The sequence below is a fragment of the Paenibacillus kobensis NBRC 15729 genome (assembly GCF_004000825.1).
GTDB lineage: Bacteria > Bacillota > Bacilli > Paenibacillales > Paenibacillaceae > Paenibacillus_T > Paenibacillus_T kobensis.
This window is the reverse complement of record NZ_BILZ01000045.1, coordinates 1-50,275: the sequence shown is the minus strand read 5'-3', so window position 1 is coordinate 50,275 and position 50,275 is coordinate 1. Positions and strand designations below refer to the sequence as shown.

General features: G+C 52.5%; 46 protein-coding genes and 2 tRNA genes. 44 read left to right on the top strand and 4 right to left on the bottom strand.

What is annotated here, in order from left to right; translation table 11 throughout:
• Nucleotides 1–15 precede the first annotated feature (15 nt).
• The 27 genes from PKO01S_RS21355 to PKO01S_RS21225 all read left to right on the top strand — a co-directional run bounded on the left by PKO01S_RS21355 (nucleotide 16) and on the right by PKO01S_RS21225 (nucleotide 27,231).
• Nucleotides 16–91: transfer RNA gene (locus PKO01S_RS21355), tRNA-Lys, on the top strand.
• A 171-nt stretch (nucleotides 92–262) separates the two neighbouring features.
• The gene (locus PKO01S_RS21350) at nucleotides 263–1,213 is read left to right on the top strand and encodes an MraY family glycosyltransferase (protein WP_127533465.1); all 951 of its coding nucleotides are present in this window, start codon (nucleotides 263–265) and stop codon (nucleotides 1,211–1,213) included.
• A gap of 107 nt (nucleotides 1,214–1,320) precedes the next feature.
• A complete protein-coding gene (locus PKO01S_RS21345; protein WP_246070672.1) occupies nucleotides 1,321–2,415 on the top strand; it encodes a PucR family transcriptional regulator in 1,095 nt (364 codons plus the stop codon).
• 92 nt (nucleotides 2,416–2,507) lie between these two features.
• Complete coding sequence (locus PKO01S_RS21340; RefSeq protein ID WP_127533464.1) at nucleotides 2,508–3,629, top strand: ABC transporter ATP-binding protein; 1,122 nt, start codon at nucleotides 2,508–2,510, stop codon at nucleotides 3,627–3,629.
• 141 nt (nucleotides 3,630–3,770) lie between these two features.
• Nucleotides 3,771–4,472: a sigma-70 family RNA polymerase sigma factor gene (locus PKO01S_RS21335; protein WP_246070671.1), complete on the top strand. Its 702-nt coding sequence runs from the start codon at nucleotides 3,771–3,773 to the stop codon at nucleotides 4,470–4,472.
• Nucleotides 4,441–5,859 carry a DUF4179 domain-containing protein gene (locus PKO01S_RS21330; protein ID WP_164779702.1) on the top strand — a complete coding sequence of 473 codons (1,419 nt, stop codon included), beginning with the start codon at nucleotides 4,441–4,443 and terminating at the stop codon, nucleotides 5,857–5,859. The genes PKO01S_RS21335 and PKO01S_RS21330 overlap by 32 nt, the downstream gene beginning before the upstream one ends.
• 117 nt (nucleotides 5,860–5,976) lie before the next feature.
• Nucleotides 5,977–6,915: an HPr(Ser) kinase/phosphatase gene (gene hprK, locus PKO01S_RS21325; RefSeq protein ID WP_127533462.1), complete on the top strand. Its 939-nt coding sequence runs from the start codon at nucleotides 5,977–5,979 to the stop codon at nucleotides 6,913–6,915.
• Between the two features lie 82 nt (nucleotides 6,916–6,997).
• Nucleotides 6,998–7,975 carry a prolipoprotein diacylglyceryl transferase gene (lgt, locus tag PKO01S_RS21320; protein WP_127533461.1) on the top strand — a complete coding sequence of 326 codons (978 nt, stop codon included), beginning with the start codon at nucleotides 6,998–7,000 and terminating at the stop codon, nucleotides 7,973–7,975.
• 113 nt (nucleotides 7,976–8,088) lie between these two features.
• A complete protein-coding gene (gene ppaX, locus PKO01S_RS21315; RefSeq protein ID WP_127533460.1) occupies nucleotides 8,089–8,769 on the top strand; it encodes a pyrophosphatase PpaX in 681 nt (226 codons plus the stop codon).
• A gap of 14 nt (nucleotides 8,770–8,783) precedes the next feature.
• Nucleotides 8,784–9,308, top strand: coding sequence for an acyltransferase (locus tag PKO01S_RS21310; RefSeq protein ID WP_127533459.1), 525 nt, complete (start codon nucleotides 8,784–8,786; stop codon nucleotides 9,306–9,308).
• 66 nt (nucleotides 9,309–9,374) lie between these two features.
• On the top strand, nucleotides 9,375–10,550 hold the full coding sequence (locus PKO01S_RS21305) for an acyltransferase (RefSeq protein ID WP_127533458.1): 1,176 nt from the start codon (nucleotides 9,375–9,377) through the stop codon (nucleotides 10,548–10,550).
• Between the two features lie 257 nt (nucleotides 10,551–10,807).
• Complete coding sequence (locus tag PKO01S_RS21300; protein WP_127533457.1) at nucleotides 10,808–12,004, top strand: ATP phosphoribosyltransferase regulatory subunit; 1,197 nt, start codon at nucleotides 10,808–10,810, stop codon at nucleotides 12,002–12,004.
• A gap of 29 nt (nucleotides 12,005–12,033) precedes the next feature.
• Nucleotides 12,034–12,642 (top strand): ATP phosphoribosyltransferase, encoded by a 609-nt coding sequence (hisG, locus tag PKO01S_RS21295; RefSeq protein WP_218031496.1) that lies wholly within the window; start codon nucleotides 12,034–12,036, stop codon nucleotides 12,640–12,642.
• A gap of 33 nt (nucleotides 12,643–12,675) precedes the next feature.
• The gene (gene hisD, locus PKO01S_RS21290) at nucleotides 12,676–13,965 is read left to right on the top strand and encodes a histidinol dehydrogenase (protein ID WP_127533455.1); all 1,290 of its coding nucleotides are present in this window, start codon (nucleotides 12,676–12,678) and stop codon (nucleotides 13,963–13,965) included.
• Between the two features lie 896 nt (nucleotides 13,966–14,861).
• Entirely contained in the window at nucleotides 14,862–15,470 is a 609-nt protein-coding gene (gene hisB, locus PKO01S_RS21285; RefSeq protein WP_127533454.1) for an imidazoleglycerol-phosphate dehydratase HisB, read from the top strand.
• Nucleotides 15,471–15,473: 3 nt separating this feature from the next.
• Nucleotides 15,474–16,085: an imidazole glycerol phosphate synthase subunit HisH gene (gene hisH / locus PKO01S_RS21280; RefSeq protein ID WP_127533453.1), complete on the top strand. Its 612-nt coding sequence runs from the start codon at nucleotides 15,474–15,476 to the stop codon at nucleotides 16,083–16,085.
• A 63-nt stretch (nucleotides 16,086–16,148) separates the two neighbouring features.
• Complete coding sequence (gene hisF, locus PKO01S_RS21275) at nucleotides 16,149–16,907, top strand: imidazole glycerol phosphate synthase subunit HisF (RefSeq protein WP_127533452.1); 759 nt, start codon at nucleotides 16,149–16,151, stop codon at nucleotides 16,905–16,907.
• Nucleotides 16,904–17,605, top strand: a complete 702-nt coding sequence (hisIE, locus tag PKO01S_RS21270) for a bifunctional phosphoribosyl-AMP cyclohydrolase/phosphoribosyl-ATP diphosphatase HisIE (RefSeq protein WP_127533451.1) — start codon at nucleotides 16,904–16,906, stop codon at nucleotides 17,603–17,605. Before hisF ends, hisIE begins: the two co-directional genes overlap by 4 nt.
• A gap of 58 nt (nucleotides 17,606–17,663) precedes the next feature.
• On the top strand, nucleotides 17,664–18,470 hold the full coding sequence (gene hisJ, locus PKO01S_RS21265) for a histidinol-phosphatase HisJ (RefSeq protein WP_127533450.1): 807 nt from the start codon (nucleotides 17,664–17,666) through the stop codon (nucleotides 18,468–18,470).
• Nucleotides 18,471–18,557: 87 nt separating this feature from the next.
• Nucleotides 18,558–19,508, top strand: coding sequence for a ribose-phosphate diphosphokinase (locus PKO01S_RS21260; protein WP_127533449.1), 951 nt, complete (start codon nucleotides 18,558–18,560; stop codon nucleotides 19,506–19,508).
• A gap of 134 nt (nucleotides 19,509–19,642) precedes the next feature.
• Nucleotides 19,643–21,403, top strand: coding sequence for a tetratricopeptide repeat protein (locus PKO01S_RS21255; protein ID WP_127533448.1), 1,761 nt, complete (start codon nucleotides 19,643–19,645; stop codon nucleotides 21,401–21,403).
• Between the two features lie 122 nt (nucleotides 21,404–21,525).
• Complete coding sequence (gene trxB, locus PKO01S_RS21250) at nucleotides 21,526–22,473, top strand: thioredoxin-disulfide reductase (RefSeq protein WP_127533447.1); 948 nt, start codon at nucleotides 21,526–21,528, stop codon at nucleotides 22,471–22,473.
• Nucleotides 22,474–22,911: 438 nt separating this feature from the next.
• On the top strand, nucleotides 22,912–23,868 hold the full coding sequence (locus PKO01S_RS21245) for an ROK family glucokinase (RefSeq protein WP_127533446.1): 957 nt from the start codon (nucleotides 22,912–22,914) through the stop codon (nucleotides 23,866–23,868).
• Between the two features lie 108 nt (nucleotides 23,869–23,976).
• The gene (gene rapZ, locus PKO01S_RS21240; protein WP_127533445.1) at nucleotides 23,977–24,867 is read left to right on the top strand and encodes an RNase adapter RapZ; all 891 of its coding nucleotides are present in this window, start codon (nucleotides 23,977–23,979) and stop codon (nucleotides 24,865–24,867) included.
• Nucleotides 24,868–24,880: 13 nt separating this feature from the next.
• Complete coding sequence (locus tag PKO01S_RS21235) at nucleotides 24,881–25,870, top strand: gluconeogenesis factor YvcK family protein (protein ID WP_127533444.1); 990 nt, start codon at nucleotides 24,881–24,883, stop codon at nucleotides 25,868–25,870.
• A gap of 6 nt (nucleotides 25,871–25,876) precedes the next feature.
• Nucleotides 25,877–26,806 carry a DNA-binding protein WhiA gene (gene whiA, locus PKO01S_RS21230; protein ID WP_127533443.1) on the top strand — a complete coding sequence of 310 codons (930 nt, stop codon included), beginning with the start codon at nucleotides 25,877–25,879 and terminating at the stop codon, nucleotides 26,804–26,806.
• 155 nt (nucleotides 26,807–26,961) lie between these two features.
• On the top strand, nucleotides 26,962–27,231 hold the full coding sequence (locus PKO01S_RS21225) for an HPr family phosphocarrier protein (protein ID WP_127533442.1): 270 nt from the start codon (nucleotides 26,962–26,964) through the stop codon (nucleotides 27,229–27,231).
• A 115-nt stretch (nucleotides 27,232–27,346) separates the two neighbouring features.
• Here the strand turns inward: PKO01S_RS21225 and PKO01S_RS21220 are convergent, their stop codons facing one another.
• Complete coding sequence (locus PKO01S_RS21220) at nucleotides 27,347–28,630, bottom strand: adenylosuccinate synthase (RefSeq protein WP_127533441.1); 1,284 nt, start codon at nucleotides 28,628–28,630, stop codon at nucleotides 27,347–27,349.
• Nucleotides 28,631–28,948: 318 nt separating this feature from the next.
• Between PKO01S_RS21220 and PKO01S_RS21215 the strand changes: the two genes are divergently transcribed.
• From PKO01S_RS21215 to PKO01S_RS21190, 6 genes are all read left to right on the top strand, one after another.
• Nucleotides 28,949–29,854: a hypothetical protein gene (locus tag PKO01S_RS21215; RefSeq protein ID WP_127533440.1), complete on the top strand. Its 906-nt coding sequence runs from the start codon at nucleotides 28,949–28,951 to the stop codon at nucleotides 29,852–29,854.
• On the top strand, nucleotides 29,851–30,855 hold the full coding sequence (locus tag PKO01S_RS21210; RefSeq protein ID WP_127533439.1) for a hypothetical protein: 1,005 nt from the start codon (nucleotides 29,851–29,853) through the stop codon (nucleotides 30,853–30,855). The genes PKO01S_RS21215 and PKO01S_RS21210 overlap by 4 nt, the downstream gene beginning before the upstream one ends.
• Before the next feature lie 101 nt (nucleotides 30,856–30,956).
• On the top strand, nucleotides 30,957–32,108 hold the full coding sequence (locus tag PKO01S_RS21205; RefSeq protein WP_164779701.1) for a WD40/YVTN/BNR-like repeat-containing protein: 1,152 nt from the start codon (nucleotides 30,957–30,959) through the stop codon (nucleotides 32,106–32,108).
• Between the two features lie 334 nt (nucleotides 32,109–32,442).
• On the top strand, nucleotides 32,443–33,435 hold the full coding sequence (locus PKO01S_RS21200; RefSeq protein ID WP_127533438.1) for a hypothetical protein: 993 nt from the start codon (nucleotides 32,443–32,445) through the stop codon (nucleotides 33,433–33,435).
• Between the two features lie 39 nt (nucleotides 33,436–33,474).
• Nucleotides 33,475–34,074 carry a hypothetical protein gene (locus PKO01S_RS21195; RefSeq protein ID WP_127533437.1) on the top strand — a complete coding sequence of 200 codons (600 nt, stop codon included), beginning with the start codon at nucleotides 33,475–33,477 and terminating at the stop codon, nucleotides 34,072–34,074.
• 185 nt (nucleotides 34,075–34,259) lie between these two features.
• Nucleotides 34,260–35,159 (top strand): LysR family transcriptional regulator, encoded by a 900-nt coding sequence (locus tag PKO01S_RS21190; RefSeq protein ID WP_246070670.1) that lies wholly within the window; start codon nucleotides 34,260–34,262, stop codon nucleotides 35,157–35,159.
• 107 nt (nucleotides 35,160–35,266) lie between these two features.
• Here PKO01S_RS21190 and clpP read toward each other — a convergent pair whose 3' ends face one another.
• Nucleotides 35,267–35,848, bottom strand: a complete 582-nt coding sequence (gene clpP / locus PKO01S_RS21185) for an ATP-dependent Clp endopeptidase proteolytic subunit ClpP (protein ID WP_174818603.1) — start codon at nucleotides 35,846–35,848, stop codon at nucleotides 35,267–35,269.
• A 451-nt stretch (nucleotides 35,849–36,299) separates the two neighbouring features.
• Nucleotides 36,300–36,374 (bottom strand) — tRNA-Arg (locus PKO01S_RS21180).
• Nucleotides 36,375–36,641: 267 nt separating this feature from the next.
• Between PKO01S_RS21180 and PKO01S_RS21175 the strand changes: the two genes are divergently transcribed.
• The 10 genes from PKO01S_RS21175 to secG all read left to right on the top strand — a co-directional run bounded on the left by PKO01S_RS21175 (nucleotide 36,642) and on the right by secG (nucleotide 47,983).
• The gene (locus PKO01S_RS21175) at nucleotides 36,642–37,688 is read left to right on the top strand and encodes a sugar-binding transcriptional regulator (RefSeq protein WP_127533435.1); all 1,047 of its coding nucleotides are present in this window, start codon (nucleotides 36,642–36,644) and stop codon (nucleotides 37,686–37,688) included.
• 105 nt (nucleotides 37,689–37,793) lie between these two features.
• Complete coding sequence (gap, locus tag PKO01S_RS21170; RefSeq protein ID WP_127533434.1) at nucleotides 37,794–38,798, top strand: type I glyceraldehyde-3-phosphate dehydrogenase; 1,005 nt, start codon at nucleotides 37,794–37,796, stop codon at nucleotides 38,796–38,798.
• Nucleotides 38,799–39,372: 574 nt separating this feature from the next.
• Nucleotides 39,373–40,554, top strand: a complete 1,182-nt coding sequence (locus PKO01S_RS21165) for a phosphoglycerate kinase (protein WP_127533433.1) — start codon at nucleotides 39,373–39,375, stop codon at nucleotides 40,552–40,554.
• Nucleotides 40,555–40,752: 198 nt separating this feature from the next.
• Nucleotides 40,753–41,508, top strand: a complete 756-nt coding sequence (tpiA, locus tag PKO01S_RS21160; RefSeq protein ID WP_127533432.1) for a triose-phosphate isomerase — start codon at nucleotides 40,753–40,755, stop codon at nucleotides 41,506–41,508.
• A 1-nt stretch (nucleotide 41,509) separates the two neighbouring features.
• Nucleotides 41,510–43,042 carry a 2,3-bisphosphoglycerate-independent phosphoglycerate mutase gene (gene gpmI, locus PKO01S_RS21155; protein ID WP_127533431.1) on the top strand — a complete coding sequence of 511 codons (1,533 nt, stop codon included), beginning with the start codon at nucleotides 41,510–41,512 and terminating at the stop codon, nucleotides 43,040–43,042.
• Nucleotides 43,043–43,269: 227 nt separating this feature from the next.
• Entirely contained in the window at nucleotides 43,270–44,565 is a 1,296-nt protein-coding gene (gene eno / locus PKO01S_RS21150) for a phosphopyruvate hydratase (protein ID WP_127533430.1), read from the top strand.
• 105 nt (nucleotides 44,566–44,670) lie between these two features.
• Nucleotides 44,671–45,705 (top strand): potassium channel family protein, encoded by a 1,035-nt coding sequence (locus PKO01S_RS21145; RefSeq protein ID WP_127533429.1) that lies wholly within the window; start codon nucleotides 44,671–44,673, stop codon nucleotides 45,703–45,705.
• A gap of 157 nt (nucleotides 45,706–45,862) precedes the next feature.
• Complete coding sequence (locus PKO01S_RS21140) at nucleotides 45,863–46,645, top strand: sugar phosphate isomerase/epimerase family protein (protein ID WP_164779700.1); 783 nt, start codon at nucleotides 45,863–45,865, stop codon at nucleotides 46,643–46,645.
• Nucleotides 46,646–46,730: 85 nt separating this feature from the next.
• The gene (locus PKO01S_RS21135) at nucleotides 46,731–47,609 is read left to right on the top strand and encodes an ROK family protein (RefSeq protein ID WP_127533427.1); all 879 of its coding nucleotides are present in this window, start codon (nucleotides 46,731–46,733) and stop codon (nucleotides 47,607–47,609) included.
• A 137-nt stretch (nucleotides 47,610–47,746) separates the two neighbouring features.
• Entirely contained in the window at nucleotides 47,747–47,983 is a 237-nt protein-coding gene (secG, locus tag PKO01S_RS21130; protein ID WP_127533426.1) for a preprotein translocase subunit SecG, read from the top strand.
• 86 nt (nucleotides 47,984–48,069) lie between these two features.
• Here secG and PKO01S_RS21125 read toward each other — a convergent pair whose 3' ends face one another.
• A complete protein-coding gene (locus tag PKO01S_RS21125; protein ID WP_127533425.1) occupies nucleotides 48,070–49,497 on the bottom strand; it encodes an alpha/beta hydrolase family protein in 1,428 nt (475 codons plus the stop codon).
• A 180-nt stretch (nucleotides 49,498–49,677) separates the two neighbouring features.
• Here PKO01S_RS21125 and PKO01S_RS21120 point away from each other — a divergent pair, with 180 nt between their 5' ends.
• Complete coding sequence (locus tag PKO01S_RS21120; RefSeq protein ID WP_164779699.1) at nucleotides 49,678–50,112, top strand: MerR family transcriptional regulator; 435 nt, start codon at nucleotides 49,678–49,680, stop codon at nucleotides 50,110–50,112.
• Nucleotides 50,113–50,275: the final 163 nt, after the last annotated feature.

Below are 50,275 nucleotides of genomic sequence, written 5' to 3'. Positions count from 1 at the left end.
TTTCTTTTACAGCAAGAGCCATTAGCTCAGTTGGTAGAGCACCTGACTTTTAATCAGGGTGTCGTAGGTTCGAGTCCTACATGGCTCACCATTTTACAAATGATCACCGCAGACAATGTCTGCGGTTTTTTTGTATATATACGATAAAAACCTTAGCAAATAATGTCGATAATAATCGATTTGTTCGAGTGAAAACGGAAAATGAAGGGAACAATGAAGACGATCCAACAAGAGCTGCGGCAATGATAAAGGAGTGCTTCAAATGTTCTACTTGGCGGCATCGCTTATTAGTTTCGCTTTCATGTTCGTACTTGTCCCGATTTTTCGAACGATTGCTATGAAAACCGGTTTTGTTGATCGGCCGAATAACCGCAAGATTCATCGAAATCCGATCCCGCTTATGGGGGGAGCTGCGATTTATTTGGCGACAATAGTCCCGCTATTATTGTTCGTCGGTACAGCCCGACTTAGCCTTGCTATTGTGGCTGGCGGACTTGTGCTTGTCGCGATTGGACTTGTTGACGATTATGCGAAGACGCAAGGTCAGGATTTTCCCGTAGCTCCGCGTGTTATCGTTTACTTAGGAGTAGCGACAATGCCGCTTTTGTTCGGAATTCGAATTGAAGGGATATCGAACCTTGGATTGGGCGGCATGGTTATTTTTCCGGAATGGTTGGCATGGGGAAGTACAATTATATGGGTATTTGCTTTAATCAATATGATCAACTTCATCGATGGAGTGGACGGGCTTGCCTCCGGCATTTCGACGCTGTCTTCATTTACGCTGTTCGTTACGGCATTAATTAAAGGGCAGCCGGATACTGCGCTGCTGGCCATTATATTAGGAGGAGCATGTATCGGTTTCTTGGCGTTCAACTTTCATCCCGCCCGCATATTCATGGGTGATGCTGGAGCAACCTTCATCGGGTACTCGCTAGCTGTCATTGCGGTAGACGGTGCATTCAAGAGTGCGACCTTCTTAACGATGATTGTTCCGCTGCTTGCGTTGGGTGTCCCGATCATAGATACGGTAATCGTTATGCTGCGGAGAATGCTGACCGGCAAAGGTCTGCATCAGGCGGATAAGCTGCATTCCCACCATGTGCTGATGAGATGGGGGCTTAATCAAATCCAAACGGTGTCGTTCCTCTATTTGATTGCAGCTGTATTCTGCTTGTTATCTATCCTGCTATTAGTGACGACAGGTTCTTAAGAGCTAAAGAAAGCTGAAAGCAGCCGAATTGTATGATACAATGACTTAAAAAATGTCACTTCATAAGTCATATATATAGGATTGGCGAACAGGATAGGGGATAAAGAATGAGCATGTCAGATTGGGAACAACTGCAGCACATTTTGAACTGTCCAGTCCGTGTCGAGGAGCTACTCCTCTCGGATCATCCCGCAATGGCGGGGCTTGAGGCAGGAACGGTTGTTGAGGATCAGTCGGAATCATTGGCTATTATCACCGCGGTTGATGATGGAACGATACAGATGCTGAACGTCGGACGGGGCAATCTGAATGAAACGGAAAAAGCCTTGATCGCATGGTCTGTCGCTCGTTATGCTTTGAAGCAAGCCGAAGAAATTCATGATGCTGATGGAGGATCCGAGGCAGAACGCAGTGCCCGTGCGATTGGAGAATGGATCGTCAAGCAGTCATTAGCGGGAGGTTCGGAGCCTCTGCCGAGTAGTCTGTCGCAGGACGGGAGACTCTATGCGGAGATGATTCCGTTCTTGCTGGAGACGGAGCAGACTGCCGAAGCTTCTGCATTCGGAGAACTGCAGAAGCTGCTTGATTCGTTCCTGGATGAGGATGTTATCGTCATTCCGCTCAAAGGCCAGGAATGGCTGGTACTCGCACCATTAGCGCTCGTCCGTGATACGCTGGAAGACCGGGATGAGCAAGCGGAGACGCTTGAGGAAAGCTTGGCTTCGATCGGTTCGGGACTTCAGGAGATGCTGGCAAGCGAATGGATTGGTGAATGCCATCTTGCTGTGGGGCGTCCGATGAAGCCGGTAAAGTCGGTTGTACAGTCGGTCACACTGCTGCGGGAAACGATCGAGCTAGGTCGGATATTCGAATTGGGAGCGAATATTCATTTGCCATGGAATATGCATCTGGAGAGGCTGCTGGCCAATATTCCAGAGGTTGTCAGATATCGTTATGTGGAGCAAGCGCTTGGAAGAGCGGACGTCTTCATGGAGACGGAGACGTTGTCGACACTGGATACTTTCTTTGCCTTAGACTGTAATGTGAGCGAAACAGCGAAGAAATTGTTCATTCACCGCAATACTCTACTATACCGGTTGGACAAGCTAAAGCAGGAGACAGGCCTTGATGTAAGAGTGTTCCGGGATGCCGTTCTGATGAAAATCATTTTGCTATTGTACAAATTCACGAAAAGGGCTTAGTTTTTTTGTAGGGAATGTGCATAGTCATATCGACTCTCCTAGGTTAATATAGGTTCATAACGAATTTACTTTTGTTTAGGGGGAAATGACTCATGGCAGGCGTACGCTTAGAGCATGTGTACAAAAAGTATCCGGGTTCCGATCTCGCATCCGTTAAAGATATCAATCTCGACATTAAGGACAAAGAATTCCTCGTACTCGTCGGCCCATCGGGTTGCGGTAAATCGACGACGCTCCGGATGATTGCCGGCCTTGAAGAAATTTCCGAAGGCAAACTGTTCATCGGCGACCGTCTGGTGAATGACGTAGCACCTAAAGATCGCGACATCGCGATGGTATTCCAATCCTACGCCCTGTACCCGCACATGAACGTGTACCAAAACATGGCGTTCGGTCTGAAACTGCGCAAATTCAAAAAAGCGGACATCGACAAACGCGTTCGTGAAGCCGCTAAAATTCTCGATATCGAGCACCTGCTCGACCGTAAACCGAAGGCATTGTCCGGCGGTCAACGTCAGCGTGTCGCTCTCGGCCGTGCAATCGTACGTGAGCCGCAAGTATTCTTGATGGACGAACCACTTTCCAACTTGGATGCTAAACTGCGTGGTCAAATGCGCGCAGAAATCAGCAAACTGACGAAACGTCTTGAAACGACTACGATCTACGTAACGCATGACCAGATCGAAGCAATGACGATGGGCGACCGTATCGTTGTTATGAAAGACGGCATTATCCAACAAACGGATACGCCAGAAGTGCTTTACAACCATCCGAAGAACCTGTTCGTAGCAGGCTTCATGGGCGCTCCAGCAATGAACTTCATCGCTGGTACGCTGGCTGATCAAGGCGGCGCGCTGCGCTTCAAATCGAGCGGCGTAGACGTAGCTGTTCCTGAAGGCAAAGCTAAGCTGCTTCGTGAAAAAGGTTATGCGAACAAAGAAGTAATCCTCGGCGTTCGTCCGGAAGATCTGCATGAGGAGCCAGTATTCCTGGAAGCATCCCCTGACACGATCGTTACGGCACACGTTGACGTTGCTGAGAACCTTGGTCACGAAATGTACCTCCACCTCAACGGTATCGGTACGCAAACCGTTATCGCTCGTATCGACGGCCGCGCTGGCGTTATGAACGGTACGAACGTGAAACTCGCACTCGACATGAACAAAGTTCATCTGTTCGATAAAGAGTCCGAACTGAACATTTTCGAGAACTAATTCTCGATTGATACGAAACAGTCTCTGAGCCGATGCTCAGGGACTGTTTTTTATTTGTTCTGCAGCAAAACCGTTTGCCGATGTTGCGAGTCTAATAGATAGGGTCAGCAACCAAGGGGTGAGAGGTTGGAGAGGAACAGCATGCGGTACGTTGGTTGGACTGAGGCAGATGATCAGGAGAAACCAGCCCGAGAAGCAGGAGAGACCATGGGGTATTCGGATCAGAATGAACGGCCGACAGATGGCTATGGAACAATAGATGAGCAAAATGATGAACTAGAGCTGGCGCTTGCGGCAAGCCGAGGGAACGAGGAAGCTTTTCTGCGGCGGACGGATATGGAGAAGGAAAAGCTGTATGCGATCGCTTACTCCTATATGCGAAGTGAAGGTGATGCGCTCGAGATGGTGCAAGAGGCGGTATGCCGGGCTTGGCAGAAACGTCGATCGCTTCGTGAACCGCGCTATTACAGTACTTGGCTGGTTCGAATATTGATACGGATCTGCATGGACTCTAGCCGGAAGAGAAAGCGTGAGCTGCCGTTAGGAGACAGGACGGCAGCTAAGAGCCAAAGTTATGGTATGGACCCGGCTGGAATGCTGACCGACAGAATGGTCATCGAGAAAGCTCTCGATCAGTTGAATGAACAAGAGCGTATGGTCGTCGTGTTGAAGTATTATCGGGATTTGACGTTGTCGGATATAGCCATGCTGCTAGAGAAGCCGTTGGGTACGGTGAAGACTCGTTTGCATAAAGCGCTTGTCAAGCTGCGAATCGAGCTGGATGAAGACGGGAAGGAGGAGGGCGGATTCCATGAAAAGAGTCAACGATCGAGAAAGCGGTAAGACGACGGATTGGAATGATCTTATCGATACGATAGAGGCGGAATCTTGGGAACGGGATATAGTGAGGATTCAAGAGACAGCTGTCCCGTCGTCTGATCTTGCGCTGCAAGAGGCTATTCGCAAGGGGCTCAAGCAGGGGCGGCGTATGGGCAGGAGGAAAGCTCGGAAGCGTTACGGATACGGGATGGCTGCTGGGCTGCTGGGCATCTTCCTGCTTATGACGGCCTTCACGCGAGTATCGCCGGCTTTCGCAGCAATGCTGGAGGAGATTCCGATTCTGCATAAGTATGTAGATTTGATTTCGACGGACTCCTCGCTGCGATTAGCGGTTGAGAACGAATTTCTGCAGCCTGTGGGCGTATCAGATGAGCATAACGGGAAGAAGATGACGATTCCTTTTATCATGACGGATGGACAGAGGCTCGTGTTGTTCTATTCATTAGAAGGAACAGGCATTACGAAGGGAAGCCAGTTAAACAATACGGTCATTAGCGGTGTAAACGGCGAAGAACTGCCGGGCGGATATTATTCGTGGAGTACGGGGGCAGACACCGTCGAGTCCATAGGGGCAAAATACGAAAAGCTTGATATCTACCTGCAGGAAGGAACGGAGCTGCCGAATCGGGTGAAGTTCAAGGCGGAGTCAGAAGGTGAAGCGTTCGAGGTGGAATTCAATATCGACCATAGCCTATATAAAGATATGAGAGAAGAATATAACGTCGATAAGGAATTTCAGATAGGCGGTCAGTTATACAGGGTAGACAAGTTGATCGTTACTCCAATGCAGGCTTCTGTATTCATACAAGGGGCGCCGGGAAATACGAAGAAGACCAACTCTTTAAAAGGGCTTGCGCTTGAAGATGAGAAGGGCCGCCGCTGGACTTCAAGCAATGGTCTAGGAGCAATAGATGAGGACGGAATTCAGGAAAATTTCTACAGCAGCTATTTCGAAAAACCGAAGCATCTTACATTAGTAGCGGAAGGGGCGCAGCAGAACGAACGCGGCAAGAAGTTGGTCGTCGATACGGAGAAGCTTCTTACGCTCGAGACGCCAGACCAGCGGCTCAAGTTGAAGCAGATCGAGCCTGACATTGACGGTAATAGTATTAAAATCGTATTCGAGGTGAGCAACTTAAGCGAGGCAGAAGGAACTTATATGTATTATCTATTTAATCAATCCAAGCCATTCACAGACGGCTCCGGGAAATCCTATTCATTTACGGAATCGGCCCTTGTGACGTCAGAGACGCATCAGTCACAAGACGGACCGGATGAACAGATTACTACTTACGTCATTCCCAAACATGACTATAAACAGCCGTTGACCTTCGAACTAGACCAATATCCCGGTTATGTGAATGAATCGGTTCGGGTACCGATACGATAAGGGATAAAAAACAAGAAGTAAGACTTCTATCCAAAGAAAAGGGCCAAACGTTGCGTTTGGTCCTTTTTTCATTTACGATGAAGACAATGGAAAAAACGGCGAGGGGGCAGCTTAAGGATGGCCAAGAAAGTAAAAGTGTCGGAACTGGTTCAAACGTTCCAACTTGAAATATTGTCCGGCGAGGACGGGCTTCGCCGTACGATAACGACAGACGATTTATATCGGCCTGGATTGGAAATGGCCGGCTATTTTCACTATCATCCGCGTGAGCGTGTACAGATTCTGGGCAAGACGGAGCTTACGTTCTTGCAGACGCTTAGCTCTGAGGCTCGTGTAGAGCGTCTAGAGCGGCTGTGCAATGAGGAGTCGCCATGCATCATCATTACGCGCGGCATGGAACCGCCAGCCGAGTTGGTCGAGCAGGCGAAGGTCGCGAACATTCCGCTGCTGCGAAGCGGAATGGCAACAACGATTCTGCAAAGCCGGGTAACGAACTTCCTGGAGAGAAAGCTGGCGCCGACCGCGACGATCCACGGTGTACTTGTCGATGTGTACGGAATCGGCATGTTGATTACAGGCGGAAGCGGCATCGGTAAAAGTGAAACGGCACTGGAACTCGTCAAGCGCGGCCATCGGCTTGTCGCCGACGATGCAGTCGAGATCCGTCAAACGTCGGACGGTCAGCTTCATGGCTCCGCTCCTGAGCTGATCCGGCACCTGCTCGAAATTCGCGGTCTAGGCATCATCAATGCCATGACGCTGTTCGGGGCGGGGGCGGTCCGCAACAATAAACGGATCGGTCTTGTCATTAAGCTGGAGAACTGGCAGCCTGAGAAGCAGTATGACCGGCTTGGACTCGATGAGGAAACGACGCGTATTATCGATACAGATGTTACGCTCGTCACCGTTCCGGTACGGCCTGGCCGCAACTTAGCGGTCATTATTGAGGTAGCGGCGATGAACTACCGCTTGAAACGGATGGGTTACAACGCGGCTCTTCAATTTACGAACAAGCTGACAGAGACTATTGCTGACGACATGGACGACTATGAATAAGCCGTACGGCCAACAGGATTGTGCAATACAAAACGAGAATCAATCAAATCGGAAACAATCGTAAAGGAGAATCGGCGTTACTATGCCCAACGTGCACACGCTTCTGCTAAATCCAATTGCTTTGGATCTTGGCTTCATTACGATTCATTGGTATGGCATTATACTCGGCTTGGCGGCGCTTGCCGGCTTGCTGCTGGCAATCCAGGAAGGCAAGCGGTTCGGAATTTCGCCGGACTTCTTCATGGACTTGCTGCTGTTCGGCGTCCCGTCGGCTGTTATCGTCGCGAGATTGTATTTCGTCGCTTTCAAATGGAACGAGTATAAGAACGATCCGCTCTCGATTTTCGCTGTCTGGGAAGGCGGTATCGCGATCTATGGCGCATTGATCGGAGCATTTATCTGCGGCTTTATTTATGCCAGGTACAAAGGCTACAGCTTTCTGCGCATCGCCGATATTTGCGCGCCGTCGCTCATTGCGGGCCAATTGATCGGACGTTGGGGCAACTTCGTCAATCAGGAAGCGTACGGCGGCCCTGTCGAAGAGTCGTTCTTGCGGGATACGCTTCATTTGCCGAATTGGATCGTCAATCAAATGAACGTCGAAGGCGTATTCCATCATCCGACGTTTCTATATGAGTCGCTGTGGAACGTAGTCGGCATTATCATCCTTTTCATCATTCGCCGCCAGAAGTTTCTGCTCGCGGGCGAGCAGTTGGCTGCGTACTTTATCTGGTATGCTATTGGACGTTTCTTTATCGAAGGGCTTCGTACGGACAGCCTCGCTTTCAGCGGTGCAGATTGGATTGCGAACTTCATGGATGCGCTGTGGTCGCCAATGACGGCTATGGGCTTCACTGCAGGTTATCTGCCTCCGCTTGAGGGCAACATCCGTATCTCGCAATTGATCAGCGTTATTCTGCTGCTGATTGCGGTTGTGGTCGTCGTAACACGCCGCTTGTCCGGTTCGTATTGGATCCGGTACTCGGATCCGGTCGTTTCGACGAAACCGCAGAAGCAGGGCAAGAAGACGGACAGCCCTACGGATTTGGCGAACGGCTAATCCGATTGTGAGGGAAAGCATATAATGCGTACATTGTCGGCTCCGCCGGCTGGTCCTCGAGGCCGGCTGGGGAGCCGATTTCGCAGCAAGCAGAAGGAAGAGGAGTGGACAAGATGCATAGCGGCATAAATATCGAGACAGACCCGCTATCGGGTCAGGGGAAAATAACGACGATGCTATTCGATCTGGACGGCACGATATTAGATACGAATGAGCTCATTATCCAATCGTTTCTTCATGCGCTGGATGGAATCGTGGAGCCGGGCTTTGGAGCGGAGCACATTATTCCGCTGATGGGCCAGCCGCTCACGAAGCAACTGCAGCATTTTTCCGGCTTGGAGGATGTCACTCAGCTTCTTGCGAAGTACCGGGAGCATAACTTGCGTGTACATGACGAGTATGTCCGGTCGTTCCCTTATGTGAACGAGGTTATCGGAACGCTTCATGAGAAGGGCATTAAGCTCGGCGTCGTGACGACGAAAATCAGGATGACGACGGAGCGCGGCTTGACGTTCGTTGGCTTGCGCGAGTACATAAGCACTGAGGTAACAATCGACGATGTGCAGCATGCGAAGCCGCATCCAGAGCCGGTGCTTCGTGCGCTGGAGGAGCTGGGAGCGGACCCTGCGACGACGATGATGATCGGCGACAGCGCCGTCGATATCGAATCGGCGAACGCGGCTGGCGTGATTTCCGTCGGCGTTGCATGGTCGCTTAAGGGCGGGCAGATGCTTCGGGATGCCGGCGCTCGCCATATCATTCACGATATGCGGGATCTGTACAAATTCGTCTGAGGAGAGAACGTCTGATGGGTCGTAATGTAGAGCGGTTCAAGATGGAGGGGCCGAACGCACTGTGGCAAATGTACCGAACGGTCAGCCGGTTCAAGGCGGTGCGCAATTTTATCGCAATCCAATTCACAAGATACTGCCCCTCGCTGCCGCTAAAGAATGCCATTTACCGGAATGTGCTCGGCATGAAGGTCGGGCGGGAGACGGCTTTCGCCTTAATGGTAATGGTCGACGTTTTCTTTCCCGAAAGAATAGAGATTGGCGACAACAGCATTATCGGCTATAATACGACCATACTGACGCATGAATATTTGATTGGCGAGTATCGAATTGGAACGGTCAAGATCGGCAATAACGTGCTCGTCGGTGCCAATACGACGATACTTCCAGGGATTACGATCGGCGACGGGGCAGTCGTGGCAGCCGGATCCGTCGTCCATAAGGACGTTCCAGCCGGTGCTTTCGTAGGCGGCAATCCAATGCAGATGCTGCGGAAGACAGAAAGCAGCGGCAATGAACCGCAATCATCATTACGGGATTAGAATGAAGGCAGCGTTTGCGTTTGGCATGTTTCACCTCAATTTGCGCCTGAAAGAAGGTTCATCATCTTGTCTAACCGGAAACCTGTCGTCCATGAATTGAACGTGATGCGCGGAATTGCGATGTTGGGGGTTCTTACCGTTCACTCCACCTCGTCGGCTGTCGCAGCGTTGAATGAGTCTTCGCTATTCGGATTATTCAATACGCTCAACGTGCTCGCATTGTTCTGCGTACCGGCATTTATTTTCTTATCGGGATTCGTGCTGCTGTACAACTACAGCGATCAGAAGATTGGACTGCGGTCGCTGGGCACTTTTTACCGGAAGAGGCTGCTCTATATTCTCGTGCCCTATGCGTTTATCTCGCTCTTGTATTTGGGGATTAAACAATTGTACGTGATACGGGCTGGCGGCAGTGTGGAAACGCTTCCTGTTCTGGATAAATATTGGCATTACCTGTTGACCGGCAACGCCTATACGCATTTGTACTATATTATTATTACGGTTCAACTGTATCTTGTCTTTCCGTTGCTGCTTTATGTGCTTCAGAAGGTGCGTAATCGCGGATTGTGGCTTGTTGTGCTGGGCATCGCGATTCAGGCGGGATTTTATTATGCGAACCGGTATTGGCTGCATGTCCCGTCGAAGGGCAGCGTGGCGCTGACGTATGCGGGGACGTTCCTGTTAGGTGTGTATGCGGCGCTTAATTATGAGCGAATGAACGCGTGGATTAACAAGCGGATGCCGGTGCGGCGTACCGTGCTATGGCTTCTATGGGCGGCTTCAGCCGTCATCTTCGTAACGGTGTGGCATCGGTATCGGACCGGGGATCATACGTATCCGTCCGAAGCATTCGAGTTCGGCTATGAAGCCTATACGCTGTTGACGATTCCTGTGCTGCTCCAGATTAGCGGCTGGATTCGAAGACTGAAGAGCCGGACGCTGGAAAATCGGATGAATGATCTTGGAGGCTTGTCATTCGGCATCTATTTGATCCATCCGGTATTTCTGCTCGCGTACCGTGAGCTTGTTCCGCTGCCGGGCATGCCGTACCAATACATCGCATGGGTAGCGGGCATCTTCATCACGGCGCTGGCGGGATCGCTGCTCGTATTGTTCCTCGCTTTCAGGGTGACGGGATGGTCATGGCTGCTGTTCGGTCAAGTACCGGCGAAATTCCGCAGAAAAAGCGTGACGGCTGGCGCAGAATCAGGGAACCAAAATGGTGTTCGCCATTCAGGATGATGATTTCGAGAAAGATAAAGGTCAGCCTTAATGGGCTGGCCTTTTGTATTGGATATGAAGCCGCGCGGGAAGGGGGTTCATCCCTTGACTGACCTCGGCTTGCCATGGTAAACTTACGACTAATCTTTCTTTTGGTAGTATGGTAACATGGTATCGCTTTAATGCATTAAAGCAGCACGAAAGAATTGCTTGTCCTAACAATCACACGCGGTTACTTCCGGTGCCGTCGTGAACAATAGATAAGAAGGTGTGATCGTATGTCGAAACCGAAGGTGTTCGAAAAACCGATCGGGGTTAAAGATTATTTGCCGCATGCGGTAGCGAAGATGCGGAAGGTAGAACGTCAGGCGCTCGATTGCATGAGCCGCTGGGGCTACGAGCAGATCGTGACGCCGACGATGGAATTTTACGATACGGTCGGAGTTGCAAGCTCGACGTCGGATCAGAAGCTGTTCAAGCTGCTGAACAACCGCGGTACAACGCTTGTACTTCGTTCCGATATGACGGCGCCGATCGCGCGTGTCGTCTCGTCGTTGTTGAAGGAAACACCGTTCCCGCTGCGGTTGTCGTACCATGCGAATGTGTTCCGTGCGATTGAAGAGGAAGCGGGACGCGATGCGGAATTTTATCAGACCGGCGTTGAGCTTGTAGGCGATCCGTCGGCAGAAGCGGATGCGGAAGTCGTCGCGCTTGCGATTGCTTCGCTGAAGGCGGCAGGAGTAGAGCGGTTCAAAATCGCGATCGGGCATGTCGGCTTCTTGAACGGCCTGTTCGAGGAGGCGCTGCCGGGTCAACCGGAGGCACAAGAGTCGCTCAAGGCGTTCCTGCTTGGCCGTGACTATGTCGGCTATCGCGAGCAATTGCGCAGCTTGTCGTTGACGGAGCCTGTACAGCGGGAGCTGGAAGGTATTCTTCGCTTGCGCGGCGGACAAGAGATTTGCGATCAGGCGATGCAGCTGAGTGAGGACGCGACGGCGAAGTCGGCAATCCGCCATTTGTGCGAGATTTGGGATGTGCTGAAGGCGTACGGCGTATGCGATCATGTGCTGATCGACCTGACGATGATCGGAGATTTCTCCTATTATACAGGGATGACGTTCGAGGGCTATGCGGCCGATCTTGGGTTCCCGGTCGTGAGCGGCGGACGCTACGATAATTTGTTGACACAATTCGGCCGCCCCGCACCGGCAACGGGCTTCGCGATTAAGACGACGCGGATTCTGGAACTGCTCGACGGCGAAGAAGAGGAGCAGCCGGAGCGTGTGTTGATCGGCTATGATGCGAAGGGCCGCTCGGAGGCGTTGGCTGAGGCACAACGTTTGCGTGCGCAGGGAGCGATTGTTGTAACTGAGCGTATAGAAGCGGGTGATGCTGATGGATTGAAGGCATGCCGCGAAGGCTTCGCAGACGTTGTCACATTCATCGGTGGATCGAAAGGGGAGCAAGCGAAGTGAACGGACAGCAGGAGATTTTGAAAGTAGCGATGCCCAAGGGGCGCATCTATAAGCAGGCGTCGAAGCTGTTCCGTGAAGCGGGACTGCCGATCCCGGTCGATTTCGACGATACGCGCAAGCTGATTATCGAAGTGCCGGAAGCCCGCATGGAGTTCATTATGGCGAAGCCGGTCGACGTACCGACATACGTCGAATACGGAGTAGCGGACATCGGGATCGTCGGCAAGGACGTGCTGATGGAGGAAAATAAAGATGTCTATGAGCTGCTCGACCTTGGCATTGCGAAGTGCCGGATGTCCGTCATCGGTCTGCCGGATTGGAAGCCGGTCATTAACCCGCGCGTTGCAACGAAGTATCCGAACGTGGCTTCGCAATACTTCCGTGAGCTGGGTCAGCAGGTGGAAGTCATCAAGCTGAACGGCTCGATCGAGCTGGCACCGCTCATTGGCCTTGCGGACCGTATTGTCGACATGGTCGAAACGGGGCAGACGCTGAAGGAGAACGGGCTTGTCGAGATGGAATCGATCTTCGGCATTACGAGCCGGCTGATTGCGAACCGGGTTAGCTACAGAATGAAGAACGATCAGATTCAGAAGCTGTGCGACCGGCTTCAAGCGACGCTGGCGGCGAGAGTGTAGCAAGCCGGGCAGAAGAGATAGGGGGATGGATCAATGCGCATTATGCGAGCGGAGCAGTTCAAGCTGGACCGGCAGGTCGAGTACGGCACGCCGGAGCAAAATGAAGCGGCCCGTACGATCGTGGAAGCGGTCCGGACGGAAGGAGATGCGGCGCTGCTTCGTTATACGGAGCAGTTCGACCGCGTTAAGCTGGATGCATCGTCACTGCGTGTGACGGAACAGGAAATTCAAGCGGCGTACGACCATATCGACGCCGATTTCTTAGTTGCGATCCGGGAAGCGGCGGATAACGTCCGCAAGTTCCATGAGAAGCAAATGCGTTCCTCATGGATCGACATGCAGCCGGACGGCACTCTGCTCGGCCAGGTGCTGCGCCCGCTGAAGCGCGTCGGCGTCTATGTGCCGGGCGGCAAGGCTGCTTACCCGTCGTCCGTGCTGATGAACGTCATTCCGGCTCAAGTAGCTGGCGTGCCGGAGATCGTCATGGTGACGCCGCCTGCGACAGGCGGTCAAGAAGGCATTAATCCGTACATCCTTGTCGCGGCCGCTGAGGCGGGCGTCAAGGAAATGTACCGGATCGGCGGCGCGCAGGCGGTTGCGGCGTTGGCGTACGGTACAGATTCGATTGCACCGGTCGATAAAATTACGGGACCGGGCAACATCTATGTCGCGCTGGCGAAGCGCGCCGTGTTCGGCGTTGTCGATATCGACAGCATCGCCGGACCGAGCGAAATTGCGGTGCTGGCCGACGATACAGCGGACGCTTCTTATGTAGCTGCCGACTTGCTGTCGCAGGCGGAGCACGATGAGATGGCGTCGGCGGTGCTCGTCACGCCGTCGCAGCAGCTTGCCGAGGCGGTTGCTGCCGAGGTTGAGCGCCAGCTGGCGCTGCTGCCGCGCGAGGCGATCGCGCGCAGCTCGATTGACAGCTATGGCGCGGTGCTCGTCGTCGACACGCTGGAAGAGGGCATCGACGTCATTAACAAGATGGCGCCGGAGCACTTGGAAGTGCTGACGGCGGATCCAATGGCGCTGCTCGCGCGCATCGAGAACGCTGGCGCGATCTTCCTTGGGCCGTACAGCTCGGAGCCGGTCGGTGATTATTTTGCAGGTCCGAACCACATTCTGCCGACAAACGGAACGGCTCGTTTCTCCTCGCCGGTCAACGTTGACGACTTTTTGAAGAAATCGAGTCTGATCTACTATAGCAAGGAAGCCCTGCTCGCGAACGGCGACAAAATCATGACGCTCGCCCGCCACGAAGGCCTGGAAGGCCACGCCCGCGCTATCGAGGTTCGCCTCGAGAAGGAAGGGCGCAAGTAAAAGGGCGATTTACACCGCACGAAGTGCGCTAACGCCACAAAGTGTGTCGTTAAAGCGGTGTGCGGGCCGCCCGGAGTGCAATAGCGACACAAAATGTGTCGTTAAAGCGGCGTGCGGGCCGTACGGAGTGCAACAGCGACACAAAGTGTGTCGTTAAAGCGGTGTGCGGGCCGCCCGGAGTGCAACAGCGACACAAAATGTGTCGTTAAAGCAGCGTGCGGGCCGTACGGAGTGCAACAGCGACACAAAATGTGTCGTTAAAGCGGCGTGCGGGTCGCACGGAGTGCAATAGCGACACAAAGTGTGTCGATAAAGCGGCATGCGGGCCACCCGGAGTGCGATAGCGACACTAAGTGTGTCGTTAAAGCGGTGTGCGGGCCGCCCGGAGTGCATCAGCGACACAAAGTGTGTCGATTAAGCGGTGTGCGGGCAGCACGGAGTGCGATAGCGACACAAAGTGTGTCGATAAAGCGGTGTGCGGGCCGCACGGAGTGCGATAGCGACACAAAGTGTGTCGTTAAAGCGGCGTTAACACGTAGCCACGGTCTGTGGCTGGTGTGACACAAAAAGTGATGCAAGCGCTGATGGCGCCTAATGTTACTGGGCCTGAGGCGGTGGATCGCTCAATCGTCAGCGGAGGGGACGGAATCGTTCTGGAGAAGCGGAGCGGTCGCCTTTGTCACCGGATTGTACCCGCATGGGGCTTTACAAGATCAGAAACAATCTGGTGACAACAGCGATCGGAAGAACGATCCGTGCTCGTAGCGGGTTGAGGCACCAAGTATGCATACTGCAGATATGCTGATTGAATGCCCCGTGCTCGGAGCGGATAAGGCACTACGGCGCACGACAGGCAAACGAACTAAACACTATATATATTGAAAAGAGGGCTTCCTATGGCGGACAATGTGCAAAATGCAGTGCGCGCGGCTGAAGTGGCGCGCAAAACGAATGAAACCGACATCAAGCTGGCGTTCGGCGTCGATGGATCGGGCAAAGTAAACCTCGAAACGGACGTTCCGTTCCTGAATCATATGCTCGACCTGTTCGCGAAACACGGCCAATTCGACCTGACGGTCGATGCTCAAGGCGACGTGGATATCGACGATCACCACACGGTTGAAGACATTGGTATCTGCCTCGGCCAGGCTCTTGCAACGGCGCTGGGCGACAAACGCGGCATCAAGCGCTATGCCAGCGTATTCGTGCCAATGGATGAGGCGCTTGCGCAAGTTGTCATCGACTTGAGCAACCGTCCGCATTTTGAATATCGTGCAGAGTATCCTTCCCAGCAAGTCGGCAGCTTCTCCACGGAGCTTGTTGAAGAGTTCCTCTGGAAGCTGGCGCTCGAAGCGCGCATTACGCTTCACGTCATCGTACACTACGGCAAGAATACGCACCACATGATCGAAGCGGTCTTTAAAGCTCTCGGTCGCGCCCTTGATGAAGCATCGATCATCGATCCACGCGTACAAGGAGTGCCGTCGACGAAAGGAGTGCTGTAATCCGTGATCGCGATTATCGATTATGGCATGGGCAATCTGCACAGCGTCAGCAAAGCGGTCGAACGACTCGGCTACGAGACGGTCGTCACGAGCGATGCAGCGGAGATTCTCGCAGCAGATGCAGCGATCCTGCCAGGCGTCGGCGCTTTCGGCGATGCGATGGACAATCTTCGTGAGACCGGCCTTGACTCCGTAACGAAGCAGTATGCAGCGTCGGGCAAGCCGATGCTCGGCATCTGCCTCGGCATGCAGCTGCTGTTCAGCGAGAGCGAGGAGTACGGCGCGCATACCGGCCTAGGACTGCTGCCGGGCAGCGTCGTCCGGTTCCAAGGCGACTACAAAGTGCCGCACATGGGCTGGAACAAGCTGTCGTTCCTCCAATCTTCTCCGCTGTTCGAAGGGTTGGAGGAAGGGCATGTATACTTCGTACACTCCTTTCACGTTAAGCCGGAACTTCCAAGCGACCTGCTTGCATCGGTGGATTATTATCAGCCGGTTACGGCGATCGTCGGACGCGGCAACGTGTACGGCATGCAGTTCCATCCGGAGAAAAGCGGCGATCTTGGCATGCGGCTTCTCGAAGGCTTCCTAGGACTGACCAAGCAACAACAATAATAATAAGCAGCCCATATCATTTGCAGCATCAAATATTAATCCTATAGGGAGGGAGAGATCGGTATGTTGGCCAAAAGAATTATTCCATGTCTCGACGTCAAAGACGGCCGCGTCGTAAAGGGCGTGAACTTCGTGAACCTGCGCGATGCCGGCGATCCCGTTGAGCTGGCCGCGACGTACGACCGCGAAGGAGCGGACGAACTCGTGTTCCTCGACATCTCGGCTTCGGTCGAAGGCCGGGCGACGATGGTTGAGGTCGTCAAACGTACGGCAGGTGAAATTACGATTCCATTCACCGTTGGAGGCGGCATCTCGCACGTCGACGACATGAAGCGGCTGCTCCGTGCAGGCGCGGACAAGATCGGAATCAATACGGCCGCGATACGTAATCCTCAGTTGATTTCGGATGGAGCGCGCAAGTTCGGCTCGCAATGCATCGTCGTTGCGATCGACGCGAAGTTCAACCCGGAATGGGGCGAGTGGGAAATCTTCACGCACGGCGGCCGTAATGGTACGGGCATTCGTGCGCTTGAGTGGGCACGCGAAGCAGAGCGCCGCGGCGCGGGCGAGTTGCTGCTGACGAGCATGGATGCTGACGGTACGAAGGACGGCTTCGATGTGAAGTTGACGCGTGCAGTGTCGGAGCTGGTGAGCATTCCAGTCATCGCTTCGGGCGGCGCAGGACGAGTGGAGCACTTCCATGATGTGTTCACGGAAGGCAAAGCGGACGCGGGTCTGGCGGCAACCATTTTCCACTACAAAGAAATGACGATTCAAGAAGTGAAGGACGATCTGAAACGCAAAGGGGTAGAAGTACGATGAGCGACAACGTAATCGAGCCGTCCGTATCGTTCGAAGAGCTGCAGCAGAAGATCAAATGGGATAAGGACGGACTTGTCGGCGCTATCGTGCAGGATGCGGTCAGCAAGGAAGTCGTTATGTTCGCCTATATGAATGCAGAATCGCTGAAGCTGTCAATCGAGAGCGGCGAGACGTGGTTCTGGAGCCGCTCGCGCAGCGAGCTATGGCACAAGGGCGCAACGAGCGGCCATACGCAGCCGATCCGCTCCATCCACTACGATTGCGATGCGGATGCGCTGCTGGTGCGCGTCGATCAGAACGGTGCGGCATGCCATACCGGCCGTTATTCGTGCTTTTTTAATCCGATCGTGGAAGAAGCGGCACCAACGGAAGACGGCAATAACGGCGACCGTTTCCGCATGTTGAACGAGCTGGAAGCCATCGTGTCCAAGCGTTATGCGGAACGTCCGGAGGGCGCATACACGACGTATTTGTTCGAGAAGGGTCTCGATAAAATATTAAAAAAATTCGGCGAAGAATCGATCGAAGTGATCATCGCAGCGAAGAACGGCGACAACGACGAGCTGCGCAGCGAGACGAGCGACCTGCTGTTCCACTTGATGGTGCTGCTGCGCGAGCGCGGCATATCGCTGGACGAAGTGATGGCAGAGCTCGGAAAGCGCCATAACAAGCCGACGACGAATAAAATGAATCGTTAAGGACGTCTCGTCCGTAACGATAATTGGCAGGAACCAAATGCCTGGAGGTAACAAGCCCATGCTAATCGATTACCACACGCACCATGAGCGCTGCGGCCATGCCGTAGGCAAGCTGGAGGAGTACATTCAGCAGGGCATCGCGATTGGTCTTGCACAGCTTGGCGTGTCCGACCATATGCCGCTGCTGCACGTTGACCCGGCGACCTACTATCCCGAGATGGCGATGCCGATGGACGAACTGCCGCGCTATGTCGAGGAAGCTTTCGCACTGAAGGAGAAGTACAAGGGGCAGATCGACGTCCGCGTCGGCTTGGAAGGCGATTATATCGAAGGCTCCGAGGAGAAAATCGAAGCAATCATTCAAGCTTATCCGTGGGATTACGTGATCGGCTCGGTTCATTTTCTCGGGACGTGGGATATTACCGATTTCCGGCAGACGCAAGGTTGGGAAGGCAAAGATCCGATGGCGGTGTACGAGCAGTATTACGATGCGGTCATTAAGGCGGCGAAGACGGGGCTCTACGATTACATCGGCCATATCGACGTCATCAAACGGTTCGGCTTCAAGCCCGGCGGAGATGTGACGCATCTGGAGAATGCCGCACTCGAGGCTGTAAGGGACGCTGGCATCGCGATCGAGCTGAATGCATCGGGACTTCGGCACGATTGCAAGGAGATGTTCCCGGGACCGCGAATGCTCCGTTACGCCCAACTACTCGGCATTCCAATTACGGTCGGTTCGGATGCCCATCAGCCCGCTAGATTGGCTCAATACTTGGAACAAGCGCGTGAACAACTGAAAGAAGCAGGTTTTTCGCAGCTGGCGACGTTTGAGCGCCGAAAAAGGACAATGATCGATTTTTGAATTATTCGTTAATCGATGTATAATGATTACTGTCGAACAGGCAGTCTAAAGTAAAACTAATGTGGTTCAAACGCTCAGGAGGGTATCATGTTAAGCGACAAGTTGCGTATTTTTTCGGGTTCATCTAACCCGAAATTAGCCGAGAGGATTGCTGAGGAGCTGGGGCTCAAGCTCGGCGCCATCAAGCTTTCTCGGTTCAAAGGCGGCGAGATCTACGTCAACTACGAAGAAGGGATCCGGAACTGCGACGTCTTCCTCGTGCAGTCTCTATCGCATCCAATCAACGATCACTTCGTTGAGTTGTTGATTATGATCGATGCAGCGAAGCGGGCTTCCGCCCGGACGATCAACGTCATTATGCCGCATTACGGCTACGCTCGCCAAGAACGGAAAGCAGCACCGCGCGAGCCGATTTCGGCGAAAATGGTCGCAGACGTACTGACGACCGTCGGCGCTAACCGCGTCGTAACGATCGATCTGCACGCACCGGCAATTCAAGGCTTCTTCAACATCCCGGTTGACCATCTAACGGCACTCGATTTGATCAGCGATTACTTGAAGAACAAGAGCATCAGCAATCCAATCGTCGTATCGCCTGATGCAGGCCGCGCATCGACGGCAGAAATGCTGGCGAACTATCTGGATTGCCCGTTCGCTATGATGATCAAGAAGCGTCCGGCACACAATGAGTCCGTCATTACGCACGTCATTGGCGATGTTGAGGGCAAGACGCCGATCATCATCGAAGACTTGATCGATACCGGAAGCACGATCGTCAATGTTGTCGAAGGCTTGAAGGAACGCGGAGCAGAGGACGTCTACGTCTGCGCAACGCACCCGCTGTTCTCCGGCAACGCCCTGCAGCGTTTGGATCACCCGAATATTAAAGAAGTTGTCGTAACCGACTCGATCGCGCTTCCGGATATCCGTCCGGCGCGTTACTCGGTTCTGTCCGTTGCTCCGATGCTGGCTGATGCTACTCGGATCATCATGCAGGGCGGATCGATCAGTACGCTCTTCAAGAACGCTGGCGTTTAAGCCAGCAACAAGCGAAAAATCGCGGGCTGCATTCATGCGCCCGCGATTTTTCCGCTTTTTCCAACCTGTAACGATGGGCGGCGCTGTGATATAATCGTGACAACATTAGACGATAACGGGAGGTGCCTTGCACAATGAATAAGAAGGAGCGAGCGGTTTCGGGCAGGCCGGCCAAGATCATCCCCATCCAATGGGACGCGACGTACTTCTTCGAGCGGGCCGTTCGTTCGTTGGATCGCTATCATTACGACAAGGCACTGAAAAATTTTCGGCGTGCGGCACAGTACGAGCCGGAAAACCCAGTGAACCATTGCAATATGGCGGGAATTTTGTCGGAACTCGGCAATTACGAGGAATCGAACAAAATTTTGAAGTGGATCGTGGACGAACTTGACCCGTCGATGACGGAGTGCCATTTCTACATGGCGAACAACTATGCGAATATGGAAATGTACGAGGCGGCGGAAGATTCGCTCGTTCATTATTTGGAAGAAGACGACGAGGGTCACTACATCGACGAAGCGGAAGAGATGATGGAGCTGCTGACGTTCGAGCTGGCGAGGCCGACGAAGCAGGCGAATGTGAAGTCGCTCGGAGGCATGCGGGAGCATGACCGGGCGAGAGAACTGCTGGAGGAAGGCAAGTTCGCACAAGCGGTCAAGTTGCTCGAGGATATCGTAGAACGGTATCCGGATTTTTCGTCTGCCCGTAATAATCTTGCGCTTGCCTATTATTATATGGGCCAGTTCGATAAGGCGATGGAGACGATTCTGAAGGTGCTGGAGCTGGACGAAGGCAATCTTCATGCGCTCTGCAATCTTGCGATATTCTATCAGCATATGGGCGAGCGGGAGCGGCTCTCCCGCCTGCTTGAGCAATTGCGCAAGACGTTCCCTTTCCATCAGGAGCATTCTTTCAAACTAGCGACGACGCTCGGCATTCTCGGCGAGCATGAAGGGGCATACCGCCAATTCGTCCGATTAATCCGTACGGGCGGCATGAACGATGGCAGCTTGTATCATTACGCGGCGGTAGCGGCTTGCCAGACGAAGCGGTACAGCGAAGCGGAGCGGTTGTGGCAGCAGTGCCGCAGCTTGGAGCCTAACTCGGAAGTTGCGCCGTATTATCTTGATTACTTGGCAGAAGTAAGGGCGAGCGAACAACAACCTGCTCCGATCAGCTATCATTACCATCTCCCTTTCGAAGAGCAGATTAAGCTGTGGGAGAGGCTTCCCGGCGAAGCGATTCCGGAGAAGTTCAAGCGGGATCCGCTCGTGCGCTCGTCGTTCTTCTGGGCGCTGCGGCATGGCGACCGCCAGACGAAGTTGCAAGTCATTCAAGCGTTCGGCATTATCGGCGATGAAGAGGTGCGCGAGGCTCTGCAAGCTTTCTTGAGGGAGCCGGACGAAGAAGATGATCTGAAACGAATCGCGCTGATCGTGCTTCGTTCACTGGGCGAGACGAAATCGATTGAAGCGATGTTCAGCGGAGAAGAGACGCTTGTAGAACCAAGTCGAATTCCGACGAGACTTCCCGCCTGGGAGGACAGCTGGCAGAACGTGGTCGACGTAGCACTGGGGCAGATGCGTCCGCGTTACGATCTCGTGCAGCAGCACGATCTGCTGACGCTGTGGATCGAATTCTTATCCCGTATTTACCCTGACGTGCCGAAGCTCGGCAAAACGGAAGGGTGGGCGGCAGCGCTCGAATATTGGACTGCGAAGATGCACAGCCGGTCGATCTCGTTCGAAGAGGTTGCAGGGCGTTATGGTGCGTCCGCTGCAACGGTGAGCAAGCATGCGCGGCGGATCGACGAAGTATGCGGCCTAAGGGAAAAAATGCGCTCTGCCAACGAGATGCTGCGATTGCAGCCGGTAGACGGCAACGGTGATTGATGCCGCTCCGGAGCGGGTATCCTACAAGTGAAGAACCGTTCCAATGCTGCAGTACCGAATTGTATGCAGCCATGGCAGCAGCGGATAGAAGCGAAAGCGAAGCAGCCGATCAGGAGGTTAATATGTACAAATCGATTATTATCGGAACCGGTCCGTCGGGATTGACGGCGGCGATCTATCTGGCGCGGGCGAACATGAAGCCGCTCGTTATCGAAGGACCGGAGCCGGGCGGACAATTGACGACAACAACGGAAGTGGAGAACTTCCCTGGATTTCCTGAAGGCATTATGGGACCGGATCTGATGGCGAATATGCGCAAGCAAGCCGAGCGGTTCGGCGCCGAGTTCCGTACGGGCTGGGTGAACAGCGTCGACATGTCCCAGCGTCCGTTCAAGCTGCAGGTTGAAGGACATGGCGAGCTTGTCGCCGAGACACTCATTATATCGACTGGCGCATCGGCAAGATATCTTGGCATTCCAGGCGAGAAGGACAATGTCGGACGCGGTGTGAGCACATGCGCGACATGCGACGGCTTCTTCTTCCGCGGCAAAAAAATTGTCGTCGTTGGCGGAGGCGACTCCGCCATGGAGGAAGCGAATTTCTTAACTCGCTTCGCGTCGGAAGTTGAGCTCGTTCATCGGCGGGATGAGCTGCGCGCATCGAAGATTATGCAGGATCGCGCGCGGGAGAACGACAAAATTCGTTGGAGCCTGAATAAGACTCCGGTCGAGGTTGTTGCGAGCGGCATGGGCGTTACGGCGCTGAAAGTACGCAATAACGAGACGGGCGAAGATGAATTGCTCGAGACGAGCGGCGTTTTCGTCGCCATCGGCCATACGCCGAACACCGGCTTCCTCGGCGGCCAGATCGATACCGACGAGCACGGCTACATCAAGGTAAAGCCCGGAACGACGGAGACGAACGTACCGGGCGTGTTCGCTTGCGGCGACGTACAGGATAACAAGTACCGTCAGGCGATTACAGCTGCGGGCAGCGGCTGTATGGCTGCGCTGGACGCGGAGAAGTTTCTCGATGGACATGTGACGCAAGACTGGAGCGTCTCTCTGTAACGGCAATAATGATAGCTCCCGCTAAACGTCTTGCCGGATTCGCTGTTAGGCGAACCGGCAAGACGGCTGGCGGGAGTTTTTTGTAATGTACCGAACGGACTAGCCTGCGGTTGTATGAAATGCAACGGCGGGCGATGCGCCGAGCATAAACAGCGATTCTGAGGTAACGTTGGACGAATTGAGTTTCCGAACACGGTCTGTCCAATCGACAGGAACGGGCAAAGCTTGTATGTGCTGCACTCCCTTACAGAGGGGTGAAAGCGGCGTCATTCGACAGGGAACGATAGACTTGCGAATGGAGGAGACGGAGGGCGGGAAAGCGCTTCCTTGCTGCTACCGCGCCCGTTTGTTCCAGTTTTGAGCGCCTTGACCTATCAGGGGCATTCGCTTATAGTTGGTAACAGAGAAGTTTAACTTTGTGAACGAGGTGGCCAAGTGATGTCTGAGCAAATCTACGTTGGAGTCGATATCGGGGGAACTGCCATTAAGGTAGGCATCTGCAACTCGGTAGGCGATCTGCTCCATACGTACGAAGGACCGACTGAAGTCGACAAGGGAACGGAAACGATCCTTCGCAATATTGCGGATTACGCCAAACGAATCGTAGAGCAATCGGCCTACGAATGGGAACAAGTCGCGGGAGTGGGTGTCGGAATCGCCGGCTTCTTGGATATCCCGAACGGCATTGTGGAATTATCCGTAAATCTTGGACTGCGCGATGTCCATTTGAAGGCATACTTGGAGCAGCAGCTCGACAAGAAAGTGCTTATCAACAACGACGCTAACGTAGCGGCGCTGGGCGAAGCATGGGCAGGCGCGGGCAAAGGTGTAGACCACTGCGTATGCTACACGCTGGGAACGGGCGTCGGCGGCGGCATCATCATAAATGGTAAAATTTACGAGGGCTGGAGCGGCATGGCCGGCGAACTCGGACATATGCAGATCGTGCCGGATCTTGAAGCGATTCAGTGCGGATGCGGCAAGATGGGCTGCCTGGAGACGGTATCGTCGGCAACGGGCATCATTAAGATGGCGAAAGACGCGGTAGAACGCGGCGACCGCACGACGCTGTCGCTTGCAGAGCAAATCATGGCGAAGGAAGTATTCGACGCGGCGAAGGCGGGAGACGAAGTTGCATCCCGTATCGTGAACCGTGCGGCTTACTATCTTGGCAAGTCGATGGCATCGGTAGCAGTCGTATTGAATCCGAAGCGGTTCATCGTCGGCGGCGGCGTGTCCAAAGCAGGCGAATTCCTGTTCGAGCAAATTCGTGAGGAGTTCCGCAAGTATACGCCTGAAGTGATCGCGAAGGAAGTGGAGATCGTACCAGCTGTGCTTGGTAACGATGCAGGCGTCGTCGGCGCAGCGGGACTTATTCTCCGCTCAGGGCAGTAGAAAGTAGACAGTAGACAGAGAGAAGGCTGACCCGCCCTTGCAGGCGGGTTTGTCCGTGATAGGGCCGAAGTAAGGTCGGTCCGGTTCGGGAGAGGAGTGGCTTAAAGCATGGATAATGAAACGATGCAAGTTGCCAAGCTCGTCATTATTACTGGTATGTCGGGAGCCGGTAAGACAATTGCCGTGCAGAGCATGGAGGATCTCGGATTTTTCTGCGTCGACAATTTACCCCCTGTGCTCATTCCTAAATTTGCTGAGCTGATCGAGCAGTCGAACGGCAAGATCGGCAAGGTTGCGCTTGTCATAGACTTGCGAGGCAGAGAGTTCTTTACAGCGCTCTCGGAATCGCTCAGCTTTATCAAAGAGCATTACACGATCAGCTGCGAAATTCTGTTCCTCGATGCGACGGATGCGGTGCTCGTTCAGCGTTACAAGGAGAGCCGCAGAAGACATCCGCTTGCGCCGGACGGCATGCCGCTCGACGGAATCGGGCTGGAGCGCAGGATGCTGGAGGACTTGAAGGGGATGGCAACGCAGGTCATCGATACGAGCAGTCTGAAGCCAGCGCAGCTGAAGGAACGGATCGTGTCCCGTTTTACGAATACGGAGCGTACCGGCATTAACGTGAACGTCATGTCTTTCGGTTTCAAGTACGGTATTCCGATCGACGCGGATCTGATCTATGATGTACGTTTTCTGCCGAATCCGCATTACATCGAGCACTTAAGACCGAACACGGGACAAAATCCGGACGTATATGAATATGTTATGAAGTGGCCGGAAACCCAGACGTTCCTGACCAAGCTGCTTGATATGCTGAACTTTCTTATTCCGCTCTACCGGAAAGAAGGGAAAAGCCAGGTTGTTGTCGGCATCGGCTGTACGGGCGGCAAGCACCGCTCCGTCGCGATCGCCGAATATTTGGGCCGCATGCTCGGCAGCAGTGATACGGAGACGGTGCGCGTGAGCCACCGCGACTCCGACCGGGATCGGCATTAAACGAGGTGCTTGAATGAATGGCAGCGAACAGCCGGCTAAGGAAAAGGCCAAAATCGTCGTTATAGGCGGCGGAACCGGCTTATCCGTTATGCTGAGGGGATTAAAGGAGAAGCCGCTCGATATTACCGCTATCGTAACGGTAGCGGATGACGGCGGCAGCTCGGGCATTCTTCGCAACGAATTGCAAATTCCGCCGCCAGGCGACATCCGCAACGTGCTGCTTGCGCTTGCCGATGTCGAGCCGCTGCTCGGCAAACTGCTTAACTATCGGTTCAATAACGGAACCGGCCTCGCGCCTCACAGCCTCGGCAATCTCATGCTGGCGGCGATTACGGATATTTCCGGCGACTTCGTATCCGGCGTCAGGGAGCTGAGCCGGGTACTCGCAGTAAGAGGGCGTGTGCTGCCAGCAGCAGGCCAAGCAATCGTATTAAAGGGCGAGATGGCGGACGGTACGATTGTGACCGGGGAATCGATGATTCCGAAGGCTGGGAAAGCGATCAAGCGGGTGTTCATTGAGCCGGCTGACGTGGAGCCGCTGGAGGAAGCGGTAGAAGCGATCCGGGAAGCCGATGCGATCTTGATCGGGCCAGGCAGCTTATATACGAGCATCATCCCGAATTTGATTGTGCCGAAGCTTGCGGAAGCGATCGTGTCTTCGAGTGCTCTCAAGATGTTTGTCTGCAATGTGATGACGCAGCCGGGTGAGACCGACAATTATTCGGTTGGTGACCATCTGGATGCTGTTTATGAGCATATCGGTTATCATTTATTTGATTATGTCATTGTTAATAACGGCGAAATTCCGGAGCAGGTACAGAGCAAGTATGCGGAGAAGGGTGCGAAGGCGGTCCATCTCGATCTGGAAGAAGTCGAGAAACGCGGGTACAAAGTCATTGCCGACAGGCTGGTACTGTTCCGGACCTATTTGCGGCATGATGCCGAGAGGCTGAGCCAACATATTTTTCAACTGGTAGATAACTGGATGACACGGAAGAGGTGATACGACATGTCCTTTGCGGCGCAAACGAAAAAAGAATTAACGATGATCGAATCCGACGATTGCTGCGAGAAGGCGGAATTGTCCGCGCTCATCCGCATGAACGGCTCGGTATCGTTATCGAACCGCAAAGTGATTCTCGACATCTCGACGGAGAATGCGGCAATCGCCAGACGCATTTACAGTCTGATCAAGAAGCGGTTCGACGTGCATACCGAACTTCTTGTCCGTAAGAAAATGCGGTTGAAGAAGAATAACGTCTATATCGTCCGTATACCGACGAAAGTGCAGGAAATATTAAAGGAGCTAAGCATCGTCTCCGAAGGCTTCCTGTTCCAGCAAGGCATCGACAAGGAAATCATTAAGAAATCATGCTGCAAACGTTCGTACTTGCGTGGAGCATTCCTCGCAGGCGGTTCGGTGAACAATCCGGAAGGCTCGTCCTACCATCTGGAAATTTCATCGATGTACGAAGAGCACTGCCAAGCAATTGCTGATCTGGCGAATAAGTTCGATCTGAACGCACGCTGCATCGAGCGGAAGAAAGGCTTTATTTTCTATATTAAAGAGGGCGAAAAAATTATCGAGCTGCTGAACATTATCGGCGCCCATCAGGCGTTGTTCAAGTTCGAGGACGTTCGCATTATGCGCGATATGCGCAACTCGGTCAACCGGATCGTGAACTGCGAAACGGCTAACTTGAACAAGACGATCGGAGCGGCCGTCAGGCAGATCGATAACATTAAGCTGCTGCAAAAGGAAGTCGGGCTCGATACGCTGCCGGATAAGCTTCGCGAAGTCGCGGAAATTCGTCTGATGCATCCCGACATGAATCTGACAGAAGTGGGCGAATTGCTCAAAGGGAAGGTCAGCAAGTCCGGCGTAAACCACCGTTTGAGAAAAATCGATGAATTAGCCGAAAAAATACGCAATGGCTGAATGATTTCCCTAGTGCTGAAAGCCCGATAATGATATAATGATTAACAAAATGCCGTGAAAACGGTAGTAATGTGAAAGCAGATGTACGTTTTTAATGATCGAATGACGATATTCACATTCATCCAATAGAAATAAGTGTAGGGGGTATGGTTTCCATGACAAGACATCCCGCTGTCGTACGACTGAAAACAGGTCTGCACGCAAGACCGGCGGCTCTGTTCGTTCAAGAAGCGAATAAGTTTTCTTCCGAGGTATTCGTGGAGAAGGACGACAAGAAAGTGAATGCGAAATCGATTATGGGCATTATGAGCCTTGCGATCAGCTCCGGTACGGAAATCTACATCAGCGCCGAAGGTTCAGATGCAGATCAGGCTGTAACCGCTTTAGTCAACCTTGTCAGCAAGGAAGAGCTGGAGAACCAATAATTAAGAAAGACCCGCAGGGTCTGCAAGAGCTGCCGAGATCGTCTCGGCAGCTCTTTTTAGTTTGCAGCGATAGGAGAGGGGGAGCGGGCTAGGGCGGTAAGGCATTGCCATTGGACTAGCGGTACAGGACTTGCTCTCTTTGGGGGCCGACGGATATGGTCCGAACAGGGACTCCGATCGCTTGCTCGATCCATAAGACGTAATCGCGCGCTTGCGGGGGGAGATCGTCGAACGAACGAATATGCGATAGGCTGCACTGCCAGCCAGGCAGCTTGTGCAGCACAGGAGCGGCTTGTTCCAGTTGCACGGTCGCCGGAAATTCGTTCGTCACCTTGCCCTCGACAAGGTAACCGGTACAGACGGGTATTTCGCTCAAGTAGCCCAGTACGTCCAGGTTGGTTAGCGCGATCTCGGTTGCACCTTGCACCATGCAGCCATAACGTGTGGCAACCGTATCGAACCACCCGACCCGGCGCGGGCGTCTTGTCGTTGCGCCGTATTCGCCCGCATCGCCGCCAAGCCGGCGAAGCTGATCCTCTTCATCCCCCGTAAGCTCTGTAACGAACGGTCCGGCACCGACACAGCTTGAATAAGCTTTGGTCACCGCAATGATCCGGTTGATCGAGTGCGGGGGCACGCCGGCGCCAATGGAGGCATAGCCAGCAAGTGTCGAGGACGAGGTCACGTAAGGGAAAATACCGTGATCCGGATCGCGCAGCGCACCGAGCTGGCCTTCGACCAGGACCGATTCGCCGGAGGCAATCGTCTCTTGCAGAAGCGTGGTCGTATTGGCGATGAACGGTTTCAATCGGTCCGCCATGGCGAGCAGCCAGTCCGCCATTTCGTTAGGATCGATCGGATCGGCGTAGTACAGTTGTTGGAGCAGTACGTTCTTGGCCGCGACCGCTCCAGCAATACGTTCACGCAGCCGCTTCGAGCCGCCTGCGACAAGCTCGCCGAGCGTAATGCCGATCTTAAGCGCTTTGTCCGCGTAGAACGGCGCTATGCCGGACCGGGTTGATCCGAAGCTGCGATTGCCCAGGCGCTCCTCCTCCAGCGTATCCAGCTGCTTATGGTAGGGCAGTACGATCTGCGCCCGGTCAGAGATGCGAATGTCCGGCGCAGGAACGCCTTTGGCTACGAGCTCATCATATTCCTGAATGAAGTTGTCTGGGTTGAAAGCGACGCCCGGACCAATAACGTTAATGGTACCGGGTGTGAATACACCGGATGGAAGCAGGTGGAGCGCAAATTTGCCATACCCATTGATGATCGTATGGCCGGCATTGCTGCCTCCTTGATAGCGGACAACGCAGCGGAACTGCTCGGCCAGCAGGTCCGTTATTTTCCCTTTGCCCTCGTCTCCCCAGTTCGCCCCTACTACGGCTGTTACACTCATTCGTATCGCTCCTTATTAAGTGCAATATCTACCTACTCAACAAAACCGATTATACGAGTCTTAGTAATATTAATGAAGTGAATGTTAGTTATACTTGATATAAACGGGATTGATATAAAATTATAGAATAGATTGGATATAGGCATTAGTTAACAATAGTTGTATAAAGATTTGTTAAATTTGCATAAATTAGCTCATTTACCTATTTAATATTTGTGAAAAACTGGGTAAAGTATTCAGTTGAAAGGATTCATTGTGAGATTAGAAGGGGGATCGAGTGCAAGTAATACTAAAAATTCATTTGAAAGGTAGATCAAAGTGAAGAATAAAAAAATGTCATTGCTTTACCTAGTCCTAGCTGTCTTTATATTAATACCGGCACTAGCATTTGCCTCGCCTGAAAGCAATAAATCTAATGGCAAGGTTAAAACAAAACTTCCTAAAGGTGTTGAAGTTTGGGAGCAGTATGGGGTGGATAAAGAGTTTTTTAAAGCCGATGTAGAGTTGGATGCTCCTCCTGTTGAACAGCAATCCAATAAAAGTGGGAAAAAGTATTATGATTTAGAAGGTTTCAGCGGATATTATGCAACAGATGAAGTGGCAGGAGATAGACTTGTAATAGTAGAAGAGTCGCTGAACATTTCACAATCTGGATTATGGGAAGCTAAAGGGCTCATTAGGAATGAATATACTTCGCCGGTAAAGGCGGGGCATATTGAGGCCGACTTAATTAATAAGAACGGGGAAATTATAAAGAAAGTAAAAGGCGAGTCTATGGTTGAACTAATTAGACCAGGTGAACCGGTTCCATTTGTAATTCAAACGGATATTGATGCGTCTCTTGTAGCGAATGTGGAATGGAGCATCAAGTCTACTGATAAAAAGCAAGATTTCAATAGACAGGGTACCGCGATGGTACTTCATGAATTGCCTTACGGTGAGGAAACTTATAATGGGGAACTAAGGAGCGATGCGCCGTTTCCTTACAAAATGAGCGTCCAGCTTCGAAATTTAAGTAAGAAGGATTGGAACAGCGCATATTTGGTCGTGGCTTGGATCGACTCCGAAGGGAAGGTTTTCAATACTATAAAAGTGGATTCTGACAAGACCTACCACATCTATGCCGATGGAGTTGCTATGTTCGACGAAATCGTAGTAGACGATCCTTCAATAGCGCCATATTTAAGCCAATATGAATATATGACATGGGTGGTGGGGAAATGAGAATGAAAAGATTAACTTTGAGTCTAATAGGTTTTTTATTCCTGATTATTTCGGTTCCAATATCGCCTGTCCAAAAGGCTGAAGCTGCCAAATTCGGAAGCACTCCGTTAGATGATGTGCTCTACTGGGCCGGCCAATATAAAAGTACTGCAGGTCTTACTTCCACCGAAGAATTTGCCGCTATAATGCTTACCGTTACCTGGCCAGAAATCGCTTCAGCATCTAATACCGATTTGACGCCATCACCGATGGGACAAGGGCGGAGTGATAACAAAATAGGTAACGGATATCAACTTTGGGTTGACGGCAAAACAGGATATGACAAATTCATAGCAGGACAAAACTATTATCGGAGAGTTCACTGGACTGCCGGGGTTGGCGTATTTCAATTTGATAGTGCTGGGCTTGGAAAAGGGCTTTCGTTCAAACAGGTTGTAAATACGTATGATGCTGCGAAAATTGCCGCTAAGACAATGGCAGACCAATACAAGGGGAAGTCGGGAACTGCTGCAGAGAAAAGAGCTGCTGCATGGACAGGTTGGTATGGCTGTGTACTAACAGCTGCAACATTGCAAAAGTGCCAAGATATTTTTAGCTCAATCTATCAGAACAGCAAATTAGTTGTAACGAAAGATACCTCAGTGGATTCAATGGGAGGACTGGCCTCGAGAACGTGTGCTCATCAGACTTCGTCGTATACCTCCCCGAGTTTTACGTGTTATAAGTTTAATGATTCTGTTGCAACAGGCTATAAGGGGTACTGGGCAAGTAATGTAGAAGGAACGCCCAATGGTATGACACCGTTGCCAGCTCCTTTCTATTCTTATACTAGTTCATATTATGATTCTAGTACTGGGACTACGAAGTATCGGGAGCATAGGCACTTCTTAAAAAGCGACTCGGGTTATACAATGAGTAGGGAAGGTATCTGGGAGATGAATCAGAACGCTAGAAGCGGTGTTACATGGAGTCAGACGGAATCGGCATTAATACAGCAGTAACTCCATTTCAAAAGTGGCAGGGAATTATCGCTAGGACGCCATTATAACTTGGCATCTTAGTGGGGTTTCCTGCTTCTACTTTTACTATGAGGTGAATGGGAATGAATCGTTCCACAATAATTTATGTATTTATTTTCCTGGCCCTTATGGTTGGGTGTTCGCAAGGAGATGCTAATGATGTAACGCAGCCCCCAAAACTTAAGGACACACCACCCAAAAGTAGTTTGAAGTTCAACGCTATCAACATGATTACGGAACAAAAAGGGTGGGCACTCGCCGTTCAAGGGGATCAGAACGGTATACTACCCAATGCGCTTTATTCTACTCATGATGGTGGGCAATCGTGGGAGACCATTCCAATTCCTTCTCTTCTTCGAACAGGTGTTTATGCTCAATGGGACTTCAGGGACGATCAAACAGTATGGGTTATTCTGCAACATCAGGATGCAGGAAAAGTTTATTTAACGAGAGACGGAGGAAAAACATGGTTTGAAAGAAAAGTAGATGTCAAAGGCGAAATTCCAGAGCTCCGCAGTCTGGATTCGAATATTGCCTGGGTCACGGATGTCACATATGCCAGCGGGGGATCTCCTAACAATAATATAGAAATTCATTTCACATCAGATGGAGGCGATACTTGGCAGAAGATTGCAGAAGAGAGTAATGTTCCTGAAGTTGGTCAGAAGGGAGCGGCACAACCATTTTCCCATGAAACCGCGTGGATTCCAGTGACAGATATGAACTCGCAGCCTTATGCGTATTATACCTTGGACAGAGGAGCTGCATGGCAAAAAAAACAGCTTGCCTTACCGGATCAAGCGGAACCTCCTGTTCGGTTTCGGGGGTTGGAATATGTCAATTTAGGTAAAGGGCAGTTAGCCTATCCGATTAAAGTTACAACGGAGAACGGAAAAAATGAAATTGTGATTTACACATCAGAGAATAATGGTAATACATGGACTGCACAACAAACGTTACCCTTTGAAGAAGAAGAGTGGATTAATATTAATATAGTTGATAAATCACATGGTTGGGTTGTGAAGAATTCGCAAGCTTCCCTATATCAATTTGCTGATGGCAAAGAAACACTTGTTAATGAGGCAGAACGGATTACGGGTGAAGAGGGAAGTGTTTTTGGTGGCATTGATTTCGTTAGCAGGCAACGGGGCTTTGCTCTAATTGGAGATCCAAATGAAACAGGGAAGTCCTTGTATGTAACAGACGATGGAGGTAAGAGCTGGGAAGAAAAATAGTGAAAGTGAAGTTTTCTGAGCCGCGGCTTAATATAAAAATAATAAATAGGCATTCCGTAAGCATGCGTTGCTTATTGAATGTCTATTTGCTATGCCGGTGTTTACCATAGACAATTCTTTAATTCCTTATTTTAGGTTAAATTTAGATGATTCGACAAAATACGATATATTCAATATAACAACGTTGTGTTATCATAATTTGGTATTACTGCAACATGATAGAATAATAACGATTTATAACCATGCCTTCAGTATGAGTGTTGAGGAGGGGGACGGGTCTAATAAAACATTATAGGGACAGAGAAAAAAATACCAATTCAGGAGGAATAATGTTATGAAAAAAAGAATGTTGTCATACCTTAGCTCAGTTGTTATGCTCACACTAGTCATTTTTCCTTTATCCAGTGCATATGCCGCACCTAAGGCGACCGGAAGTCTTTCGATTTCAACCAATTCAATAACGCTTAGCAGTAATGGAACATCGGAATTTGTGGATGTTCTGTATACTGCAGCTGACGGGACTACAACGAACGTCAACACAACGGCTCATTGGGAAAGCAGCGATGAGAATGTAGCGGTCGCATATGATGGACGGGTTCTGGCAAGGGGAAAAGGCAGTGCGACAATAAACGTATCCTATATGGACTCGCAAGGATCCATTAGAGTAAAAGTTTCAAACAAAATTAATTTGGAAGCATTGGTTCTATCGGGTCTAACTAGTACTCAAGGCATTTCTGCATTTTCTTTAACGACTTCGGATCGCGATACGATCTTGAATAGAGCAAGTGCTATGTATGGAACTAGTTGGAAACCTACCAAAAATTTGATTGCTTGGGATAATAAGAAGATCTATTATGCCGGTACAGCCTATAGCTCTATTCCTTATTCGCAAGGGACTCAGGTTGATGGAACGGGATTCGTGAGTGCAATGAGTAAAAGCGATTTTTACACGAATACAACAGGTGTTACTTCGGCGGTCACCCAGCCTCGATACGGAAATGATTGCTCGGGCTTTACGAGCTTCGCCTGGGGCATAACGAGACAAACAACGAGTACTTTTTATAACGGAATTGTAAACGGCACTTATAGCAAAGTTGGAAGCTATGATCCGGCGAGTCCTACATCGAGCGATCTCATAAGTTCATATGCATCATTGGATAGAGGAGATGCAATTAACAGTAAAGTTAAAGGTCATGTGCTGCTTGTCGGAAGAAATATGGGTGACTATGTTATCGCCTATGAGCAGACGCCACCTGAGCTTCAAATTACGATTTGGGACTATACAGATTTGGCTAGCGGCAAGTATTTGCCATTTACTAAAAAGTAATAAATAACATTTTAAGAGTATTTAAGCGGGCATGTTTATGTGAAGGGCATCACCCTTCCTATTCATGTCCGCTTATCGCATTATAAGTTTATAGCTCACAACGTGATTCACAGAGAGGATGATAATGACGTGATCCCTAAAAAAATTGCAGGTATATTGCTAGTATTAAGTCTGATATTTACCGTAACGGGATGTGCGAGCAAGAGTGAAAACGGGGGGGCAGAGATGACATCTTATCATTACAAGGATGTTCGGTTTGATTTTACGGTTGATTATCCTAGCGAATGGATGATAGATGTCGATTCACCCGCGGAGGCTACCGAAGTACAGGAAGCATCTCCTACCGGAGGTGTCAAATTATATCCGGGCAACGATAAGAGCGAAAGGATATATGTTTACGGCCAGAATGGACATATTGGAACAGACTATCCTGGGTATGAACATGATAAGATCAAAACAGAAGACGGCGTAAGCGGAGATTTATACATTGGCGAGGCAGATGGGACCATGTATTTGAATCTGGTGCTTGGCGACGGATTCTATGGAGCAAACGCCAATATCAGCAAAGATCAATATAAAAAAAATGAGAAGTCGATTATGAATATATTTAAAAGCATTAAAATCCACGGTAACGAATAAGTGAAAGAGAGCCGCTTGGCAGTTGCAAGACGTGTCGGGATAGATCGTTGCGAACGATCTATCCCGACACGTTTTTCTTTATCTATTTGTGTCCCCTATCAATTTCCAAATTGAATTACGCATGTCATAATATTATTAATGAAATGAATATCAACGGTATTCAATATAAAGGAGATTGATCTCGAGTGAGGGAGCTCATCACCAACATGGAGTGGTACCGCGCGTTCTATTGGACGGCGAAGGCCGGAAGCCTGTCCGGCGCGGCGGAGCATTTGTACATTACGCAGCCTGCCGTTACGCATTCGATTAAACAGCTGGAGTCGCAGCTTGGCGGGCAGCTGTTCTTTCGAACGTCCAAGGGTGTCAAGCTGACGGCGGAGGGCGAGGTGTTGTTTCGGCATATCGAGCAGGCGTTCAACTTCATTGCGGCAGGCGAAAGACGGCTGGCTGAGCGTCATGCGCTCGTTCAAGGGGAGATGCGCATCGGGGCGGGCGACACGCTGTGCAAACATTATTTGCTGCCGCGCATGCGGCAGTTTCATGAGCAGTATCCCGGCATTCAGTTCCAGGTGACGAACCGGACGACGCGCGAGACGGTGAAGCTGCTTAGGGAAGGGGCGATCGATTTCGGGATCGTCAATTTGCCGCTCGAAGATCCGAAGCTGAACATTCAAGAAAGCATGGCGGTCCAGGACGGGTTCGTTGTATCGGATGCTTACCGCGGGTGGACGGAGATTGGAAGGCCCATGACGGTCGGGTGGGAGGAGCTGAGCCGCTATGCGCTTCTGCTGCTCGAGCAAGGGACTGGTACCCGTGCCTATATGGATCAGGCGGCGGCTGAGAATGGTGTATCTCTGACGCCAAGCATGGAGCTCGGAAGCTTGGATCTATTAAGCGAGTTCGCTCGTACCGGCTTCGGTGTTGCGAGCGTCGTCATTGATTTTATCGGGGAGGAGCTGGCACGGGGAGAGCTGGTTCAGCTGGCGGTCGATCCGCCGATCCCGCAGAGGAGAATCGGCATTGCGACGCTGAAAGGCGTTCCGCTGTCTGCGGCGGCGAAGGCATTTATCTCGATATTGCCGTAAGCCTGGACGGGATGTGCGAAAATAAGAAGCGCCCCTTAATCGGCTAATGCCGGCTAAGGGGCGCTTAATTCGTTCTCTCGCTACTTGTTACTCAAGCGTTGTTTTTATTACAGCTTCTCGATGACTTTATCGACAAGGCCGTATTGGCGTGCTTCTTCGGCGCTCATGAAGTAGTCGCGGTCCGTATCCTTCTCAATGCGTTCCAGCGGTTGGCCGGAACGATCGGCGAGAATGCCGTTCAGCTTGTCGCGCATCTTGATAATGCGGCGGGCGCGAATTTCGATATCGCTCGCTTGACCCTCTGCGCCGCCGAGCGGCTGGTGAATCATTACTTCGCTGTTAGGAAGCGCGAAGCGTTTGCCTTTGGCGCCTGCTGTCAACAGGAATGCGCCCATCGATGCCGCCATGCCGACACAGATCGTGGAGACGTCCGGCTTGATGAATTGCATCGTATCGTAGATTGCCATACCGGACGTAATCGAACCGCCAGGGCTATTAATGTATAGGGAGATGTCTTTCTCCGGATCGTCTGCTGCGAGAAACAGCAATTGCGCGATGATAGAGTTGGCTACGATGTCATTGACCGGCGTTCCGAGAAAAATGATGCGGTCCTTCAGCAAGCGCGAATAGATGTCGTACGCGCGTTCGCCGCGGTTGCTCTGTTCGATAACCATTGGCACAAAGTTCATATCCATGAAAGTTCCCTCCCGAATGGTAAGTGTGGAATGTCGTACGTTAATAATAGCTGATCGGTTTGTAAAAGTCAAAGAAAGTCAAAGTGGCGCTGAACGATCCTGATGGCCGCTATGTCGCCTGTAATTTGGTAATCCCTACTAGTATGCTCCTGTACTAATGGAATAAACAGTAGTGAGGAAAGATAGTGTGAAACTAAAGTATGAGTAACGGTGCAGGGAGGCTCTGTAGTGACACAGAAAGTGATGCAACAGCGCCCAACGATCGCAGGAAAGTTTCGTAGTGACCCAAAAAGTGATGCAACAGCGCCGAACGGTGGGGAAATTTCCGAACGAAAAGCAGAGTGTTGAGTGTTGGGTGAAGGAGAGAATACAGATTCTATAGGAGAAAAAAACAAAAAGGAAACGGATATTATCCGTTTCCTGTTAAGTGTTCGTTTAATTAAATTGGCGCGCCCGCTAGGAATCGAACCTAGATCTCAGGCTCCGGAGGCCTACGTCATATCCATTGGACCACGGGCGCAAAAAAGCGGAACGAGAGTTATCATACCGCATATTCCCTAGAATTGCAATAGCGGACCAGCAGAAAAAATAAAAGTTGTCCAAATCATGTCGGGAAGCGATTACATGGGCGAAAAGGAACTTGCAGTCCTTTCCGACTTTATATAAAATAAAGGTGGGACTTAAAACGAATGCGCGGGACGCGAAACGTCCAGTGGGTTCAAAGCCCTGATGATTAGTTTCTTCATATTGAAAGGCAACAATTCGGCTGTGGAGTGGAATGCCCAAGATGCGTCCTATTATTGAACTGCAGCAGCAGCTTGTGCCGGATCTGCTGGAAGTCATGAGGAAACGATACTTCATCCTGCATCAAGTGATGCTGTCTGATTCCGTCGGACGGCGTGCGCTGGCAGGCTCGCTAGGGTTAACCGAGCGGGTACTGCGCGCAGAGACGGATTATTTGAAAGCGCAGGGCCTGTTAGAGATTCATGTGTCGGGCATGCGCATTAGCGAGCAGGGCCGTATGCTGCTTGCGGAACTGGAACCGTTATTCAAGGAATGGTTCGGCCTAGCCGAAATGGAAGAGAAGATTCGCCGGCACTACGATCTAACGCGAGTGTACATCGTACCGGGCGATTCCGATGCTTCCAAGACGACCAAGCGTGAGCTTGGCAAGGCAGCAAGCCAAGCGCTCATCCGATCGCTGGGCAAGGACGACGTCGTGGCCGTCACAGGCGGAACGACGATGGCGCAAGTCGCCAACCAATTGACCTCACCTGTACCGCTGCCGACGAACTGGTTCGTACCAGCACGCGGAGGACTCGGCGAAAGCCTCGATTATCAGGCGAACACGATCGCTTCGATGATGGCGAAGCGCACAGGCGCGCAGTATCGGCTGCTTCACGTACCGGATCATCTGGGTGAAGAAGCGTACGTGACGCTTATGCAGGAGCCGAACATCCAGGAGATTGTGAACGTGATCCGCAAAGCCCGAATCGTCGTACACGGTATCGGGGACGCGATGGTAATGGCAAGACGCCGCAAGGTCGATCAGACCTCGGTCGATGCCATGAAGGCGGAGGGCGCGCTCGCAGAGTCGTTCGGGTATTATTTTGACCGGAATGGCGCTGTCGTTCACAAGATGCAAACCGCAGGCTTGCGGCTTGATGATATCTTGAAGACTGAAGTCGTCATTGCAGTAGCCGGCGGACAAAGCAAGGGTGAAGCCATAGCGGCAGTCATGAGGTTCGGGCACGACGACGTGCTCGTCACGGATGAGGCTGCAGCGAATGAGATCGTCCGACTTATTGACGAGGACATTTCGGGCAATGCTTAATAAGGTGTTTATTGATTGTGGGATCATGACGATCCGCGGTGCATAGCGCCGCGCGCCGTCTTGAGTATATATTTTCAAACTCAATTGTCTGGGAGGAATTTCAAAATGGTTAAAGTTGGTATTAACGGATTTGGTCGTATCGGTCGTAACGTGTTCCGCGCAGCGCTGAACAACCCTAATGTAGAAATCGTAGCAGTCAATGACTTGACGGACACGGCAACGCTGGCACACCTGTTGAAATACGACACGACGCACGGCAAGCTGGACGGTACGGTTGAAGCAAAAGAAGGCGCGCTGGTAGTTAATGGCCGCGAGATCAAAGTTTTTGCTGAGCGTAACCCTGAGAACCTTCCTTGGGCATCCGTTGGCGCTGAGATCGTTGTAGAATCGACGGGTATCTTCACGGCTAAAGAAAAAGCTGAGCTTCACCTGAAAGGCGGCGCTAAGAAAGTTATCATCTCCGCGCCAGCTACGAACGAAGACATCACGATCGTTATGGGCGTTAACGAAGACAAGTACGACGCTTCCGCTCACACGGTTATCTCCAACGCATCTTGCACGACGAACTGCCTTGCACCATTCGCAAAAGTTCTTAACGACAAATTCGGTATCGTTAAAGGTATGATGACGACTGTTCACTCGTACACGAACGATCAATCCGTTCTTGACGTTCCACATAAAGACCTGCGCCGCGCTCGCGCTGCTGCAGAAAACATCATTCCTTCGTCGACGGGCGCTGCAAAAGCAGTATCCCTCGTACTGCCAGAACTGAAAGGCAAACTGAACGGCATGGCTATGCGCGTTCCTACGCCTAACGTTTCGGTAACGGACCTCGTTGCTGAGCTGAAAGTTAACGTAACGGTTGAAGAAGTTAACGCAGCACTGAAAGCAGCTTCCGAAACTTCGCTCAAAGGCATCTTGAACTACTCCGAAGAGCCGCTCGTATCGAGCGACTACAACGGCGACCCAGCTTCCTCCACGGTTGACGCTCTGTCGACGATGGTTGTTGAAGGCAACATGGTTAAAGTCGTTTCCTGGTACGACAACGAGTGGGGCTACTCGAACCGCGTAGTTGACCTGGCTGCTTTCGTAGCTAGCAAAGGTCTGTAAGAGGTTTTCAAATCCCCCAAACCCCCTTTGCTCTCAAAGGGGGGTCCAAAGGGCTCTGCCCTCTGGACCCCCGTTTCAATGCAGCGTGGGAGGGACGGTCGGCGCTCCTGCTCGGTTTTCGTGCTAGGAACGCTTTCGTCCTGACGGACACGCTTTGGCTGATGTGCTCCCGTGCTGCGGAAGGGATGCCGCCGTTCCGGCGGGACCTGGGGGCCGCGGCTCCTGTAATACGGAGCCTGGCCCTTGGTTCGCGCCCCCTCTAGCGGGGGCTGAACCAATGGTTGAAATCGTTCCTTCAGTATCTGAAGGAACGATTTTTTTATGTGTGAGTAACGCTCCGATGGCATGCTATCACTAAAGTGACAACATGCGCTGAAGAGGGCGTATGCTTCGAGGGCGTGTCGGCCGCTTCCAGCGGACCCGCGGTTGTGGGCGATGCTCCGATGGCATGCTGTCGCTAAAGCGACATCATGCGTTGTGAGAGTAACGCTCTGATGACGTCTCGCTTAGCGATCCGCAAACCGAACAAAGTACTTAACTTATGCTTGGCCTAATCCGAAGGAGGCTATTTCTCATGAACAAGAAAAGTGTGCGCGACGTCGAAGTCGCTGGCAAACGCGTATTCGTCCGTGTTGATTTCAACGTACCGCTGGAAAACGGCAAAATTACGGATGACACTCGCATCCGCGAAACGCTCCCAACGATCAAGTACCTGATCGAAGGCGGCGCTAAAATCATCCTCGCTTCCCATATGGGCCGTCCTGCGGGTCAAGTTGTCGAAGAGCTGCGCCTGACGCCAGCTGCTGAGCGTCTGTCCGAACTGCTCGGCAAACCAGTTGCAAAAGCAAACGAAGTTGTCGGCGAAGCCGTTAAAGCACAAGTGGCTGCTCTGAACGCTGGCGACGTGCTCTTGCTCGAGAACGTTCGTTTCGAAGCTGGCGAAGAGAAGAATGATGCGGAACTGGCGAAGCAATTCGCAGAGCTGGCTGACCTGTTCGTGAACGACGCGTTCGGCGCTGCTCACCGCGCTCACGCTTCGACGGAAGGCATTGCTCACCTGCTTCCAGCTGTATCCGGTCTGCTCGTAGAGAAAGAGCTCGACGTACTCGGCAAAGCGCTGAACAACCCAGAGCGTCCTTTCACGGCAATCGTTGGCGGTTCCAAAGTTAAGGACAAAATCGCGGTTATCGACAAAATGATCGAGATCGCAGACAACATCCTCATCGGCGGCGGTCTGTCGTATACGTTCCTTAAAGCACAAGGCAATGAAGTGGGTAAATCGCTGCTTGATAACAGCAAGCTCGACCTGACGCTTGAGTTCATCGAGAAAGCGAAGAAGCTTGGCAAGAACCTGTACCTGCCAGTGGACATCGTGGTAACGGATGACTTCAGCGCAGACGCGAACACGCAAATCGTTGGCGTAGACGGCATTCCTGCTGATTGGGAAGGCATCGACATCGGTCCTAAAACGCGTGAAATCTATGCAGAAGTTATCAAAAACTCGAAGCTCGTTGTATGGAACGGACCAATGGGCGTATTCGAAATCGAGCCATTCTCCCATGGTACACGCGCAGTTGCACAAGCATGTGCAGAGACGGCTGGCTACACGGTTATCGGCGGCGGCGACTCCGCAGCAGCAGCTGAGAAGTTCCACCTGGCTGACCGTATGGACCACATCTCCACGGGCGGCGGCGCATCCCTCGAATTCATGGAAGGCAAGGCTCTTCCAGGCGTCGTAGCACTCAACGACAAGTAAGTCGTCTATTGATCACGAAGTAACACACATGAAGCTTATTCGGCATCGAATCTTACTCCAGCCCTCGAACTCCGTTGCTCATGTAGGTCCCACCTACACTGCGCTACTCATTCTTCGGTCTGAAGTAACCTTCTCGGTGCTGAATAGCCGACATTGGCATCATCATTAACGTTGCACCAGAAGGGAGTTTCATCCGAAATGAGCAGAAAACCGATCATTGCAGGTAACTGGAAAATGTTCAAAACGGTAGGCGAAGCCGTATCGTTCTTCTCCGAAGTGAAAGGCAAAGCAGAGGTTGACGGCGTAGAGAGCGTTATCTGCGCTCCGTTCACGGCGCTGCCAGCACTCGTTGAAGCTGCGAAAGGCACGAACATCGCTATCGGCGCTCAAAATCTTCACTTCGAAGACAACGGCGCATTCACGGGCGAAATCAGCGGCGTTATGCTCGCAGATCTCGGCGTGAAGTATGTTATCATCGGCCACTCCGAGCGCCGCGCTTACTTCGCGGAGACGGACGAAATCGTCAATAAGAAGACTCACGCTGCATTCAAGCACGGCATTACGCCGATCGTCTGCGTAGGCGAGAAGCTCGAAGAGCGCGAAGCGGATCAAACGAAAGAAGTATGCAAAGTTCAGACGGAAGCGGCTTTCCAAGGCCTGTCGGCTGAGCAAGCGGCGCAAGTCGTTATCGCATACGAGCCAATCTGGGCAATCGGAACGGGCAAATCGTCGACGGCGGCTGACGCTGAGGACGTTATTGCTTACATCCGCGGCATCGTTGCGGGCCTGTACGGCGAAGCAACGGCAAACGCAGTCCGCATCCAATACGGCGGCAGCGTGAAGCCGAACAACGTAGCGGAATACATGGGTCAAGCGAACATCGACGGCGCGCTCGTCGGCGGTGCAAGCCTTGAGCCAGCATCGTACATCGCGCTGGTTGAAGGAGCGAAGTAAGATGACGGCTCCTAAACCGGTAGCGCTGATCATCCTCGACGGCTTCGGTCTTCGCCAAGACGTCGTAGGCAACGCAGTCGCTCAAGCGAACAAACCGAACTACGACCGTTACTGGTCGACGTACCCGCACACGACGCTGACGGCATGCGGCGAAGCGGTCGGCCTGCCGGAAGGTCAAATGGGCAACTCCGAAGTCGGCCACTTGAACATCGGTGCCGGCCGGATCGTCTACCAAGACCTGACTCGGATCAGCAAGTCGATCCGTGACGGCGAGTTCTTCGATAACGAAACGCTCCTTGGTGCGGTTCGCCATGCGAAGAACAATGGCAAGAAGCTTCACCTGTACGGCCTGCTGTCGGACGGCGGTGTACACAGCCATATCGCTCACTTGTTCGCGCTGCTTGAACTCGCGAAGAAGGAAGAGCTTCAAGAAGTATACATCCATGCATTCCTAGATGGCCGCGACGTGTCGCCAGACAGCGCAGTCGGCTACCTGGAGCAGCTGACAACGAAAATCGCAGAAGTCGGCGTAGGCAAAATTGCGACCGTTCAAGGCCGCTACTACGCGATGGACCGCGACAAGCGTTGGGAGCGTACGGAGAAGTCGTACCGCGCCATGGTATACGGCGAAGGTCCTCAATATACCGACGCACTGACGGCTGTGAAGGAATCGTACGAGAAGTCGGTAATGGACGAGTTCGTTATGCCGACGGTTATCGTCGAAGACGGCAAGCCGGTTGGTCTTGTTGAGTCGGATGATTCGGTCGTCTTCTTCAACTTCCGTCCTGACCGTGCGATCCAGCTGTCGCAGGTGTTCACGAACACCGATTTCCGCGGCTTCGACCGCGGCGAGAAATGCCCGCAGAACCTGCACTTCGTCTGCCTGACGCTGTTCAGCGAGACGGTTGGCGGCTATGTGGCTTACTCGCCGAAGAACCTCGACAACACGCTGGGCGAAGTGCTCGTGCAGAACGGCAAGAAACAGCTGCGCATCGCTGAGACGGAGAAGTATCCGCACGTGACGTTCTTCTTCAGCGGCGGACGCGACGTTGAGCTGGAAGGCGAAACGCGCATCCTGATCAACTCGCCGAAGGTTGCAACGTATGACCTGCAGCCAGAGATGAGCGCATACGAAGTGGCTGCCGCAGCGGTGAAAGAGATCGAAGCGGAGAATCACGATGCAATCATCCTGAACTTCGCGAATCCGGACATGGTCGGCCACTCCGGCATGCTGGAGCCGACGATCAAAGCGGTTGAAGCGACGGACGAGTGCCTTGGCCAAGTAGTCGAAGCGATTCTCGCTAAGGGCGGCGTAGCTCTTATCACGGCGGACCACGGCAACGCGGATATGGTCATCGACGAGAACGGTCGTCCGTTCACGGCGCACACGACGAACCCGGTTCCGTTCATCGTGACGAAGCAGGGCGCAGAGCTTCGCGAGGGCGGCATTCTGGCCGACATCTCGCCGACGATTCTGTCGCTGCTCGGTCTGAACAAACCAGCAGAAATGACGGGCGAATCGCTCGTTAAATAAGAAATACAGCCCGATTAACGGCATCGGGATCGGCGGCGAGTGGAGAGACACGAACGGATAGACCGCCGACCCGGCGCTTCGGGCAATGCATTTTACGAAAAAAATGTAACAGAAAGTCGGCTAGGACGTGCAATCGATCCGGTTTTCGTTTACGATAGAAATATTGGTTTCCGAGTGAACCGCAACCATTAACAAATAATTTAAGCTAACAAGGAGTGTTTACGAACATGTCTATCATTGCTGACGTATACGCACGCGAAGTCCTCGACTCCCGCGGTAACCCGACTGTTGAAGTAGAAGTAACGCTTGAATCCGGCGGCAAAGGCCGCGCAATCGTACCATCCGGCGCATCCACGGGTGCATACGAAGCGGTTGAACTGCGCGACGGCGACAAAAGCCGTTACCTGGGCAAAGGCGTAATCAAAGCAGTTGACAACGTCAACTCCATCATCGCACCTGAAATCATCGGTCTGGACGCTCTCGACCAAGTGGCAATCGACCGCAAAATGATCGAGATCGACGGCACGGAGAACAAAGGCAAGCTGGGCGCTAACGCGATCCTCGCGGTATCGATGGCAGTAGCTCGCGCTGCTGCTGACGCTCTTGACGTGTCCCTGTACACGTACCTCGGCGGCTTCAACGCGAAGACGCTCCCTGTTCCAATGATGAACATCGTTAACGGCGGCGCTCACGCTGACAATAACGTTGACGTTCAAGAGTTCATGGTTCTGCCAGTTGGCGCTCCTACGTTCAAAGAAGCTCTCCGTATCGGTACGGAAATCTTCCACAGCCTGAAATCGGTTCTGAAAGAAAAAGGACTGAACACGGCAGTAGGCGACGAAGGCGGCTTCGCACCGAACCTGGCTTCCAACGAAGAAGCAATTACGACGATCATCACGGCAATCGAGCGCGCAGGCTACAAGCCAGGCGTCGACGTATTCCTCGGTATGGACGTTGCTTCGACGGAGTTCTACAAAGACGGCAAATACCACCTCGAAGGCGAAGGCAAATCGTTCACGTCCGCTGAGTTCGTGGACCTGCTCGCATCGTGGGCTGACAAATATCCGATCATCACGATCGAAGACGGCTGCTCCGAAGACGACTGGGAAGGTTGGAAATTGCTCACGGATAAGCTCGGCGGCAAAGTCCAACTCGTTGGCGACGACCTGTTCGTTACGAACACGGTGCGCCTGAAAGACGGCATCGAGCAAGGCGTAGGCAACTCGATCCTCGTTAAAGTAAACCAAATCGGCTCGCTGACGGAAACGTTCGACGCGATCGAAATGGCGAAACGCGCTGGTTACACGGCTGTTATCTCCCACCGTTCCGGCGAATCCGAAGACAGCACGATCGCAGACATCGCTGTTGCGACGAACGCTGGCCAAATCAAAACGGGTGCACCTTCCCGTACGGACCGCGTAGCGAAGTACAACCAATTGCTCCGCATCGAGGACCAACTGGGCGCATCGGCTCAATACGCTGGCGCAAGCGCGTTCTACAACCTCAAAAACTTCAAAAAATAATAACTGCATAAGCAGTTAGCAACGTGAAGCTCCCCCGGGCGTATAAGCTCGGGGGAGCTTTTTTATTATGTATGTAAAGCCGTTGTGGAGGAGAGGAGAATCCGGTTGCTGCACTTATTCAAGCTGTGGAGACGTTTCGTCTCACTGCCCTTTCTGAGCGTTCTTATCCTGACATTGGTTGCGGTATTCGGATCAGCCGTTATCATTCATCTTCTAGAGCCGAAGACATTCCCAAGCGTATGGAACGAAGGCATCTGGTGGGTAACGACAACGATGACGACGGTCGGATACGGAGACCTTGCGCCGAAGACACTGCCAGGCAGACTATTCGGCATGCTGTTGTTCGTATACGGCATTGGCTTGATGACGCTGTTCATCGGCCGCGCGTTCGAAGAAATTGCAGCCAGTAAGCGAAAGAAGGAGGAAGGGAAAGTGGCATTTACGAAGAGCAACCATTACATATTTATTGGATGGGGCAAGAAGACCGAGAAGGCGATCGAAGATATTATCGTCTCTGACCGGCATGCCGAAATCGTACTCATTGATCATGAATTGGAGAAGTGTCCGACCGATAAGGGGCATGTGCATTTTATTAAGGGAGACGCTGCTGATGAGGCCGTACTGGTGAAAGCGAATCTTCTCGGATGCAAATGCGTCTCGATCTTCTCCGATGAGAAAATATATGACGACCTGTCCGCAGACGGCAAAACAGGGCTGATTGCACTGGCTGTAGAAGGGTTTGCAACGACGCATGGCAAGCATGTCTATACGACGGTCGAGATTCGAAAGTCGGCGCACCAGAAGCAGTTCAAGCATGCCAAGGTCGATGCATTCGTGCTGTCGGGCGATTCCGTAGCGCTGTTAATGGCGAGAGAGGCGATGTTCCACGGGAGCGCCAGCCTGTTCAACCAGCTGTTGTCGCAGGATCATGGCGCCGATTGGTTCGAGGTAAAGCCAAGGCCTCATTGGACAACGTATCAGGATGCGGCCTTCGAGCTGTGGAAGCTTGGTGCCAATCTGATCGCGGTGAATGATGATTTACACGTGGCTTCGCAGGGCGGCCGTGCTCTGCGGCCTGATGATAAGCTTTATATCGTGTGCAGCGAAGCGGTGCATAAGACGATCACGGCATCGGGATAGCTGAAAAGCGGATAGGCTGAAGGGCTTTTGACCGGATGCGCCAAAAATACAAATAATCCGTGCAAAAACCGGCATAGTAAGGTAGCGGTATTCCATTTATGATCAGAGGTAGCAGCACAACGCTTGTCCAAACTAACCAAGGTGGTGCACACGGATAATGGCGAAACCGCTTATCGGCATTCAGTTGTATACGCTCCGCGACCAGACGGAGAGCGACTTTATCGGTACAATCCGCAAGGTTGCGGAGATGGGGTATGAGGCCGTAGAGTTTGCGGGATTTTTCGGCGCTTCGGCGAAGGATGTCCAGAATGTGCTGAAGGAGACGGGGCTGCAAGGGCCGTCCGCTCATATCGGGCTGCAATGGTCGGAGCCGGAAGACGGGATGTGGAAGGCGTTCGAGGATCAGGTTGCATTCGCGAAAGAGGTTGGTTTGCAATATATCGTCACGCCATGGGCGCCGTTACCGGAGAACCCGCATTTGGACGATGTAAACCGGCTCGCGGGCATATTGAAGAAAGCGTCGGAGCTAGTTCGCGCGCAAGGCATGGTGTACGGCTATCATAATCATGACTTCGAGTTGAAAAAGGTGGACGGCACGCCGGTTATAGACCGGCTGCTTGAGCAGTTGACGCCGGAGGAGCTGATCGCCGAGTTCGATCTTGGCTGGGTACATATCGGCGGCGCAGAGCCGTCCGATTATATATCGCGCTATGCGGGCCGCGTCCCGCTCGCGCACTTCAAGGATTTCGCGGACAACCGCAGCGATATCGAGATCGGCGCCGGAGTCGTCAACTTCAAGCCGGTGCTGGACATTGCGGAGCAGTCGGGCATACATTATATTTTTGTTGAGCAGGAAGCGTTCCAATCATCTTCGATCGAGAGCGCGAAGATCAGCTTGGATTACTTCAAGAAGAACGGATACTTGCAGCAGAAGGCTTAAAAGCTATTGATGAGAGACGGTACGCGGCAGCGGAGCCGTCTCTTGTCGCACAATGACTGGTTGACGGGATGCGGAGGGGCAGCGAATGAGAATTGGGGCGATTGAGGCAGGCGGCACGAAGTTTGTATGCGGCATCGGCGACGAGACAGGAGCGATAATCGAGAGGGTATCGTTTCCGACGGAGCTGCCGGAGCAGACGATGAGCCGCGTGCTGGCGTTCTTCGAAGGAAAAGGAGTCGAGGCGATCGGCATCGGGACGTTCGGACCGATCGGGCTGGACCAGAGCCGGGCGGATTACGGGCAAGTAACGACAACACCGAAGCCAGGCTGGAGCGGATTCGACTTTCTCGGCACGATGAAGCAGGCGTTCAACGTTCCTTTCGGGTGGGATACGGACGTGAACGCCGCGGCATACGGCGAGGCGATATGGGGAGCGGCCCGCGGGCTGGATAGCTGCGTATACTATACGATTGGCACCGGCATCGGCGTTGGCGTCTATACCGAAGGCAGGCTCGTTCACGGGCTTGTGCATCCGGAGGGAGGGCATGTGTTGACGCGCCGTCACCCGGAAGATCATTTCGCCGGCTGCTGCCCTTACCACGGTGACTGCTTGGAAGGGATGGCGGCAGGGCCGGCGATCGAGCAGCGCTGGCAGACGAAGGGAAGCGAACTCGGAGCCGATCACCCGGCCTGGCCGATGGAGGCGTTCTATATCGGACAAGCGGTAACCAGTGCGGTTCTGCTGCTGTCCCCTCAGAAGGTCATTCTCGGCGGAGGCGTCATGCATCAGGAGCAGTTGTTCCCGATGATTCGCCAAGAGGTGAAGAAGCAGCTGAACGGTTACGTGAGCGCAGTTCAGCTAGCGGACGATATCGAATCGTACATCGTGCCTCCTGGGCTTGGCGATAACGCCGGTTTATGCGGCGCGTTGGCGTTAGGTGTAGCTGCTGCACGGCGCGTGTAGCGTCATGTATTCCGTCAGGATTGTACTATTGTGCCGAAGGAACGGTTATGATACAATAAAATTACTGTTTTTAGGCCTGTCCTGAACGGAACGGACATACTCGATCCGTACAAGGCTTTCCCTTAGGAGGTGGAAAAGTGGACATTTTATTCAAAATCTTGCTCATCATTGCTGCTCTCGGCTTGATTTCCGTCGTGCTTCTTCAGAAAGGTAAAAGCGCAGGGTTGTCCGGCGCCATCTCCGGCGGTGCGGAGCACTTGTTCGGTAAAACTAAAGCACGCGGCTTGGACCTGTTCCTGCAGCGTCTGACGATCGGCCTCGCAGCTTCTTTCTTCATCCTGGCGATGGTTGTATCGTACTTCGTTAAGAACTAACCTCGTTGAACGTTAGCGTCGTCTAACGTTCACGTCATAACAATGAAGAAGAAGCAGGACGCAGTCCTGCTTCTTCTTTGTTGCTGTTATTTTTTCAGCTGTTCATTGAAGAAGGTGAGTACCTCTGCTGATATGCGGCGGTGTACGGCATCCGGACTGCCGGTCCCCGTCAGTATCGGGAGCAGCGGAGAAAAGCGGTACAGGTCGGTGAAGGCGAGATGATCGGCCCCCTTAATCGTCATGGAACGGGAACCGCTAGCAGCAAGGGCATTATGCTCGCGCTTCAGAACCTCAGAGACGAGCTTCTCGAATTGGGCTCTCGTTATATTCGATTGCTTAAGTTCCGAGTCGGTCGGCACCTCATTGGGGTCGGACCGTTTCGAAAGCAGCAGAAGCAACGGTTTGCCGAGCGGGCCGCTGCCTGCGCCTGTGCCGAACATCGTACCGTCCAAGTTAACGCCGGCTTTGACCCGGTCGTCCGTATACAGCATCTGGACGGCATTTGCGCCGCCGAACGAGTGGCCGGCCATGCCGATGCGGTTCCAATCGAGACGGCCGGCAATCGGGAAACTCGGGTCTTTATCGAGCTGCGCCAGCCGGTCAAGGACGAAGGAAGCGTCCTTGGCCCATACGTCAGCGATGAGCGAATCATTGGCATCCCAATCGAGCGGGGAGGGGAATGCATGGTCTTGCACTGTCGCCACAGATCCGTCTTGAAGCACCGACGCGATCGAATAGTACGTATGGTTGATCGATACGACGATATAGCCGCTGCTGGCTAGTGCTTCGAACAGGAACGTATCGGATGCGTACAGTCCGGGAAGTCCGTGCGAGAACAAGATGACGGGATATCGGCTCAGGTCAGCCGATACGGGGGCATTGGAATAGCCATGCGTATGGACGGCCTGCAAGTGCGAGAACAGGAAAGATGGAAGGTGGTACTGCTTCGCAAGCAAAGGGGCAGTCTCGTTCCATTCCGGCAAATAGACGGCATGTTGCAATCCTGCGACAGACGCTGAATCGGCAGGGTACCAGACTTGGACGGTGAGTTCGCGATGATCGGACGGGTCATCAGTGACAGGCTCCAAGCGGGACTCGTCAGTCCAGTGATACAGCGACGTCCCGATCGCATAATCGCCTTCCGGCCGCTCGAGCGAGAAGACGGGGAGCAGGATGGGCGGAGCGGCAATGATAACGGCCAGCAAGCACGCGATTAGGCCGGCTGCCAGCTTTCGAATGAAAGCGAACCGGCGTACCGTGCTTGGAGCGCCGGCCAACGGGAGTCTAAGCTTGCGGAGACGGAATAAGCTATAGACGGCAATGCCTCCCGCTGCGATCATGGCCGGCAGGATCGTCCAGACGAAAGGCTTCAGCAGCAAGCGGACGAAGAGGAGAAGGACTAGGATGTCGGGGACGATGATCAGTGTCCATCGGAAATGAAACAGCCGATTCCATAACAGGCCGGCTAACGCGGCGATGACGGCGGCGACTAAGGCCAGATCGATTACTATCAATGTGAAGCACCTCGTTATTTTTTCTACATATTACCATGATAGAGGTGTTCGAATCGGCGAACGGCGGGTTAAGTGTCGTTTAAAAAATATTGGTCCGACGTATCTTTATGCCGAATCAAGATATCGTTTATAATGGGTTATCTATTCGTTTCCAGTTCGCGGTATAGCAGGAGGTTGACGATGAAAGAGAGATATTCGGTTGACGTAGTATGCGAGCGTTATGGCATCACGGCGAGGACGCTGCATTATTATGAAGAAATTGGCCTGCTTCATGACGTGCCAAGAACCGAAGGGGGGCACCGGTATTATGATGAACGGATCGTCCAGCAGCTGGAGCAAATTATCCGGTTGAAGGAAGTGCTCGGCATATCGCTGCAGGAAGTGAAAGTGATCATGGAGCTGGAGTCGAAGCTGGAGCAAATTAGGGGCGCGTACCGGCAGGAAAGCTCAGCGGAGGAGAAGACGAAGTTTCTCGATCAGGGCGCAGCCGAGCTGCAGCGGTTCATCGATCAGATCGATTCCAGGCTGGACAAGCTGAATCAGCTCCGCCAAGGGTTCCAGCAGCGGCTCGACCGGGTGAACGGGCTGAAGTCGGAGGCAGGGCAAGAAGGCTAGAGCCGAGAGGAAAGAGCGAGAACGAGAGTGGGAGTCGGGCGCAGGGGCAAGAGCGAAGTGCCAGTGCCAGGGCAAAGAGCCAAGAGCCAAGAGCCAAGAGCCAAGAGCCAAGAGCCAAGAGCCAAGAGCCAAGAGCCAAGAGCCAAGAGCCAAGAGCCAAGTG

Coding starts and splice junctions, on each gene's coding strand:
- PKO01S_RS21300 (WP_127533457.1), top strand. CDS start 10,808: ATGTCGAAACCGAAGGTGTTCGAAAAACCGATCGGGGTTAAAGATTAT.
- PKO01S_RS21335 (WP_246070671.1), top strand. CDS start 3,771: ATGCGGTACGTTGGTTGGACTGAGGCAGATGATCAGGAGAAACCAGCC.
- PKO01S_RS21260 (WP_127533449.1), top strand. CDS start 18,558: ATGTTAAGCGACAAGTTGCGTATTTTTTCGGGTTCATCTAACCCGAAA.
- clpP (WP_174818603.1), bottom strand. CDS start 35,848: ATGAACTTTGTGCCAATGGTTATCGAACAGAGCAACCGCGGCGAACGC.
- PKO01S_RS21245 (WP_127533446.1), top strand. CDS start 22,912: ATGTCTGAGCAAATCTACGTTGGAGTCGATATCGGGGGAACTGCCATT.
- hprK (WP_127533462.1), top strand. CDS start 5,977: ATGGCCAAGAAAGTAAAAGTGTCGGAACTGGTTCAAACGTTCCAACTT.
- PKO01S_RS21175 (WP_127533435.1), top strand. CDS start 36,642: ATGCGTCCTATTATTGAACTGCAGCAGCAGCTTGTGCCGGATCTGCTG.
- PKO01S_RS21340 (WP_127533464.1), top strand. CDS start 2,508: ATGGCAGGCGTACGCTTAGAGCATGTGTACAAAAAGTATCCGGGTTCC.
- tpiA (WP_127533432.1), top strand. CDS start 40,753: ATGAGCAGAAAACCGATCATTGCAGGTAACTGGAAAATGTTCAAAACG.
- hisB (WP_127533454.1), top strand. CDS start 14,862: ATGGCGGACAATGTGCAAAATGCAGTGCGCGCGGCTGAAGTGGCGCGC.
- PKO01S_RS21205 (WP_164779701.1), top strand. CDS start 30,957: ATGAATCGTTCCACAATAATTTATGTATTTATTTTCCTGGCCCTTATG.
- gap (WP_127533434.1), top strand. CDS start 37,794: ATGGTTAAAGTTGGTATTAACGGATTTGGTCGTATCGGTCGTAACGTG.
- PKO01S_RS21350 (WP_127533465.1), top strand. CDS start 263: ATGTTCTACTTGGCGGCATCGCTTATTAGTTTCGCTTTCATGTTCGTA.
- PKO01S_RS21345 (WP_246070672.1), top strand. CDS start 1,321: ATGAGCATGTCAGATTGGGAACAACTGCAGCACATTTTGAACTGTCCA.
- PKO01S_RS21120 (WP_164779699.1), top strand. CDS start 49,678: ATGAAAGAGAGATATTCGGTTGACGTAGTATGCGAGCGTTATGGCATC.
- hisJ (WP_127533450.1), top strand. CDS start 17,664: ATGCTAATCGATTACCACACGCACCATGAGCGCTGCGGCCATGCCGTA.
- whiA (WP_127533443.1), top strand. CDS start 25,877: ATGTCCTTTGCGGCGCAAACGAAAAAAGAATTAACGATGATCGAATCC.
- lgt (WP_127533461.1), top strand. CDS start 6,998: ATGCCCAACGTGCACACGCTTCTGCTAAATCCAATTGCTTTGGATCTT.
- PKO01S_RS21220 (WP_127533441.1), bottom strand. CDS start 28,630: ATGAGTGTAACAGCCGTAGTAGGGGCGAACTGGGGAGACGAGGGCAAA.
- trxB (WP_127533447.1), top strand. CDS start 21,526: ATGTACAAATCGATTATTATCGGAACCGGTCCGTCGGGATTGACGGCG.
- PKO01S_RS21225 (WP_127533442.1), top strand. CDS start 26,962: ATGACAAGACATCCCGCTGTCGTACGACTGAAAACAGGTCTGCACGCA.
- PKO01S_RS21140 (WP_164779700.1), top strand. CDS start 45,863: ATGGCGAAACCGCTTATCGGCATTCAGTTGTATACGCTCCGCGACCAG.
- PKO01S_RS21235 (WP_127533444.1), top strand. CDS start 24,881: ATGAATGGCAGCGAACAGCCGGCTAAGGAAAAGGCCAAAATCGTCGTT.
- PKO01S_RS21310 (WP_127533459.1), top strand. CDS start 8,784: ATGGGTCGTAATGTAGAGCGGTTCAAGATGGAGGGGCCGAACGCACTG.
- hisF (WP_127533452.1), top strand. CDS start 16,149: ATGTTGGCCAAAAGAATTATTCCATGTCTCGACGTCAAAGACGGCCGC.
- PKO01S_RS21210 (WP_127533439.1), top strand. CDS start 29,851: ATGAGAATGAAAAGATTAACTTTGAGTCTAATAGGTTTTTTATTCCTG.
- hisD (WP_127533455.1), top strand. CDS start 12,676: ATGCGCATTATGCGAGCGGAGCAGTTCAAGCTGGACCGGCAGGTCGAG.
- hisG (WP_218031496.1), top strand. CDS start 12,034: ATGCCCAAGGGGCGCATCTATAAGCAGGCGTCGAAGCTGTTCCGTGAA.
- rapZ (WP_127533445.1), top strand. CDS start 23,977: ATGGATAATGAAACGATGCAAGTTGCCAAGCTCGTCATTATTACTGGT.
- hisIE (WP_127533451.1), top strand. CDS start 16,904: ATGAGCGACAACGTAATCGAGCCGTCCGTATCGTTCGAAGAGCTGCAG.
- PKO01S_RS21135 (WP_127533427.1), top strand. CDS start 46,731: ATGAGAATTGGGGCGATTGAGGCAGGCGGCACGAAGTTTGTATGCGGC.
- PKO01S_RS21330 (WP_164779702.1), top strand. CDS start 4,441: ATGAAAAGAGTCAACGATCGAGAAAGCGGTAAGACGACGGATTGGAAT.
- ppaX (WP_127533460.1), top strand. CDS start 8,089: ATGCATAGCGGCATAAATATCGAGACAGACCCGCTATCGGGTCAGGGG.
- eno (WP_127533430.1), top strand. CDS start 43,270: ATGTCTATCATTGCTGACGTATACGCACGCGAAGTCCTCGACTCCCGC.
- PKO01S_RS21255 (WP_127533448.1), top strand. CDS start 19,643: ATGAATAAGAAGGAGCGAGCGGTTTCGGGCAGGCCGGCCAAGATCATC.
- gpmI (WP_127533431.1), top strand. CDS start 41,510: ATGACGGCTCCTAAACCGGTAGCGCTGATCATCCTCGACGGCTTCGGT.
- PKO01S_RS21200 (WP_127533438.1), top strand. CDS start 32,443: ATGAAAAAAAGAATGTTGTCATACCTTAGCTCAGTTGTTATGCTCACA.
- PKO01S_RS21165 (WP_127533433.1), top strand. CDS start 39,373: ATGAACAAGAAAAGTGTGCGCGACGTCGAAGTCGCTGGCAAACGCGTA.